The sequence below is a fragment of the uncultured Rothia sp. genome (assembly GCF_963555405.1).
Lineage (GTDB): Bacteria > Actinomycetota > Actinomycetes > Actinomycetales > Micrococcaceae > Rothia.
Map to the genome: position 1 here is coordinate 1 of NZ_CAUVVO010000009.1, position 57,671 is coordinate 57,671.

A 57,671-nucleotide genomic window follows, 5' to 3' on the forward strand; every position below is an offset into this window, starting at 1 on the left:
TAGCGCGCCGCCCTGTCACGGCGGAGGTCGCGGGTTCAAGTCCCGTCGGGGTCGCTCTGGCCGCGTAAGTTCAGATGATTGTTCATCCGAAGACGCGGTCATTGCGTATCTAAAAGTAAATACGCAAGGCTCTGTAGCTCAGTTGGTAGAGCGTACGACTGAAAATCGTAAGGTCACCGGATCGACGCCGGTCGGAGCCACGAAATCCGCCTCCAGGCTTCTACAGTGGGGCGGGTTTTGTTTTTAAAAAAACTTTGCGGTTGCAGATACTGCAAGCCCGTCGAAAAGGCGGTATCTTGGGAATAAAACCCCGAGATGCCGCCTTTTTGTATACAGATTGTATATAGAGGGACCTGTCCTATAGTCACTGCAGAAAGCACCACCGCACCCATGACCGCTCAAAATTCAGCCGCGCAAAATTCAACTCACCCGCACCAAGAGGACTCGCCTCAGATTCCCTGGGCAAAAAATCCTGCCACCGGCGGTGCTCAGGCAGCAAGCAACCCCGCAGGCGGAATCCGCTTCGAAAATATTACCAAGAGCTACCCGAGCCGAACCGGTGAACCCACCACGGTGCTGCAGAACCTGAACCTGCACATCCCCGCCGGGCAGATTACCGTGTTCGTCGGCCCCTCCGGCTGCGGTAAAACCACTAGTCTGCGCATGATTAACCGCATGGTGGAGCCCAATAGCGGCACCATCACCATTGACGGCGTAAATGTGTACGAGAAGAACCCTTACGAGCTACGCCGCGGCATCGGCTACGTGATGCAGCAGGGCGGGCTCATGCCGCACCGCACCGTCGCGCAGAATATTGCCACCGTGCCGCGCCTGCTCGGTGCCTCCCGCAAGGAGGCGCAGGCTCGCGCGCTCGAACTGCTTGAAGTGGTCGGCATGGATTCCTCCTACGCCAAGCGCTACCCCGCCCAGCTCTCGGGTGGCCAGGTGCAGCGCGTCGGTGTGGCGCGTGCTCTCGCCGCCGATGCACCCGTCCTGCTGATGGACGAGCCGTTCTCCGCTGTGGACCCGGTGGTGCGCACCGACTTGCAACGCGAGCTGTTGCGCCTGCAGGCTCGCCTCGCCAAGACGATTGTGTTCGTCACCCACGATATCGACGAGGCGCTCCTGCTGGGAGATCGCATTGCCGTCTTTGCGGAGGGTGGTCGCCTCGCCCAGTTCGGCACTCCCGAAGAGATTCTGTACAGCCCTGCTGATGATTTTGTGCGCTCCTTCGTGAGCCGCTCCGTTGCCGGTCTGCTGGATGAACAGACGGTGCGCCAGGCACGTGCGCGCCGACTTGCAGACTTCCGAGAAGCACAGGATAGCGCGGTAGAAGGTGAGAAAAGCGAATGAGCCTTCTAGAAAATACTGTGCTCGCGGCACCACCTCTCGCCGCGCAGCCCCTACTGGCATCACCCCTGGCGGCAATCGATATGCACTGGGAGTGGGTCGCCACCAACAGCCAGCGCATCCTCGAGCTGACCCTCAGCCACCTCTACCAGGGCGTCGTGCCCGTTGCGATCGGCACCATCGTCGCGCTGCCGGTTGCCTACTACGCGAGCCGCCGCCGCGACCGCGGTTCCGAACGCCGCCTCGGTGCGCGAACCCTCATGCACCTCTCCTCGCTGCTGTACACCATCCCCTCCATTGCGCTGTTCGTGCTGATGCCGCTCATCCTGGGAACCTCGATTATTTCCCCGCTGAACGTGCTTGTCGCCCTGAGTGTCTACTCCTTCTCTCTGATGGTGCGCTCCGGCGTGGATGCCTTCGACTCCGTACCCGATAGCGTGCACGAATCCGCCCGCGCCCTCGGATACACGCCCCGACAGGCATTGATGGAGCTCTACCTGCCCCTCGCGGCGCCCGTCATTATGGCGGGAATCCGCGTGGCAACCGTCGCCAACATTGCGATGGTGTCCGTGGGCGCCCTCATCGGTGTGCCCTCGCTCGGCACGCTCTTCACCGACGGCCTCGCGCGCAATATCCCTTCGGAGATTCTCGCTGGCGTGGTTCTCAGCCTGCTGCTGGCGCTGGTCCTCGACCTGCTCCTTATCCTTCTGACCAGGGTCTTTACCCCCTGGCAAGCAGGAACGCCCATCCGCCACCGAAGCCCCGAGAGGAGGGCATAAACCGTGAACGTCGTAGAACGAACCCTCGCCTACCTCATGGACAGCGCCAACTGGCAGGGAAGCACCGGAATCCTCGTGCGCCTGCTCGAACACGTGGGCGTTACCGCCCTCGCCACCGCCTGCGCAGCACTCATCGTTGTGCCCCTCGGTCTCTGGGCTGGGCACCACCGCCCGGGTTACGGCACCAATCGTCGCCGCAGCAACCTGCTCATGAGCACCGTTGCCGCCACCCGCGCGCTGCCCGCGCTCGGTCTGCTCACTATCCTCGCGCTCTGGTTGGGCGTCTCGACCCTGCCCTCCCTCATCGTGCTCATTATTATTGCGGCTGCGCCCCTGCTTGCCGGAGTACTTGAAGGACTCGCCGCCGTACCCGAAGACCTGGTGGATGCGGCCCGCGCCCAAGGACTGACCGAATGGCAGATTCTGACTCGGCTTGAAATCCCGCTCGCCGCCAACATGATGCTCGGCGGGCTCCGCTCCGCACTCGTGCAGGTTATCGCAACCGCGACCATCGTCGCCTACCTCAGCGGCGGAACCCTCGGCAGGTACCTCTTTGACGGGCTTGCCGTGCGTGACTACCCGCGCATGCTCGTCGCAACCCTGCTCGTAGCGCTTCTCGCCTTCGCCGTGGATGCGTTCATGGGTCTTGTGCAGCGCGCGCTCACCCCCGCAGGGCTCACCATCAACCGGAAGAAGGCATGAACCCGATGAATCAGGCACCTAAAACCTTCTCGTGTCATACTGTCTCGCGTCGCACTGTACTCACCGCCGCCGGAGCACTCGGCATGGCGGGTATCCTCAGCGCCTGCGGGCTCAGCGGCGACAAAGTCTTCAGTGGCGAACACGAAGGAATCATCGTCGGCTCAGCAGCCTTCGCCGAATCCCAGATCCTCGCCGAAATCTACGCCGGAGCCCTCGCCCGGGCGGGATTCAATGCCCGCACCCAGCTGAGCATCGGCGCCCGCGAGGCATACCTGGGGGCACTCGCCTCCGGCGCGGTGGACGTTATCCCGGACTACTCCGGCAACCTGCTGCTCTACCTGGACCCGAAGGCAACCGCCTCGACCGCCGAGCAGATTCTGCAGGCGCTACCCGCCGCCCTTGGCACCCTTAAGACGGGCGACTCCGGGGCAGAAATTCGTGCCCTGAACGCCTCCGAAGCGGAGGATAAGGACAGCCTCGTCGTGACCGAGAAGACCGCGCGCACCTACAACCTGCGCACCCTGGAGGATCTGGCCGCCCACTGTACCAACCTGAAACTCGGCGCGGCCCCCGAGTTTGCCGAGCGCGCCTACGGCATCCCCGGTCTGAAGGAGAAGTACGGATGTGTTCCCGCCGAGTTCGTGCCCCTATCGGACGGTGGCGGTGCGCTGACCGTCAAGGCCCTACTCGATGACACCGTGCAGGTGGTTGACCTCTACTCGACCACCCCCGCGATTGAGCAGAATAAGCTGGTGGTGCTGGAGGATCCAAAGAACATGATTCTGGCTCAGCAGGTGCTGCCAATCATCAATACGTCGCGAGTTCCTGACTCCGCGGCGGAGGTTCTGAACCGTGTCTCGGCGAAGCTGACTACTGCCGATCTGCGTACCCTGAACGACCGCGTTTCAGGTACTTCTAAGCAGGAGCCCGCGCAGGCTGCGGCTACCTGGTTGGACGAGCACGGCTTCTAATATCCCACTGTACATTCCGCTATAGGAATGGGTGTAAACAAAACCGACCTGGGAATATTCTAGAAATAGAATATTCCCAGGTCGGTTTATATCATCCCGCCCCACAGGCTAGGGGAGAGCCGCAGAACCGCTTTTAGCCCTCAATCAACAGAGCCAGAGCCTCGTAGGGGCGCAGGCTCAGCGTCACCGTCTCAGCCGAATCAGATACAGCGGAATCTGCCGCAGTGGAATCCACCATAGAATTCTTGTAATTACACACCAGCACGCGACCAGAACGAACAAACTCAGCCGGAACCTCAACCTCGGTCGGCTCACCGTAGAAGTTCGTCAGCACCAGCAGACGCTGCGCCGGGCGGAGGTTCTCAGCACCAGCCTCGGCAGGAAGCTCGCGCAGGTACGCGAATACGCGCTCATGATCCAGCGCGTAGGGGGCGTACGAGCCGTACGCAATCACCGGGTACTGCTTACGCAGGGCAATCAGGTTGCGGTAGTAGGGCAGGATTACGCCGTCACGCTCCTCATCCTCCACCGAAATGCCGGCGCCGGTCGCCGCATCGCGCACCGGGGCGGGAGCCAGCCACGGCGAGTCCGAACCGAAGCCGGCGGTTGCCGCATCCGCGGTCCACTGCATCGGCACACGCGAATTATCGCGAGCCTTCGACGCCACAATCTCCAGTGCCTGCCGTTCGCTCAGTCCGCGCTCACGCAGCATCGCGTAGGCGTTGTGCGCCTCCACATCCACGTACTGCTCAATCGAGGAGTAGACCGGGTCAATCATGCCGATTTCCTCGCCCTGGTACACGTACGGGGTGCCGCGCAGCAGGTGAATCACGGTCGCCAGCATGGTCGCCGACTCGGCGCGGTAGCGCTCAACGTCACCAAAACGGTTCAGGGCGCGCGGCTGATCGTGGTTATTCCAGAACAGTGCGTTCCAGCCGCCGCCAGCCTGCATACCCAGCGCCCAATCGTTCAGAATCTGCTTCAACTCGGCAAAACGGAACGGCACCTTCGACCACTTCTCGCCGTTCTCGTAGTCCACCTTCAGGTGGTGGAAGCTGAACACCATATCCAGCTCGCCGTTTGCCGGGTTGGAGTAGCCCACGCAGTTTTCGATGCTGGTCGAGGACATTTCGCCCACGGTCACGGTGTCGTCATGCTGGCCGAAGGAGGCACGGTTTAGCTGCTGAATACGGGTGTGCACAATCGGGGTGTCGGTGTATTGTGCCTTGTCTACCGTGCCTTCGGGGGCGTCGAGCAGCTCTTCTCCCTTGCCGATGACGTTAATGACGTCGAAACGGAAGCCGCGCACACCCTTGTCGTACCAGAAGTTCACGACCTTAAACAGCTCGTCACGCACAACCGGGTTGTACCAGTTCAGGTCCGCCTGGGTGCGGTCGTACAGGTGCATGTATAACAGGGGAGTGCCGTGCTCATCCGTGTACTCACCGAAGCGGGACCAGCAGGGGCCGCCGAACTTCGACTCCCAGTTGGTCGGTTCGCGCAGCTGACCGTCCTCGGTGTATTTGCCGGGGCGAATGTAGAAGTAGTCCCAGTACTCGCGTTCACCGGCGAGGGCGCGCTGGAACCACTCGTGCTCGGTCGAAATATGGTTGAGGACCATATCGAACATGACGCCCACACCGTGCTCGGCGAGGGCGGCGATCATCTCTTCGACATCCTCCATGGTGCCCAGGTCGGGGTTAATGGCGTAGTAGTCGGAGATGTCGTAGCCGTTGTCGTTCTGCGGGGAGGCGAAGAACGGGTTGAACCACACCATGTCCACGCCCAGGGAGGCAATGTAGGGCACCTTCTCGATGACGCCGCGCAGGTCGCCGTAGGCGCCACCGGCGGAGGAGTAGAAGGACTTGGGGTACACCTGGTAGATGACGGAGGACGCGAAGTCCTTGCCGCCTGCCGGGGCAGCTGCCGATGCGACTGCCGGGGTGAGCGATGCGGTGGGTGCCTGTGTCATGGAAACCTTCTGAAACGTGAACTGGGTTCAGTGCCTGTGAAAGCGTGTATAAATCAGTGCGTTAGAAACGAACCGCGCCGGTGCTACGTATGGTGCTACGTATGCGCAGCGAGGCCCGTACGCGGCAGACACAGACGCCTGCCGCTTCCCGGTGCGTTCGCCGCTTGAATATCGCCGCCCGCAGCCTGGGCTCATTCCAGATTAGGGGGCATAATGGGGTGATGTCCCCCATCTACCCCAAAGGGGGCAATTCTGCCGCAGATCCGGCACAACTCCGTGGCCTCAGCCCTCCCACCGATAGGCGGTTGCAGGCTCGTGCGCGTTTCGATGCATGAAACCAAAGTGACCCTGAGCTGAAGAGCGTTGGACGCCGCGCGTAAAATCAGTACTTGCATCACTACGGAAGGTAAAACAATGCCAGAACTGCGTTCACGTACTTCAACTCACGGCCGTAACATGGCTGGTGCCCGCGCCCTGTGGCGTGCCACCGGCATGGGCGATGACGATTTCGGCAAGCCCATTATTGCTATCGCGAACTCCTTCACCCAGTTCGTGCCCGGCCACGTGCACCTGAAGAACATGGGTGAACTGGTCGCCGGCGCTATCCGTGAGGCTGGCGGCGTCGCCAAGGAATTTAACACCATCGCTGTTGATGACGGTATCGCGATGGGTCACGACGGTATGCTCTACTCGCTGCCTTCCCGCGACCTGATTGCTGACTCGGTCGAGTACATGGTTAACGCGCACCGTGCCGACGCGCTGGTCTGCATCTCTAACTGTGACAAGATTACCCCCGGTATGCTTCTGGCGGCTATGCGCCTGAACATCCCCACTATCTTTGTGTCCGGCGGTCCGATGGAGTCCGGCGAGGGCATTGAGGGTGTTGTCGAGCACCGCCTCGACCTGATTGACGCCATGGTGATGGCTGTTAACGACAGCGTCAGCGATGAGGCGCTCGCTCAGGTTGAGAAGAACGCCTGCCCGACCTGTGGTTCGTGCGCGGGTATGTTCACCGCAAACTCCATGAACTGCCTGAATGAGGCGATTGGCCTGGCACTGCCGGGTAACGGCACCACCTTGGCTACTCAGGTGGCTCGTAAGGAGCTGTTCCTGGACGCTGGCCGCCGCATCGTTGAGCTGGCTAAGCGCTACTACGAACAGGATGACGAGTCGGTTCTGCCCCGCTCCATTGCGACCAAGGAGGCGTTCGAGAACGCTATGGCGCTGGATGTGGCGATGGGCGGTTCGACCAACACCGTGCTGCACACCCTGGCGATTGCTCATGAGGCGGGCGCTGACTTCACCCTGAAGGATATTGACCGCATTTCGCGTCAGGTTCCCTGCCTGGCGAAGGTCGCCCCGAACTCCACTAAGTACCACATTGAGCATGTGCACCGTGCCGGCGGTATTCCCGCCCTGCTGGGTGAGCTGCACCGTGCCGGCCTGCTACACAAGAACGTTCATTCTGTTCACGCTGACTCGCTGGACGAGTGGCTGGACGAGTGGGACATCCGCAGCGGCAAGGCGAGCGAGAAGGCGAAGGACCTGTTCCTCGCGGCTCCCGGTGGTGTGCGCACCACCCATGCGTTCTCTACCGCTAACAAGTACGAGTCCCACGAGACTGACTCCGAGAACGGTTGCATCCGCGCCGTGGAGCACGCGTACACCAAGGACGGCGGCCTGGCGGTCCTGTACGGCAACATCGCCCAGGATGGCGCAATCATCAAGTCCGCTGGTATTGATGAGGAGCTGTTCCACTTCAAGGGTCGCGCTTTCGTGGTCGAGTCGCAGGACGAGGCTGTGTACGAGATTCTGTCGAAGAACGTGAAGGAAGGCGACGTTGTCGTCATCCAGTACGAGGGTCCGAAGGGTGGCCCCGGCATGCAGGAGATGCTGTACCCGACCTCCTACCTGAAGGGTCTGGGCCTCGGTAAGAAGTGTGCACTGATTACTGACGGTCGTTTCTCCGGCGGTACTTCGGGTATTTCGATTGGTCACGTCTCCCCGGAGGCGGCTGCTGGCGGCGCGATCGGCCTGGTGCAGACCGGTGACGAGATTGAGATTGACGTGAACAACCGCATCCTGCGTGTGAACGTTTCGGATGAGGAGCTGGCTGCTCGCCGCGAGGCGAAGGGCGCTGCACCGTGGCGTCCGACCAAGCCGCGTGAACGTCAGGTGTCGAACGCCCTGAAGGTGTACGGCATGCTGGCTGCTTCGGCTGATAAGGGTGGCGTGCGCATCCTGCCCGAGGACGCATAAACCCCTCACGTATTTTCTGAGAATTTAATATTCTTGCCCTGTGGGCTGGCGCCCCGTTCCGCGGTTTTTCTGCGGGACGGGGCGCTGTTCTTTATCCGCGTCTTTGCCTGCGTCTCTGTCTACTGTCGTGGGATACCCGGTGCGGCGTATTGCCTTGTCAGTGGTGTTGCAGTAGGGTGTAAGGAGGTATTTAGGTACCCGATTCACCGACTCAGCACAACCACTCAAACACAACGCAATTCGCAACCCTCACGAGGACGCATTCATGGTTACCCTGCCCGCGCGCGCACAGCGTGCCTTTACTCGTCGTGCCCTGACGGCTCTTGCCTGCATCGGTGCACTCGCTTTGAGTTCTTGCTCTGCTCAGCCGCAGGCTGATGATTCTGAGACCGCCCCGATGAAGGTGGCGACTTCTTCTGCGGCTGTTGACGCGAAGACCCTGTTCCACGCGGCGGACGGCTCCTGGAAGCCGAATACTGTGCAGATTTCTGCCGGTCTGGATTCCCCGGCGACCTACGACTCGGTAGCAACCCCCACGAACGAGCCGAGCACCGACGCCGAATACGAGGCAGCTTACGCCACCGCGAGCGGTTCCGCGAACACTATCGATGCGGGTACCCGCTGCGGCTTGACCAGCCAGCTGGGTGGTTCCGCCGGTATTTACGTGTATGACGGTTCGGATTGCGCGAAGGCTCAGGAGGCGGTGCGCCTCTTCAACAGCCGCAAGAACCAGGATGGCGCGGCGAGCGTTGAGTGGTACCAGTGCGCTACGAAGGTGCAGGGCCGCGACTACATTACGGGTGCCTGCTTCACTCAGGGTGGTAGTGTTGAGAAGCCTCGCCTGGCGCTGATTCCGGCGCAGACCCGCATGCTCTCGGGTGTGCTGACCTTCGCTGAAGCGTACGGCGGCGGCACGTTCGGTCAGGGCGATTCGGCAAAGACCGTTGAGGCGTTGCGTTTCACCAGCCCGGACTCTAAGGTTGCGTGCTCGGTGACCCCGTCGGGTGTGGATTGTCAGGCGCTGGTGGGCGTGACCCTGGAGGGCTGGGATGCCGCCTCCGGTAAGGCGCAGCAGCGTGTGCACATGGCGCAGGGCCAGGCGCCCGAGGTGAGCCTGGTCGGTCAGACCGCCACCCCGGAGCCGGTGAATACTGAGGGCATTACTGCGCTGCCTGCCGGTCAGGTGGTGACCGCGTACGGTTACACCTGCAAGTCGGTGAATACCGGTAAGGTGCATTGCGTGAGTGCGACGAATGGCTTCACCCTTGACTCGGTGGAGGTTGGCGTAGAGCGCCGATAGACAGGGCGCGCCGCTAGTGGCAGCGCTCGCCTCCAAGGCTGATATACGAATATACGAAGGTGCCCGGCACCCCTCACTTAGGGGGTGCCGGGCACCTCGGTCTTTAACGTCGTTTAGCGGAAGTTGACGATGCGAACGTCCAGCTCGGAGGAGAGCAGCGGCTCCCATGCGGCGACAGCCTTCTGGAAGTGTTCGGTGCCCATGTGCTTTTCGAGCAGTTCCTGGGATTCCCAACGCTCGATGAATGCGAAGTCGGTGTCGGAGACGGCACCGAAGTCGTAGCTGACGTTGCCTTCGTCCTGGCGGCTTGCGGTCACGAGCGGTTCGATGGTCTTGAGGAATTCTTCGACGTGCTCGGGCTTGACGGATACTCCGGCGTAAACACCAATCATGGGGCTCTCCTTGTGGGGTGGTGCGGCGGTTGCCGCGTCGTATATGACTCTTTTACCGTACACCTTTCCCTGCGCCTCGGTGAGGTATGCGTGGGGGTTTCTCGCGCTGTGTTGTGCGCTGTGTTCTGTGCTGGGTTTTGTGTTATGCCGGCGTGTGAGAGGAGCTGCGGTTATTCCATTCGCTAACTGTAAAAAAGGTGTTTTATATTTGCGTGCCCCTTTCTTTTCGACCTATAAAAGAATGAGGACGATACACCGCATGAATGGAAGGAGAAGCGGTATGGCACACATGGGGGGTGACACTCATGGGATTTTCACCGGCGCATATCAAACGATGCACCCTGACTTGGGAGGCTCCCGACTATAGCGCCTCGTACCCTGCCGGGTACACGAATCAGGGCGTTGCTGTGATTGCGGTGGCTCAGGAGCATCGTACGGCGCAGGGTTTTTGCTATTCAGCCTTGTCGACGGTGGTTTTTATTTCTAAGCAGGACGGCACCCGCACGGTGGTGAATGAGGAGCTGATGCTTTTCACTCACGTTCATTCCCTCATGGAGTGCTGCGATGAGGTGCATCCGCGTCTGCTGGGCCGTGCCGTGCTTTCTGCGTGGGATGTGGTTCCTGAGCAGTACCGTCAGAACCTGGTCACGATTGCTGCTGACCGTAAGAATTTGAAGCATCTTTTCCGTGATTGCGACCAGTTGAAGGGGATTATGGAGTACCGCGCCTTTGAGAAGGTGCTGGACCCGTACGATAACCATTCTTTGGGTGAAGTGCATGTGAAGCTTGCTGGCACGCCCGCGTATGAGCGGATGCAGGCTGAGGTGTGCGCGGCACGTACCGCTGTGGATGAGATGGTGGAGGAGGCACTGACCCCTCGTCCGCTGGATCAGCTGCAGGACTATAGCGTTTTCACGGATTGTTCGTTCCGTTCGACTCACAATAAGAAGTATCAGCGTGGCGGCCGTATGGGTATCGCCGGCGTGAGTGAGGACGGCTTCTATTTTCATGCCCACTATGATGGCGTGAACATTATGACCGGTGAGCTGTCTGCAATGTTGGCGGCTTATACGGTGTTCCATAGCGGTTCGCGCCGCCTGATTATTCATACGGATTCTTTGGGTGCGTTGACGTTTGTGTTGCGTTTGGCGCATAGCCGTTGGGCTTTTGAAGCCTGGGTTTCTGAGGGCATTCAGGATGAGCGTGTTGTGGCTCAGATGCGTGCTTTGACGGAGGCTATCCGCGAGAAGCGTGTGCTGGTGAAGCATGTTCCGGGCCATACGGGCCACGGTTTGCAGGAGAGTAGCGACTCTGTGTCGAAGATGCATCGCCATTTTCCGGGGCAGATTGTGGATAAGCGTCACCAGAGCGAGTTTAATCAGCGTTGCGAGTCGATTATTACTGCTTTGTCGGGTTGTGCGAAGGCTGTTCGCCTGCTTGCGCCGGAGTGGTTGCAGATTAAACCTTCTTCAATCCACACGGGAAACCGTTTATGGCGCTAAACTAGTCCAGGGTAGAAATGAACGCGCGATACATTCGCTGCATACGAAGGTATGCGATGTCGGAGGTGTCGCGTGTTTCTTTTTGCCCTTTTGCCTTCTCCGCATGCGCTTTTACGAGGCTCACCTGTAGCGCTGCTCTAGCTTGTAGCCCCGCGCATCCTGCAATGGTGCGTGGGAAAAGAATGCGGGGGAAACGAAAGCTCCCCCTGAGCGTCGAATCAATCGAACTCAGGGGGGGGGGAGCTTTTAGGTTATTTACCAGCGTGGGTGAACATAATCTTCACAATCGCAAGAACAATAACGGCGAGGGTGAGCCACACGGCGCTTCGGACAGTACGCCAGCAGATTGGCTCGCCGCGGTAGCGAGCAATCGCGAAGTTGAGGGTAAAAATACGCCACACCACGGTCACAAGACAGAGAATAATAGTGCAGTCAAAAATGATGTCGTAGGTGCCGCCGGGCGGTAGGAATGTCGCCAGAATCAGGAGCGCCACGGGGTACACGGTCGTACCCAGAATAGGGCTCGCGTTGCCCAGCGCGTGCTTGACGAAATCTCGCGGCGGGGTGCCGCCGTGCAGCACCCGGTACTCCTGCATTTCTGAGATGACGTGGGCAATGTAGGTGGTCAGACCGGTACCCGTAATGTAGAGGATTGCGGTGCCGTCAAAGATCGCGTTCGCGTCGTGAATGCTCAGCAGAGCCGCCAGCACCAAGAAATTACCGTAGGTGTACGCAGAGATACGGTGAGCAACGTCGTGCGCATCGAGTTCAGCGAATTTACGGCGTGCTTTACGGAATAGAAGGGGCATTCGATAGTCCTTTGGCGGGTGCGGGGATGAAAACTCAGACCCCCGAGTGTGTGACAAATAGCTTAGAGGAGCGATGACCACAGTCGGCAGAGGTTCTCCACCATCTTGATGCGGCGCGGGCGCTCCGCCCACTGGGTGTACAGCAGCTCGGTGCAGACCTGCTCGTATTCGGCGCATACTTCATCCAGCATCGCGACCATGCCGCGGTCAATGACGAACGTTGACACTTCCATGTTCAGTGAGAAGGAACGCGGGTCCATATTGGACGAGCCAATGAACGTAATTTCGTCGTCGACCATCATGAACTTGGAGTGCAACACGGTCGGGCTGGGGTACTGCAGAATACGCACACCCGCCTGCAGCAGCTGCTCGTAGTAGGAACGCTGCGCCATGTTCGGCAGGAACTGGTCGCCCTTCTCGCACACAATCACGGTGGTTTCAATACCGGAGTAGGCGGCGTTCGTGAGTGCCTGCAGTAGGGTCTCTTCGGGCACGAAGTAGGGCGAGCAGATGGTAATACGCCGCTCGGCGTTGTAGATCAGGTAGTTAATGAGGCGCAGGTTGTTTTCGGTTTCAAAACCGGGGCCGGAGGGCACAACCTGGGCGCGCATCCCATCCTTGTAGTAGGGGATATTGGTGTTAATTTCTGCCAGGATCAGCTGGTTCGTTTCGGAGTACCAGTCGGAGACGAAAACGGCGTTGAGCTCTTCAACGATGGGGCCGGTGCAGGAGAAGGTCAGGTCCTTCCACTCCAAGCCCTTCTTAATGTTTTCGGGCATGTCGTAGGAGCGGTGAATAGCGTTCTGCGAACCGGAGAACGCGACGCGTCCGTCCACGACGAGGACCTTGCGGTGGTTACGCAGGTCGGGTCGCTGCCACTTGAGTTTCCACGGTTTGAGCGGCAGCATGAGGCGCCACTGCATACCCGAGTCGTTGAGCATTTTCACGAGTTTCTTATAGGACGGGTATTTGCGGGAGCCGATGTGGTCGAGGAGTACGCGCACCTGTACACCGCGTTCGTGGGCTGCGAAGAGGGCGTCCCAGAGGACTGCGCTCGCCTCGTCGTAGGCGGTGATGTAGAACTCGAAGTGCACGTATTTGGTGGCGCGGTCGACTTCTTCCGCCATGGCGACCATTGCCTCGTGGTTGTCGGTGTGGAGGGTGAATTGGTTGCCGCCGACCAGGGGGAGTGAGCCCAGGGTGTAGTTGAGCTGGCTGGCTGCCTTTGCGGGGTCGGAGAGGTCGTCGGTGCGGGTGAGGAAGGGCTTGTTCTCGCTGACTTCGCGGATCAAGTCGTTCATGGCGTGTTGGCGTGCGCGGCGGTAGGCGGGCAGGCGCGAGGAGCCGAAGACGAGGAATGCGATGAACCCTACGAAGGGGATGAAGAAGATGGCCATGAGCCAGCCCAGGGCAACCACGGGTTTGCGGTTGTAGGGGAGCCAACAGAGGGCTGCGAGTCGGATGAGGATATCGGCGATGCCGAGTGCGAGGCGTAGCCAGTCTGGCAGGAAATCGAGATAGGCGGGGGCAAACAAGTTCATCCCTCTATTATGCCGATGTTTTGTGTGGGGCTGGAGCTTAGCTGGCTATGCTGTGGGCCTTAACGCCAAAAATGCACTTGAGCATTGTGTGCAGTGATGAAATAATTGCAGTTATGCAGAAAAAGGAACAGAGCCTTCGCGAACGCCGCCGCGAACAAACCTGGACGGCAATCCACGAAGCAGCCCTCAAACGCGTCCGCGAACACGGGATGCGCGGAACCACCGTTGAAGAAATCGCCCAGGAGGCGGGCGTCTCCCCGCGTACCTTCTTCAACTACTTCCCCTCTAAAGAGGATGCCGTCCTGGGTCTGCGCGAACCGGTGGTCAGCGAGGAAATCCTCGAAACAGACCGTGCCCACGAGGATGACAACACGATCATTCGTGTAACCCACCTTCTCTGGGAGGTCATTTTCCAGAGCTTCCACTACGCCAAGGGCAAGGACCCTCGAGCTCCCTATCAGGAGTTCCCCGAGTCCGCGAAACGAATGAAGATGCACTACATGAAGTGCGAACAGGTGCTCACCGAGTACCTGAACACCATCGACTGGGTGGCTTTTGATGCTGCTGGTCGCCGCGGCCCCTTCCCGCGCCGAAACCCGGCTGACCCGCTGACCGATCACTTCCGCGAGCGATCGCGCGCAAAGGTCCAGCTTGCCTCCGCGGTGCTTCGTCAGCTGGAGTTTGCCCGCGACCTGGAAGACAAAGAGGATATCGCCCGCCATATCCGCCAGACGGTGAAGACCTTCCAGTTCCTGCTTTTTGAGCAGAACCGACCGGCAATCTAGCGGCGGTTCACTGCTACAAATGACAAAAGCCCGCCGGAAACCGAATCGGAGGCCCCGAATCGAGGTAACCGAATCCAGAGCCCGGCGGATACTCACAACAGACATATATAGAACGTAACTAAGGATTAAACGATGAGTACAGAGGAAAAGAATCTACCTCAGCCGCCAGCCGGTGAGGCTAAGCAGGAAAGTAAAAACCGCATCCGCGCCATGTTCCTGGGCCTGGTCATTGTGATGCTCATGTCCTCGCTGAACCAGACGATTCTGGCGCCGTCGCTGCCCACGATCGTTGGTGAGCTTCACGGCGTGGAGCACATGAGCTGGGTGATTACCATTTTCATCCTGCTTTCGACGATTACGATGCCGGTCTACGGCAAGCTTTCTGACCAGTTCGGACGCAAGCCCTTCCTGATTTTTGCGATTGTTGCTTTCATGGCGGGTTCGATTGTTGGTGCGCTCGCTCAGGACATGAACTGGCTGATTTTTGCTCGTGCCCTGCAGGGTCTGGGCGGTGGCGGTCTGATGATTCTTTCTCAGGCTGTGATTGCTGACGTGATCCCTCCCCGCGACCGCGGCCGCTACATGGGTATTATCGGTGGCGTTTTTGCTTTCTCGTCGGTGGCTGGTCCGCTGATTGGTGGCTGGATTACTGAGGGTCCGGGTTGGCGTTGGGCGTTCTGGCTTAATCTGCCGTTGGCTATTCTGTCGATTCTTGCGGTGATTTTCTTGCTACCGCACCGCCCGTTCCGTGACCGTGAGAAGCACAGTATCGACTACCTTGGTTCGCTGATTCTGATGGCGGGTACGAGTGCGCTGGTGCTTGCCACGATTTGGGGTGGCAACCAGTACGAGTGGACCTCGCCCGAGATTATTGGTCTGCTGGTCTTCTCTGTGGTTGCTGCGCTGGTGTTTATCCCGGTGGAGAACCGTGCGGCTGAGCCGGTCATGCCCATGTACCTGTTCAAGAATCGTAACTTCCTGCTGACTCTGGGCGCTTCGCTGGCGCTGGGCGTGGCAATGTTCGGTGCGGTGGAGTACATCCCGACTTATCTGCAGATGGCGCTGGGTGTGAGCGCTACGGTGGCCGGTCTGCTGATGATCCCGATGATGGGCGTCATGCTGGTGGTGTCCATTGTGACGGGCCGCGTGGTGTCGAAGAGCGGTCGCTACAAGCGTTACGTGACGAGCGGTACCGCGATTGTGGCGCTGGGCCTGTTCCTGCTGTCGACCGTGACTATTGAGACTCCGACCTGGCTGTTCTGTGTGTACCTTGCGGTGATGGGTGCCGGTCTGGGTATGTCCATGCAGTTCTTGACTCTGATTGTTCAGAACGCGTTCCCGGTGAGCGTGGTTGGTACCGCGACGGCGTCGAATAACTTCTTCCGTCAGGTGGGTGCTACTGTGGGTGCCTCGCTGGTGGGTGGTCTGTTTACCTCGCGTCTGACGTCGCTGATTTCTGAGCGTATGCCGCAGCAGGCGCTGCAGTCTTCGGGTAGCCATGCGTCTTCGTCTCTGACTCCTGAGTTGGTGGCGTCTTTGCCGGAGCCGGTGCACGGCATCATTGTGAATGCGTATAACGATGCGTTGATTCCGCTGTTCCTGTACCTGGTGCCGCTGGGTCTGGTGTCTACGCTGCTTCTGTTCTTCATTCGTGAGGATGCGCTGGCGACGACCCTGGAGACTGAGCCGGCTGTTGATATTGCTCGTGCGGCGACTGGCGCGATTCCGGTGATTACTCCGGAGATGGCTGCTAAGGACGCGCAGGCTTTGAAGAGCATGCACGGCTCTGCTCGTGCTCGTATTGATGAGTCGTTGAGCTCGGAGGCTTCGCCGGATTCGGAGCCTAACGCTAAGAGCTAGGGTCTTAGCACTAGATGCGGAGGCGTTGCCTTCCTATATAAGCGGCGCCCCGGTGCGAGTCGTGTGCTCGTGCCGGGGCGCCGTTTTTGGCTGAGTTGCCTTAAATAGCGCGCTTAAGAGGTGTGCCTTAGTGCTTGGTTTAGGGGTTGGAAGTGTTGGTTTAGTCCCTTAAATAGTGGGTTTACGTGGTGTTTTGCCCCATTAAAGCGCTTATCGAAAAGGTTATTACGTCCCTATGTCGAGAGAATTGTTTCCGATGTAAAATTTTCGTAAAAATTGTTAATCCGCCCCTTTTCCCCGGTATTCCGGGGCATTTTTTTACCCAGCTCCCTTTTAGCTTGCATACAGGCTGTTCTAAGGGGTGAAAGTGCCCAATGTGGGTTTGGTGGAAGTGTTACAGGCTATATAAGATAAAGTACATATGCTCCTAGTGACAGTCATCACGAAGCAGTGCGCTAGGACAGCATGACACACATGCCTTAACACCGACATCTACACAAGGAGGGGAACCGTCCCATGTTTAGGTACATCCTCCAGCGATCGCTGACGTACCTCGTCATGGTCTTTATTACGACCACGATGGGTTACTTTGCAGCGGTTACTGCCCTGAAGCCTGCCCTCTTGGAGCAGGAAAAGGTTCCGAAGCCTAGCCCCGAGCAGGTGAACCGTAACTTCGCATCCCTGGGTCTCGATCCCGAAATGAACCCCTGGGACCGCTACGTTCAGTGGCTGACCAATGTGGTCACCAAGTTCGATTGGGGCCGTAGCCCCAACGGCGCGTACATTAACCAGGAATTTGGCCAGCGCGTGTGGGTTTCTACCCGCCTGCTGCTGGTGGCTACCATTCTCTCGATTGTGATTGGTATTGCCCTGGGTGTGTACTCGGCAGCTCGCCAGTACAAGTTCTCTGACCGTGTTATCACCGGTTACTCCTACCTGGTCTACATCATCCCCGCTCCCGTTGCTTACTTCGTGGTGCAGCAGGGCGCGACCACTATCAACAACATCGCCGTTGCTAATGGTGGAGAGAAGATTTTCTATGTGACCGGTATTTCGACTCCGGGTCTGACCGGATTCTGGGAAATCACCATGGATATGGCGGCGCACTACGTCGTGCCGACCTTCTGTATGACCATCTTCGGTTGGGCTGGTTACCAGATTGCACAGCGTCAGTACCTGCTCGATAACGTGAACGCTGACTTCGTGCGTACCGCTCGTGCTAAGGGCTTGACCCGTAACCAGGCGATTACTCGCCACGCACTGCGCGTCTCCTTCATCCCCGTGGCACAGTCCATCGCGTACCAGATTCCGATGATTTTTGCGGGTGCATTCTTCGCCGAGACCGTCTTTGCATGGCCCGGTATCGGTAAGTGGTCGATTGACTCCATTTCCGCGCAGGACGTGAACGCTGCGACCGTGACCCTCGCGTACGGTTCTGCACTGTTCGCTGTCGGTGCGATCATCGCTGATATCGCTACCACCATCGTCGACCCCCGAGTGAGGATCTCATGAGTCAGGTAACTGCAACTTCCTCCGTACCGGTGGTACAGGAGAACGGTGACTTCAAGGTCATCAACAAGAGCGTTATTATTCTGCGCCGCTTCCTGCGTAACAAGGCTGCAGTCTTCGGTCTGTGCGTGTTCATCGGCATGGGTCTGTTCGGTCTGTTCGGTAAGTACCTGACCAAGTACAAGCCCAACGACATTGACTACATGGCGCTGGGTGAAGGCCCCTCGGCCGAGCACTGGTTCGGTACCACCATCGCGGGTAATGACGTGTTCGCCATGATGTCTGAGGCCGTCTGGACCTCTCTCCAGATTGGTGTGGTCGTCGGTTTGGCCACTGTGTTCATCTCCGCAGTTTACGGTTGTGTGATGGCGTACTTCGGTGGCTGGATTGACAAGATTATGCTGTTCATCCTCGAGACCCTGATCATGGTTCCCTCGCTGCTGATTCTGGCAATTCTGATTAACGGTCAGGTTGGTAAGCAGATTCAGAAGAGCGTCCCCACCTGGGTTCTGCTCTCCGCTGTGCTGATTGCCTTCGGCTGGATGGGTAGCGCCCGTGTTATTCGTGCAATGGCGCAGTCCCTCATCAACCGCGACTTCGTGAAGGCTGCACGCTACATGGGTGTGCACCCCTTCAAGATTGTGATGCGCCACCTGGTTCCGAACATTGGCTCCCTGCTGGTTCTGAACTTCACCAGCGGCATCATGGGCGCTGTGCTCTCTGAGGTCGCTTACTCCTTCATCGGCATCGGTATTAAGTACCCCAACTACTCGCTGGGCTCGCTGATTTCGGATGCTTCGCAGCAGATTAACACCCTGCCGCACATGTTCTGGTTCCCGGTTCTGTTCTTCTTCCTGCTGGTTGGTCCGCTGGCCCTCATGAACGACGGTCTGCGTGACGCATTCGACCCGACTTCGATGTCGGTCGGTAAGATCAAGAAGTCCAAGAAGAACGAGAAGGCAGAGGCACCCGCTGCCGCTGCAAAGGAGGCGAAGAACTAATGAGTACCTCTCCCGTTCTGAGCGTTAAGGACCTCAACGTCCGCTTCAACACTGAGAATGGCGTCGTGCACGCTGTTCGCGGTGTGAACTTTGACCTGTACCCCGGTAAGACCCTGGGTATTGTGGGTGAGTCCGGTTCCGGTAAGTCCGTTGCTTCCATGGCGATCATGGGCCTGCACCCGACCACCGCTGACATCACCGGTTCGGTTAAGTACAACGGCACCGAGCTGCTGGGTCTGAGCGATAAGGAAATGTGCGCATACCGCGGCAAGGAAATCTCTATGATTTTCCAGGATCCGCTGTCCTCGCTGACCCCCGTGTACACCATTGGTGACCAGATTGCTGAGGTGCTCAAGGTCCACAACAAGGGCATGAGCAAGCAGGCTATCAAGGACCGTTCCATCGAACTGATGCGTATGGTGGGTATTCCTTCGCCGGCTGACCGCCTGCGTTCCTTCCCGCACGAGTTCTCCGGTGGTATGCGTCAGCGCATCATGATCGCTATGGCGATTGCGAATGACCCCCGCGTGCTCATCGCCGATGAGCCCACCACCGCACTGGATGTGACCATTCAGGCGCAGGTGTTGGAGGTTATGCAGAAGGCTCAGGAAGAGACCGGCGCAGCGACCATCATGATTACCCACGACCTCGGTGTTGTGGCTGGTATGGCTGACGACATTCTGGTGATGTACGCCGGTAAGCCGGTGGAGATTGCTAAGGCAGAAGACCTGTACAAGCATCCCTCCCACCCGTACACCATCGGTCTGCTGGGGGCGGTCCCGCGTGTGGACCGTTCCGAGAAGGTCTCCCTGGTACCCATCGAGGGTACCCCTCCGAACCTGATTAACCCGGTGACCGCGTGCTCCTTCCGCCCGCGTTGCCCCATCGCTAAAAGCGGTGGCCAGTGCTGCCAGGACTCCAACGGCGAGCCCGATCTGCAGCTGCTGGAAGGCGTTGGCGAGGGCCACTACTCCTCCTGCACCATCTCTCAGGAGCTGGTCGGTAAGACCGCTGACGAGCTGTACCCGGTTCCGGAACCCCCGGTATCGAAGTACGACGGTATTCCGCGTGAGGAGCGTGCCCCCGTTCTGGAGGTCCGCAACGTCAAGAAGCACTTCCCGCTCATGAAGGGTGCGCTGATTAAGCGCCGCGTGGGCACTGTGAAGGCTGTGAACGGCCTGTCCTTCGACATTCGCGAAGGCGAGTGCTTCTCTATCGTGGGCGAGTCCGGTTGTGGTAAGACCACCACCCTGCTGGAAATCATGGAGTTCAACAAGAACACCGACGGTGAGATTCTGATCAACGGAACCTCCACCAAGGACGGCAAGTCCGCAGGTGAGATTCTTGAGCTACGTAAGAACCAGCAGATGGTGTTCCAGGACCCCACCGGTGCTCTGGATCCGCGCTTCACCGTTTACGAGGTGCTTGCTGAGCCCCTGGAAAACCAGGGCATGAACAAGGCAGACATCAAGAAGCGCGTCATCGAACTGATGCACATTGTGGGTCTGCAGCCTGACCACGTGAACCGCTTCCCGAACCAGTTCTCTGGCGGTCAGCGTCAGCGTATCGGTATTGCTCGTGCGCTGGCTGTGAACCCCAAGCTCGTGGTTCTGGATGAGCCGGTGTCCGCACTGGACGTGTCCGTGCAGGCTGGCGTGATCAACCTGCTGGAGGAGCTGCGTGCAAACCTGGGTCTGAGCTACCTGATGGTTGCTCACGACCTCGCGGTGATTCGCCACGCGTCCGACCGCGTTGCAGTGATGTACCTGGGTCGTATTGTTGAGATTGGTGACGTCGACCAGGTGTTCGACAACCCGATTCACCCGTACACCCGTGCACTGCTCTCGGCAATTCCGGTTCCGGATCCCGAGGTTGAGGCAAAGCGCCACCGCATTATGCTTGAGGGCGACCTGCCCACTCCGGTGAACGCGCCTAAGGGCTGTGGCTTCTCGAGCCGCTGCCCGGTCTTCAAGCTCCTGCCTGAGGACAAGAAGCGTCGTTGCCTGGAGGAGATGCCGGAACTGACCCACGTTGAGGGTGAGGATCACGGTTATGCTTGCTACTTCCCGGAGGCTGAGGCCGCTACGGTGTAGCTCTAGAGTCGGCTGAATAAGTCGCATGTGTGCCGAGGGGCGAATATTCGTTGAATATTCGCCCCTCGGGTTTTTTATGCCCGGTATCGGCGGGCTTGTACGTTGTTCGAGATTGTCACCTAGTGAGACGCTGGGAGCCGCAGAATGTGGCGCTAGGCACTGAAACGCCCCAGGAAACAGGCAAAACCGCCCTGACTAGGTATAACCTTTCTCACCATTCAAGATATGAATATTTATGGGCGGGCTTTCCTGCGGGCTGTAAGCCATAATTAAGCCATGGGCGCGCCGCTAGGGGCGTACCCGAAGGAACACATTCATAGACCGGCACTAATTCATCGCTCACCGCACCCTTTGGGCGGCGCATGAGCAGGGAATCCTTGACGCTTTCCTGCGGGATTATTGAGGGTCAAACGTATAAGAGGACACTCTCATGGAGAAGAATTTCATCCTGAACCGTCGTACCGTTCTCGGTGGCGCTGCAGCACTGGGTACCGTGGGCGTACTGGCTGCGTGCGGCTCGTCCAAGGACTCCAAGGCAACCACCCAGGGCGCAACCGTGGGCACCGATGCAAAGGAGCTTTACGACCTTGGTGAGGCTGCTGTTTCTGAGCTGAAGGATGGCGGCACTCTGCGCCTGGCTATTCCCGGTATTGGTCCGGACTTCAACCTTTTCAGCGCGGACGGCAACTCCCTGTACACCCAGACTGCTATGAGCCCCGTGGCTTACGCAGGCCTGTGGCAGGGTGACCCCATGGGTAAGCGCACTCTGGCTCCCGATTTTGCGAAGAGCTTCGATGTCGCCGAAGAAAACGGTCTGCCCGTTGTCTCCATTGAGCTGAACCCCCAGGCTAAGTTCAACGACGGTACCCCCATCGACTACAAGGCTCTGCAGGCTACCTGGGAGGTCCTCAAGAGCACCGATGGCGGCTACAAGATTGGTACCAGCGGCATCTACAGCAGCATTGCTTCCGTGGAGCGCGACGGTGATGACTTCAAGGTGAAGGTAACTTTCTCCGCACCTTACTACCCGCTGGAGACCCTCTTCGCTGGCATTATGCACCCGGCTCTGCTGGACAAGGAACTCTTCAACACTGGTTTCGTGGACAAGCCGCACCCCGAGTACTGGGTTGGTCCCTTCACCATTGCCGAGGGTGGCTGGAACTCTACCGAAAAGACCCTGACCCTGACCCGCAATGAGAAGTGGTGGGGTGAGAAGCCCGTTCTGGAGCGTATCGTCTTCCGTCAGATGGATTCCGCTGCTGAGCGCGCAGCATTCAAGAACGATGAGCTTGATGCGATTGGTGCTACTACTGTTTCTGCATACAATGAGCTCAAGGAAGTTGCTAACACCGAGATTCGCCGAGGCGCTCGCCTGTTCTCCGGTGGCGTGACCATGAACCCCGCCCGCATGCAGGATGTTGCTCTGCGTCGTGCTGTGGTTGCTGGTCTGAACCGTGAGGCTCTCGCCAAGATTCGTTTCCAGGGCCTGGATTACAAAGAGAAGCTTCCCGGCTCGATGATTCACATGCCCTTCAACGAGTACTACCAGGACGTTTACCCGACTCCGAACAACGATGCTGCTGCAGCTGCCAAGATTCTGGAAGAGGCAGGTTACACCAAGAACGGCGAGTTCTACGAGAAGGACGGCAAGCAGGCTGCCTTCAAGTTCTCCATCTTCGGTGAGGACCCCACCTCCAAGGCTGTCGGTCAGACCCTGGTTCAGCAGCTGAAGTCTGCAGGCATTAATGCTGAGCTTGACTCCCGTGCTGTTAGCGAGTTTAACAAGACCATGGCCTCCAAGGATTACGACGCAACCTCTTCCGGTTTCGCTCCGAGCTCCCCGGATGCTACCGAGGCTACCGAGCAGTTCTACATGCGCCGTAAGCCCGAGGAAGCCGGTTCCGATGAGATCAATGAGATGATTGCAAAGATGAAGCTCATTGCTGACAACAAGGAACGCAACCTGGCTTGCAACGAGATTGAGAAGAAGCACCTGGCTGAGTTCGCAGTGCTGATTCCGCTCATCAACGGCCCCGAGTACAAGTTCGTGAAGAAGGGTCTGCACAACTACGGTGTGTCCCTCTTCCAGGGCACCGGCATTCACTGGGAGAAGGTTGGTTGGGCTAAGTAAGTCCTCTTCCCTTCACCTACTAGGTGATTAGCCTAGAGCTATTGAAAGTGTCCACCCGGATGATCCGGGTGGACACTTTTTGCATTTCTGGAGGGGGTGCTTTGGGTGCTTTTATGTACCGATGCGGGGGAGCGGAAGTATAGCTATCCGATAAAATCCGAAAAATTCGCACAAAAACAGCGTATGCATAGTATGAATATTCAAAAAGCACGATAAATATTAAGAAATATTGTGAAAATGCTTGGTTTTTGTCTCGGGTAGGCGTTACAGTGGAGTTATACAAAGTTATGCAGTGTCATGCATAAATAATCATCACTTCGGGAATACGGGGAATACCCGCCCGCTCACAACAGAAGGAAACAACTCCCATGACCGCCAACACCGCATACGCCGCGAGTAGCTACGAAGCGACCAAGAACAGCTTCAGCCGCCGCGCCCTTATTGGCGGCACCGCGGCTCTGGGAGCTGTCGGTCTGCTTAGCGCCTGCGGCAGCGGCAGCGCAAGCTCCGAAAAGACCAAGGGTGCAGGCGCCGGTGCCAACATTGAAGACCTGTACAACATCAACGCTCAGGACGTAAGCAGCCTCAAGAAGGGCGGCACCCTGCGCCTGCCCGCCGGTGCCATCGGCCCGAACTTCAACTTCCACACCCAGAGCGGTAACACCACCGATAACGTCAACGTTATGAGCACCATTAGCCAGGCGGGCCTGTGGAACCTCGACTTTGACGGTACCTATAAGCTGAACACCGACTTCGCTGTCTCCTTCGAGCACAGCAAGAAGGATGATAAGATTCAGGTTGCGATTAAGCTCAATCCCAAGGCTGTCTTCACTGATGGAACTCCCATCACCTACAAGGCGCTCCAGTCCACCTGGAACGTCTTCAAGAGCCTGGATAACGGTTACAACATCGTTGCTCCCGGTATCTACGAATTCGTTGAATCCGTCGAAAAGGGTGAAGATGACTACAGCGCAACCGTCACCTTCTCCAAGCCCTACTACCCGCTGCAGAGTCTCTTCTCCGTGATTCTGCACCCCGCTCTGGAAGACGTCGAGCTCTTCAATAACGGCTTTGTGGATGCGCCCCACCCCGAGTACTGGGCGGGCCCCTTCACTCTGGCTAACAAGGGTTGGGACTCCACCGCGAAGACCTTCAGCGTGGTACCCAACGAGAAGTGGTGGGGCACCAAGCCTCTGCTGGACAAGATTGTCTTTACTCAGATGGAGTCCAGCGCTTCGCGTGCAGCCTTCAAGAATGACGAGATTGACGCTATTGGTGCGAACACCTCCTCTATTTACGCCGAGGTGAAGAATGTGGCAGGTACCGAACTGCGTAAGGGTACCCGCCTCTATGCCGGTGGTCTGGATATTAACCCCCGCCGCGTGAAGGATGCCGCCCTGCGTAAGGCAATCTTTGCCGGCACCAACCGTGAATCGCTTGCGAAGATTCAGTTCCAGGGCCTGCCCTACGAGGAAACCATCCCCGGTTCGATGATTCACATGCCCTTCTCGCCCTACTACCAGGACTCCTACCCGACCCCGAATAATAGTGTTTCGGAGGCTCAGAAGATCCTGGAAGCTGCCGGCTACACCAAGAACGGCGACTACTACGAGAAGGACGGCGCGAAGGCTGGCTGTGCAGTGGTGGTCTTCGGTGATGACCCGACCACCAAGGGTAAGGCTCAGACCTTCACTCAGCAGATGAAGGATGTCGGCATCGAAATCCGGATTGACCAGCACGCTGATAGCGAGTTCGCTACCGTTCTGGGTAACTGGGACTACGATATTTCCTTCAGTGGCTACTCGGTCTCTAGCCCGGATGCCACCGAGGGTACCAAGCAGTTCTACTACTCCGAGAACAGCGAGGGTATCGGTAGCAAGAAAATTGACGACCTGATCGACGCCATGACTCTCATGGAAGACGATAAGGAACGTAACCTCGCCTGCAACGAGATTGAGAAGAAGCACATGGCCGAGTTTGCTTTCCTGGGTACCATTACGAACGGTCCTGACTTCGTGATGGTCAAGAAGACTCTGGCTAACTATGGTCCGAGCCTCTACAAGACTACGGACTGGACCGCCGTGGGTTGGATGAACTCCTAATCGGTTCTGCCCTATGAGCGGGTCGAATGCGTATGCGCGCATTCGGCCCGCTTTGTTGTGCCCGCTGGCTATTTTGGGAGGCGGGGGAGGGGCGGGTGTGCAGAGATGTAGGAGGCTCTGGCAGCGTGCTCTGGCGGTGTGGATATATGCTCGGGCGTAATAATTTAGAAATATTTATCGTGTTGCGCACCTGCGGTGAGATATGTGGTGTACACTACTAAAAATATTAAATGTGGCTTAGGACATAGCTTTAAGTCACATTATTTTGCATGGCTTCACCTGCCCGCCCATCACCGCAGATAGCAGGCGCTCCTGCAGACGGACACCCCGCCTCCCGAGCATGCGGAGCCACCCACACTGCCAACACTGCATCAACGCAGTCCACACCCACAAGGAGCCCGTCATGAGCCCCCAGTCCCTCCCCTCCCTCTCCGGATTCAACCCCATCATGAGCCGCCGCGTACTGTTCGGCGGCGCAACCGCCGTCGCTGCTGCCGGCGTACTGAGCGCTTGTGGATCCTCATCCTCCAAGACCGAGCACAAGGCAAGCGAAACCCCGTTCTATGAAATCAACGAGCAGGACCCCTCGAAGCTCAAGCAGGGCGGTACCCTAAACCTGAGCACCTACTCCCTCGGCCCGGACTTCAACCGTTTCTCCCAGAACGGCTCCAGCACCTCCGTCTCCGAAACTATGGGCATTATCGCCGGTGCCGGCATCTGGCGCAGCACCTTCAAGGGTGAAGATGAGCTCGACCCCAACTACTGCCTCGGCTTTGAAGCGAAGGAAGTAGACGGTAAGATCACCGCCGAGGTTCGCCTGAACCCCAAGGCAGTCTTCAATGACGGCACCCCCATCGACATCGACGCTCTCAAGGCAACCTGGCAGATTCAGCGTGACCCCGAGGGGGCGTACAAGATTGGCGCTGCAGGTATCTACGAGTTTATCGAAAGCGTTGAAGCTATCGACGGCGACCGCTACCACGCACGCGTTGTCTTCAAGACCGCACACAACCCCGTCAAGGGTCTGCTCTTCGGCGGAATCCTGCACCCGGCAATGCTTGACATAAACCTCTTCAATGAAGGTTTCGTGGACAACCCCCACCCCGAGCTCGGTTGCGGCCCCTTCACCCTGGCACCCAACGGCTGGAACTCCTCCGAGAAGACCTTCACCGCTGTGCCCAACGACAAGTGGTGGGGTGACAAGCCCAAGCTGGACCGCATCGTCGTGCGTGAAATGGCAGACGCTGCAGCTCGCGCCGCCTATAAGAACGGCGAACTGGACGTCGTGGAAGCACGTACCCTCAGCGCCTACAACGAGATGAAGGACGTTGCGAACTCTGAGATTCGCCGCGGTCGCCGCCTCTTCGCCGGCGGTATGAACCTGAACGCACAGCACATCACCGATGTTGCTGTCCGTAAGGCAATCTTCCTGGGTATCGACCGTGGTGCTCTGGCAAAGATTCGCTTCCAGGGTCTGCCCTACGAAGAAGAAGTTCCCGGCTCGATGCTTCTGCTGAGTTCCTCCCAGTACTACCGTGACAACTACCCGGCACGTAGCCCGGAGGAAGCACGCAAGGTCCTGGAGAACGCAGGCTACACCAAGTCTGGCGACTTCTACGCGAAGGATGGCAAGACCATCACCCTGAAGCTGACTACCTTCGGTGATGACGCCACCACCAAGGGTCAGGCACAGACCTTCATTCAGAGCATGAAGGAAATCGGCATTAACTTCGAGCTCGATTCGCGTGCGCAGTCTGAATTCTCGAAGGTTGTCGGTAACCGCGAGTACGACGTGAGCATCTCGGGCTTCGGTGTGACCTCCGATCCGACCAGCGCTGCCGAGTACTTCTACTCCTCGAAGAACTGGAACGGCGTCGGAACCCCCGAAATTGACGCTATGGTCGACGAGATGGTTACCATCCTCGATGACGCTAAGCGCGCCGAGAAGTGCAACGAAATTGAGAAGAAGCACATGAGCGAGGTTTGCCTCTTCATCCCCTTCCTCAATGGCCCGGACTTCAAGGCATGCCGCCCGAAGCTCGCTAACTACGGTGCGTTCCTCTTCAAGACCACCGACTGGTCTACGGTTGGCTGGATGGCATAAGCCGCAGTTTTAAGCTCCCCGCCCCTATACGTTTTCGCAGTGTCGTATAGGGGTGGGGAGCTTTTTCTTGTGGAGGGTTCAGCGCGCTTTAGCTGCCCCGACGCTGTGCTTGTAACTTGTAACGACTCTCAAAGCACCGGGTGTGACGCGCTCGCGCGCTAATGCGACATAATATTTCATTTTTTAGTTTTCGCACGCGGCTTCCGCGTGATAATGCGGGTTTAGGCGCTGAACCCGTGATTTTTAGACGGTGTATAGTTCTTCCACGGATTGGACTGTGGTCTGCGTCGCTTCTTTTGGGGGTATACTGTGTTTCAACCACAAACAATGTGGGGGCTCTCACAAAGGTGATGGGCGGGAGCTTCGGCGCTCCCGAAAAATCGGCGCACAACACGGTGCGCTTATCGAATAGCACCTGAGCCCTCCGGCACGAGGAGAACACATGACTCATCTACGTATTAACCGCCGTACCCTCCTGACCGGCACCGTTGCCCTGGGTACCGTCGGCCTGCTCGCTGCATGCGGTGGCGGCTCTGACAAGAAGATCAGCGGTAAGGCTGCATCAAGCACCGAGGAAATCGTCAAGAATATCGAAATCAACAAGCAGGACCGCTCCTCCCTCAAGCAGGGTGGCGAGTTCCGCGGTAGCGTCTCTGCAGTCGGTCCGAACTTCAACATTCTGACCCAGAGCGGCTACACCACCGAGAACCTCACCGCGTTCGGTGGCGCCTGCAACATCCCCTCCGCCATCGGCTTTACCTCCCTGAGCCCCGCTGGCGAATACAGCCTCAATGACGACTACGTCTCCGACTACAAGGCTGAAACTGTTGATGGCGTGCAGACCATTACCTTCAAGCTCAACTCTAAGGCTGTCTTCAATGACGGCACCCCCGTTGACGTTGAGGCAATCCGCGCCGCGTGGACCGTCTACCGCAACCCCGATGACGGCTACAACGTTATCGCCGCTCCCTTCTGGCAGCAGGTGGCGTCCATCGACCCCGTGGATGGCGACAAGACCCGCGTCAAGATTGTTATGTCCAAGCCCCTGTACCCTGCCGAAACCCTCGGCCTGCTCGGTCTGCACCCCGCACTGACCGACAAGGAGCTCTTCAACAACGGCTTCGTGAACAAGCCCATGGATCAGTACTGGTCCGGCCCCTTCAAGATTGGCGAGTGGAACTCTTCGGCTAAGACCCTCACCCTCGTGCCCAATGACAAGTGGTGGGGTGAGAAGCCGCTGCTGGACCGCATTATCTGGCGTGAAATGGGCGACGAAGCAGAGCGCGCAGCGTTCAAGAATGGCGAGCTGGACAGCATCGGCTTTGCTGGCCTGGCAACCTACAATGCTGTCAAGGGTCAGCCCGGTGTCCAGATTCGCTCAGGCCAGAGCGTCGGCGTGATCAACCTGCAGTTTAACCCGACCCGCGTGACCGACACCGCCCTGCGCCGTGCAGTCTTCGCCGCGGTTGACCGCTCCCAGCTGGCTAAGGTCAAGTTCGGCCAGATCAACTGGGATGAGCCGCTGACTGGCTCCATGATTGCTATGCCCTTCCAGAAGGGCTACCAGAACAACATGCCGTCCAATCCCGGCGCCGAGGCTGCGGCAAAGATCCTGGAAGCAGCAGGCTACTCCAAGTCCGGCGACTACTACGCCAAGGACGGCAAGACTGCAGGCTTCTCCATCACCTACTTCGGTTCGGATGCAACCTCTCTGGCTCAGTTCCAGAACCTCGAGCAGCAGCTCAAGGCGGCAGGTATTAAGCTCGAGCAGGACAACCAGCCGCAGTCCCAGTTCAACTCCGTGATGGGCGCTAAGCAGTACGACTGCGCCTTCTCCGGTTGGGGCATTGGTGCTGACCCCGCCGACAGCGTTCAGTACTTCTACACCAGCGAAATTAACGAGGGTGTGGGCGATCCTGAGCTGGATAAGTTCATCGCGTCCATTTACGAGAAGGAATCCCACGAGGAGCAGTTGAAGATGGCTGCTGAGGCTGAGAAGCAGCACATGGAGAAGGTCGCTATTTACTTCCCCTACGCTAACGGCCCCAGCTACGTAGCTGTGAAGGAGAAGCTGGCTAACTACGGTCCTTCCCTCTTCGCAACCAGCTACACCGACCCCAAGCGCTGGGTCAATGTGGGTTGGCAGAACTAAAGCCACATGTTAATTTTCTGGATTCCTATTCGGTAGTTGCTGAATTTTCGGAGGCGCCGGTATAAGGCTCTGGAGGGTAAAGTCCCGCGGTATTCCGCCTCAGCGGCGGGGTACTGCGGGGCTTTTCTGTGTTTTTGATGGGGGGTTTGTGGTGGGGTGGTTTCGGGGATTGGCTGAAATATTTTCCCTAAAACGGTGAACTAGGTCATAGTGCGTGGGAAATGTGTGTATACTAATCTCAATGCAAAATGTGCGTGCTGTCACAAAGATGTGCGGGTTGTGTTCCCCCGCGTACAAAAATTCAGCATCTCACCTAACCGAGGAAAACTAATGACCACTTTCACTCTCAACCGTCGTACCCTGCTCACCGGCACCGTTGCCCTGGGTACCGTCGGCCTGCTCGCAGCCTGCGGCGGCAACTCCTCCAAGAACGAAACCAGCGCTCTCTCTGCCGGTGACGACCTGTCCAAGGCAGTCTCCTACAACGAGAAGGATCGCTCCGCCCTCAAGGACGGCGGCGAGCTGCGACTGAGCGCTGATGGCATCGGCCCGAACTTCAACATCCTCAACACCAACGGCTACACCGCCGGTAACCTGAATATTCAGGCGGCTATCAACTCTGCCTTCACCGGCGGCTTCTACGCTGACTTCCGCGGCGAGTCGCACATGAACAAGGACTACGTCACCGAATACAAGGCGCAAACCGTTGACGGCGTGCAGACCGTGACCTTCAAGATCAACCCCAAGGCAGCCTTCAACGACGGTACCCCCATCGACGTGAACGCCGTCAAGAGCTACCAGACCATCTACACCGCCGCGGCATCCGGTTCGGACTACCAGATCACCCCCTCGCCCATCTGGGAACAGGTCGCAAGCGTCGAGGCTGTGGACGGCGATACCCGCCACGTGAAGGTCACCATGTCCAAGCCCTGGTACCCCATCGAAGGCAGCTTCACCTCGTTCCTGCACCCGGCATTCGCCGACCCCAAGTTCTTCAACGACGGCCTGAACGACAAGCCCCTCGACCAGTACTGGGCAGGTCCCTTCAAGGTCGGCGAGTGGAACTCCTCCTCCAAGGTGCTCACCGTCGTCCGCAACGAGAAGTGGTGGGGCACCAAGCCCGCTCTTGAGCGCATCACCTGGCGTGAAATGAGCTCCCAGGCAGAGCAGGCAGCTTACAAGAACGGCGAAATCGACTACGTGGATGCCAGCACCCTCAGCTCCTACAACGAGCTCTCCGGCGTGGCAAACACCGACATTCGCAAGGGTAGCGCTCTCAGCGTGGGCAACTACGAAATCAACCCCGAAAAGGTGCCCCTGCCCGTCCGCCGCGCATTCGTTGCAGCCCTCAACCGTGAGCAGCTGCAGAAGCTGCGCTACGAGAAGCTCGGCTGGAAGGAAACCCTGCCCGGCTCCATGTGCATGCTGCCCATGCAGGAAGGCTACCAGGACAACTACCCGACCAAGCTCGGCAAGGACGTCGCTACCAAGATCCTTGAGGACGCAGGCTACACCAAGTCCGGTGACTACTACACCAAGGACGGCGCTAAGGTCTCCTACCCGGTCATCACCTTCGGTAGCGACCCGGTTGTCAGCTCCACCGCGCAGTTCCTCGTCCAGCAGATGAAGGAAATCGGCGTTGAACTGACCATCGAGAACCACGGTGCCTCTGAAATGTCGAGCATCATCTCCTCGAAGAACTTCGCGATTAAGACCGGTGGCTACGGCATCACCACCTCCCCGGTGGATGCGGCGAACTACTTCTACATCTCCGAGACCAACAACGGTCACGGTAAGGATCTGGACTCGCTGGCAGCAACCATGATGTCCACCGAGGACCCGAAGGAACAGCTCAAGATCATGAACGAGCTGGAGAAGCGCCACCTGGACGAGGTCGCCATCTACGTGCCCACCCACAACGGCCCGAACTTCAAGGCGTGCCGTAAGGGCCTGGCGAACTACGGCCCCATGCTCTTCGGCCTGCCCTACTACAACCCGAACGTATGGATCAACGTCGGTTGGGAGAAGCAAAACTAAGCGTTGAGCACCGCTCACACACTCCATAAGGGGTAAAAGCGCTACAGCGGCGTGTTACAAAAGGATTAAAACCTTCTGTAGCACGCCGCTTTCCCGTTCCTAAGAGAGTCGCACGGATATACTTAAAACAAATGTGGGCATTCTGCCCGCAACCCCGGCAGAGACTGTCCTCCCGCCGGGTTGGAGTGTGGGTTACGCACCGTTCGCGTACCGCCTCCACAACACTGCGAATACTCTAGGAGAAATTCCATGAAGAGCATGTCTGTCTCTCGCCGTACCCTCCTGACCGGCACCGTTGCCCTCGGCACCGTTGGTCTACTGGCTGCCTGCGGCAGCTCGAAGGAAAAGGTTGGCGGTAGCGCCGCTAACAACGCTGAAGATATTCTGAAGAACCTTCAGGTCAACAAGCAGGACCGTTCCTCCCTCAAGCAGGGTGGCACCCTGACCCTCGCGGCTACCGCCCTGGGCCCCAACTTCAACCTGCAGACCCAGAGCGGCTACACCTCCAGCAACCTGGACGCTCTGGCACCCTGCAACATTCCCGCCGTGATGGGCTTCTACACCATGAGCCCCGAAGGCGAAGGTACCCTCAACCCCGAGTTCTGCACCGAGCACAAGACCGAGACCGTCGATGGCGTGCAGACCGCGACCTTCAAGATCAACCCCAAGGCTGCCTTCAACGACGGCACCCCCATGGACGTGAACGCTGTTCGCGCCGTGTGGAAGGTCTACCGCGCAACCACCGACAACCCCTACCACATCACCGACAACACCATGTGGCAGCAGGTTGAGAGCATCGAGGCTGTGGACGGCGACAACTTCCACGTCAAGGTCACCATGAAGGCTCCGTACTACCCCTCCGAGGGTCTGTGCGCCTTCGCAATCCACCCCGCCCTGGAAGACGTCAACCTCTTCAACGAAGGCTTCGTTGACAAGCCCCTCGACCAGTACTGGGCAGGTCCCTTCAAGGTTGGCGAGTGGAACTCCTCCCAGAAGGTGCTCACCCTGGTCAAGAACGACAAGTGGTGGGGCGAGAAGCCGGTGCTGGACCGCATCATCTGGCGTCAGATGGACTCCGAAGCAATCCGTGCAAGCTTCAAGAACGGCGAACTGGACGCCTTCACCTTCGTTGGCGCAACCAGCTACAACGCTGTGAAGGGCCAGGCAGGCACCGAGATTCGCCAGAGCCAGAACACCAACGTCAACATCATTCAGCTGAACCCCAAGCGCATCGAGGACCTGGCACTGCGCCGCGCAATCCTCGCTTCTGTGGACCGCGAGCAGATTGCTAAGGCATACTTCTCGCAGCTCGGCTGGACCGAGCCGCTGCCCGGCTCCATCATCGCAATGCCGTTCCAGAAGGGCTACCAGAACAACTACGCTGGTGACACCGGTGCACAGGCAGCTGGCAAGATTCTGGAGGCAGCAGGCTACTCCAAGTCCGGCGACTACTACGCTAAGGACGGCAAGGTTGCTGGCTTCGCCCTGACCTCCTTCGGTTCCGAGGCTGTCTACCAGGCGGTCTACCAGATTCTGGAGCAGCAGCTGAAGTCCGCAGGTATCCGCCTGAGCGCTGACAACCAGCCGCAGTCGAACTCCAACTCCGTGCTCGGCCAGAAGAGCTACGAAGCAATCTTCACCGGTTGGGGCGTTCTGCCCGACCTGGCTTCCTCGGCACCCTACTTCTTCACCACCGAGGTGTTCGGAGTCGGTGACCCCGAAGTTGATAAGCTCATCGAGAAGCTGCAGAACACCGAGAAGGAAGACGAGCGCATCAAGATCGCTAACGAGGCGGAGAAGCTCTACTACGAGAAGGTCGCAGTGTACCTGCCCTACGCAAACGGCCCGATGTACGCCGCTGTCAAGGCTAAGGTTGCGAACTACGGTCCGTCCCTGTTCAAGCAGAGCTACACCAGCGCTGACTACTGGGTCAACGTTGGCTGGCAGGAGTAGTACCGCTTACGGTAACGCTCTAGCCGTCCTGTAGGACAACAGAATCCCGGGTACTCTCACGAGAGAGTGCCCGGGATTTTTCTGTCCCGCTTGTTCTGCGTCCTTTAGCTGGATACATTAGCGGGATATGTAATTACAAAAACTAGGGGAGCGCCACTCTAACTGGCTGCTACCACTCGCCCAGGTACAGGGCACGCTCCTGCAGGTACCTCAGCATCTTCGGGTTCTGCCGCAGATAGAAGATGCGGTAAATGCCGCCTCCAGCAACGATAAACGCCAGCGGGAAACCCAAAATCACGAGCACACGGCTCATATTGGCGGACAGGTCAAAAGGATCACCGCTGGTTGCCACCAGCACAATCCAGAGAGAATAGCCCACGCAGGCGAGCAGAGTGCCCCACATGCCGCGCACAAGCCAACTCACCAGCGTCACCGCAATGACCCACGCCAGCGCCAACGTGAACTGGTGCCGCTCCGCCTGAGCCCAAGGAAGCGCCCCCACGTAAATAATTGCGGGGATGCCCAGGTACCCGGGGATATTCAGCGAGGCAAGAATGTTCACGCAGAAATAGCCCAAGAAAATAGCGCTCAACGACGAGGACAGGAACAGGTGCAGGGGAATCATGCCGTCGCCGCTATAGGCTGCGGTGGGGCCCGCGTACACGGTTTCAAACATGAGGGTCAGCGGAGTCATCATGTACTCAATCCAGACGACCAGCGCAAAGGCACCGAAAATGCCCAGAGCCTGCATCAGCGCAATCAACCGTGAACGCGCATCGTGAGGAATGGTGAAGCTCTGGCCCTTCGCCTTGACGCCACAGAGATGAACGACAGCCACCATTGCCGCGATGCACAGCACCCAGCGCACGAGGACTCCCGGTAGCTCAGGAAGACCTCCATAAGCCCCCGTAGCGGGGTCACCCCAGGCTCCGGGGAGCAGTGTAATAGCGTGAGTACCCTCGGGGAGGCTGGTGGAGGAAGCAAGCCGGTGCGGCTCGTAGATAACCCACCACAGAAGGCACGCGGGAACCAGCGCGGAGAGCTTACGCAACAGAACCGGGAACGGCGCGGACTCATAGACGAGCGCCTCAAGATTGAGCCGGCGCATCAGCCGCCGAACAGGAGAAAGAGCGCGTAGCTCTTTTTGCTGCTCTTCCCACACTCCGGTATCCCACGTCCTAGTATCAGAAGACATCATCGTACTCCATATCACCTGAGAACTTCCTTGTTGAGCGTATTCTTACATTAGCAGAAATACCCCCCCGGCTAGTGCCTAAACCCCAGCAAACCCTGCCCAAAGAATCAGCACATCAGGAAACAGCACATCAGGAAGCAGGGTATAAAGGAAAGGGGCCCCACCACAATGGTGGGGCCCCTTAGAGCCTAGAAAGCGAACTACTTAGTGGTCACCTTCAGGACAGTGCTCAGGTTCTGGTGAGCAACGCCCGGCAGACCCTTAACCTCAGCGAACTTGCGGGTGTTGGTCACGATAACCGGGGTAATCAGCGGGTAACCCGCCTCCTTGATAACCTCAGGATCGAACTCAATCAGAGCGTCGCCAGCAGCAACAACATCGCCCTTAGCAACCTTCACGCTGAAGCCCTTACCGTCCAGGTTCACGGTATCCAGACCAACGTGAATCAGCAGCTCAATGCCGTTCTCCAGCTTCAGACCCACAGCGTGGCCCGAGGGGTAGGTTGCAGCAACCTTACCGGCTGCGGGAGCAACAACAGTGGTACCGGTCGGCTCAATCGCCACACCCTCGCCCAGCTTGCCAGCAGCGAAAATCGGGTCCGGAACATCAGACAGAGCAACAGCAGTACCCTCAATCGGAGCGTGCAGCTCAATGACCTCACCAGCGGAAGCAGCGGGTGCAGCAGCGGCGGTCGCAGTAGCGGCAGCAGCCGGAGCAGCCTTAGCGGCAACAGCCTCAGCCTTAGGAGCGGCCTCAGCATCCTCAGCCTTACGCTCCGCAGCGTGCCTTACAGCGTCAGCCTTCGACTCGTAACCGAACAGCAGAACACCGGTCATAGCGCCGAAGAACGCAATAGCCAGACCAATCACGTACAGGTACGAGGGCTGCATAGCCGGAATCGACAGCAGCGAAGTGAACGCGAACGCGTAGGACTTAACGCCCAGGAAGGAAATGGTAGCGCCACCAATAACAGCGGGAACCAGAATAATCGGAATCACGCGCTTGTAACGGAGCACAACACCGTACAGGGACGGCTCAGAAATACCACCGAGCAGACCGGACATCGACGCACCAACAGCGGTCTGGCGCAGCTCGCGGTCGTGCTTAGCCTTAATAGCCACACCGGTCACAACACCGAACACAGCGAAGTTGTAAGCACCCATCGGGGACTGAATGAAGTCAGTACCCATGGTCTGCAGGTTGTTAATCATGACAGCGTTCAGCGGCCAGTGCAGACCCAGCGGAACCATGAACAGGTACAGACCAGCAATCAGAGCACCAACCAGAGCCGGAGCCTGGTCGTTAACCATCTTCAGGAAGTCAGAGATGCCCATAGCAACACCGATACCGATGGGGCCAACCAGGAACGCGGTCACCGGAACCAGAACGATGACCGAAATCATCGGCACGAACACCATCTGCAGCATCGAAGGAATAACCTTCTTCAGGAAGCGCTCAAACGGAGCCAGCAGAGCAACAGCCAGCAGCGGGGGGAAGACCTGACCGGTGTAGCTGAATGCGTACAGCGGCAAATCCATACCGAAGAACGGAACGTTCAGAATCTTAGTGGCGGGGTCAGCAAGAGCAGTCAGATCGGTGAAGGTACCGGTCATCAGCGCAGCGGGGATAGCCGCACCAACCCACATGTTCGCGCCCAGACGCTTAGCAGCGGTAGCGCCCAGCATGATGGGCATGAAGTTCAGAACCGACAGCGAAGCAGCCTTCAGGATGTACCAGAAAGCGAACTGCTGCATCCACTGGGTGTTCAGAGCCTTAGCAGCCTCCGGGTCAGCCACACGAGCACCGTTAATGATGTCGATGTTCACGCTCTGACCGGTCAAGTCAGTGTACTGACCGAAGAAGCCCAGCTGCTGCAGGAACACAATCAGGGTCAGAATCATCGAGGTACCCAGAAGCGCCCACAGCAGAGGACGGAAGGAGTCAGACAGAACGTCGAAGACGTTGGTAAGCCAGCCAGACTTCTTGCCCTCAGCCTCAACCTTGGTGTCACCCTCAGCGTGGCCGGACATAGAAGGCAGAGCGTTGATCTCGTTGTACACAGCCTCAACGCGCTCGCCCAGAACAACCTGAGTCTGGCCGGACTGCTCAATCACAGAGAGAACGCCGGGCAGGCTCTCAATCTTCTTGTTCTGCACTGCATCGTTAGACACAGGAGTGACACGAAGGCGGGTTGCACAGTGAGTAATGTGCGCGATGTTCTCGGGGCCACCCAGGCCGTCAAGAATCTTCTCGCCAAGTTCGCGGTTATTCACGATACTTCCTTAGATATGCGGTCAATGTCTATACGGTTGTTGCCGGAGGCTGTGCCTACCTGACGTTGCGGTAGCCGAAAAAGCCCCGGAAAACACGTCCAGAAAACACAAAAGACCCGAGTCTCTCGACCACCGGAAGCACTACACTCGTGCCCACTATGGAGCTTCGGTACAGCAAATAGAGGGGATTATCGGCAGATACAAACTGCCGTCCCATACGGTGTTGAGTAACTCAGGTCTTGCCTGCCAAACCAGTAACAACCCTGAAGAAGGTTTCCCTTCTCAAATAGTTCCCTGTAACTCTAAGGGTTTTCCCAGGTTAAGAGCAAGGTGAGAGAGAAAAGCTATCAGAACCTGTTAAATGTTTCACTCAAGTGATAGCTGGGACACACCACCGGTAGTGCTAGTAGGGGTGCCCCAGCTGGCTCCGGAACGCTCTGGCACGCGCCCGACCGCGTGCCCCTAAAGACGCGAAAGGGCCCCGCATCCACAGGATACGGGGCCCACACGCTACCGAAGCAGCTACCTTACGACTAACTACTTAGCCGGGAAGAAATTCAGCGGAGCAACCTCCAGCTCAGGGTAATGACGCTTCTGCCAACGGCGGTTACGATGCGCATTCACCTCAATCAGAGCCGCACCCAGGGCGCCAGCACCAATCGCAGTCCACAGCAGATGCGGAAGCACCGTAACGAACTGGTGGTACTCCACCAGAACCGGCACGAACAGCGCCGCGAAGAACACCGCCAGCAACGCACCAAACAGCAGAATACGAGCACGGTTGAACGGGCGAGCCACCGCAGCCAAGTTCCACAGACCCATCATCACCAGAGTGATGAACGAAGCCGTCTGAATCTGGCGGATATCCTCAACGCCCATGCCACGAGCCGTGAACGTCACCGCCAACAGCATCGCAACCACAATAATCGAGTTCGGGACCGTGTAATTCAGCACGCGGCGCAAGAAGCCCGGCACGTAACGGCGCGAATTCGGCAGCAGAGTCAACGCGAAGGACGACGCACCCACAATCAAGAAGTCAGCGGTCGAGTACTGACGCGGCAAGAACGGGAAGGTCAAACCGAAGAGGCTGAACAGAACACCCAGCAGAATCGCGAAACCGGTCTTCGTCAAGAACAGGTTCGCCACCATCTCAATGTTCGTAATGACCTGACGGCCCTGCTCCAGAGCAGCCGGCAGCGACGAGAACTTACCATCCAGCAGAACCAGACGAGAAACAGCCTTCGTCGCAGGAGCCGCGTTACCCATCGCAATACCCAAGCTTGCATGCTTGAGCGCCAGAGCGTCGTTAATGCCGTCACCGGTCATCGCCACCACATGGCCGCGTTCCTTCAGCGCAATCACCATGTTCTTCTTCTGCTCGGGCGACACACGACCGAAAATATTGTGGGTAGCCGCAGCCTCAGCAAGCTCCGGGCCGTCCTCAGGCAGAGTCGACGCATCAACCGCACCAGCGGAAGTATCCATGCCCGCAGTCTTCGCAGCCGCAGCCACAGTGAACGGGTTATCACCCGAGAAGACCTTCAGGGTCACGCCCTGACGGTGGAAATACTCCACAATCTCAGGCGCATCCGCACGCACATTCTCACGGAAAATCACGAACAGAACCGGGGCAGCATCCGACGGGATCTTCTGGATCGGCTCATCCTTCTCATTGCGAACCACCGCAGAAGCATGCGCCAAAACCATCGTGCGCAGACCCAACGCCGCCAACTCGGCGGCACGCTCACGCTCAGCGCTACCCTTGGCGAGAAGCGCCTCCGGAGCACCCAGAAGCCACGCACCCGAATCCTTAAACTCAATTGCGCTAAAACGCAGAGCCGAAGAGAACGGCACAATACCGCTCACCGACGCCGAGGAAGCATCCGGGAAACCGCCGGTCAGAGCCGCAGCGGTCGGGTTTGCGTTCTCATCGTGACCGAACCATGCCAGCGCCTCATTCCAACCGGCAGGCAGAGAAGCACGCCAGGAAGTGTGCTCAGCCGAGTCAGCGTCGGGGCCCTCAGCCTCAGCAACGGTGTCCAGCGGGCGCACCGAATCAAAAATCACGCCGCCCTCAGTCAAGGTGCCGGTCTTATCGAAGCAGACCACGTCCACACGAGCCAGCACCTCAACCGCAGGCTGCTCCTGCACCAGGATGTTGTGCTTACGACCCAGCGCCACAGCCGCCGCCGCAAACGCCAGAGTAGTCATCAGTGCCAGGCCCTGCGGAATCATCGAAGCAACCGAGGACACCACAGCAATAGAAACCTGCTCCCACAGGTGGTTCTGCTGCACGGTCTCCAGGCCGCCAGCGGCCTGAATCTGACCCCACGACACCACAGGAATAATGACCGCAAGACCCACCGTAATCCAGCGGACCACACGGTTCAGCGCATCACGCAGCTCAGACTGAATACGCGAGAACTGGCGCGCCTCGTCAGAAATCTTGCTTGCACGAGAATTCGCACCCACATGCGACAGCAGGACGCGGCCGGTACCACCCAGCACGCTCGACGCCGACAGCACCATATCGCCGGGGCGCTTAGCAATCGGGTCGTTCTCACCGGTCAGCAGGGACTCATCCAGCTCCAAAGAATCGGAGGTGAGCACAATAGCGTCCGCGGGAACCTGATCGCCGCGCTTAAGGATGACAACGTCACCCTCAACCAGCTGCTCCATCGGAACCTCAACGCTCTTACCGTCACGCACAGCGGTCGCGGGGGAGCGGTCCAGCAGAGAGATGCGGTCCAGCTCAAGCTTCGCCTTGTACTCCTGCACAAAACCAATCACCACGTTAGCAATCACAGCCGCCAGGAAGAGCAAATCAGCCCAACGCTGGTACATGATTACCACAGCGCCACAGGCACCCAACACAAAGTTGAAGACCGTGAACAGGTGCGCACGCATAATGCTCCACAGCGTGCGGGAAGACTTATTGTTCTGGGTGTTGACCTTACCCTCAGCAGTCAGGCGAGCAACATCATCGCTACTCAAACCGTGCTGGGCAATATCGAAAGATCCGCTATGCGGTGTTTCAGAATATTCGGGAATGTAGCCGGCAACGGCAGCCGTTGCCGTTTTCTGCTGAGGATCCATGCAGGGGTCTCTTTCTCGAATGGGTGGAATGCAGAACTGAATATAGTTCAGCATTGCGGACACTACCTTTCAGTGTATCCGTGCAAGCGGGGATAAAGATAATCTCCGCCCTGTAATGAGCTGATAGTTACAGCCAATCCAGAACGGAGATTTAATATATGCGAATACTGGCATATTTTGAGGTAGAAAGTGTTTGCGGAGCGGTTCGCTAACGCTTCTGTAGAATCAGCACGCAATCAGGATTAACGCTCCGGCAGGTCAGCGCTTTGGCAGAATCAACAAACGATTCGTCACCGGATGCCTCAACACCTCAATCGGATGCTGATACACCTCAGACAACAACTCCGCCGAACACACCTGCTCAGGGGTGCCCGAAGCCACCACCTCGCCACCACGCAACAACACCATACGGTCAGAATACGCAGCCGCCACATCCAGGTCATGAAGCACCGTCAACACCGCGGCACCCTCAGCAGCCAACTCACGGCTCACCCGCAACGTCTGCTCCTGATGCGTAATGTCCAAGGCCGCAGTCGGCTCATCCAAAAGAATCAGCGGAGTCTGCTGAGCAAACACACGCGCCAAATGCGCGCGGCCACTCTCACCACCGGACAGAGTCGTAATATCGCGATCCGACAAATGAGTCACCGACGTACGCTCCATCATCGAAGCGACCACGGCATCATCCTCTTCAGCGCGCTCCGTACCCTTCCACGGGGTGCGGCCCATCTGAACCACCTCGTGCACCGTGTACGAAAACGCCACATTCAACTTCTGCAGCAGCATCGCACGCTGACGAGCCATCTGACGGGCAGGAATCGAACCCAGAGGGGCGCCATCCAGCAGAATCTCACCGCTACTCGGGGCAATATCGCCAGCAATCACACCCAACAGAGTGGACTTACCGGCACCATTGGGGCCAATCAGTGACACAACCTCGCCCGCAGAAACCGACAGAGACACATCATTCAGAATCTGGCGCCCACCAGCGTTAAAAGACACGCCAGAAAGGCTCAACAACTCACTCACGAAGCACCTCCGCCCTGGCCCAGGGAACGACGCAACAGCACAAAGAACGTCGGGCCGCCCACCAGAGCCGTAAAAATACCAATCGGCAAATCAGCAAAAGGCACCAGCGTACGCGCACCCAAATCAGACAGCGCAATCAACAGTGCGCCACCCAACGCCGATGCCGGCAACAGCACGCGATTCGACGGACCCAAAATCATGCGCAACAGGTGAGGAATAATCAGGCCAATAAACGCAATAATGCCCGCATACGCCACCGCAGCACCGGTCAACAAAGCCGTAGCCGCAATAGACACCGCACGTAGGCGCTCCACGTTCACACCCGAATGCTGCGCCGCGCGCTCACCCAACGCTAGAACATCCAGCGAAGAAGCCATCACGAAACACGCCACCAAGCCGATGAGAATAACCGGCCACACGCTCGCAACAGCTTTCCACGTGGCGCCGTTCAGCGAACCCATCTGCCAGAACACAATCTGATCACGGCTCGTCGTATCAGCAATGAACATGAGGAACGCAATAATCGCATTCGCCACCGCGGTCACCGCAATACCCGTCAAAATCATTGACAGGACCTTCGCACGGCCCGAAGAACGCGATAGGAAATACACCAGCGCAGTAGCCGCCAGCGCACCCACAAACGCGAACGCAGGGGTCGTGAAAATACCGAAGAACTGCAGGTTCAAAACAATCGACAAACACGCGCCAACCGCCGCACCCGAGGAAACACCAATCACGCCCGGCTCAGCCAGCGGGTTACCAAACACCGACTGCATGACCGCACCGGAAGTACCCAAAGCGGCACCCACCAGCACGCCCAACAGTACACGCGGGAAGCGGATATTCCACAGGGTGCTATCGGCAAGCTGCATCGCCGGGTTCTCCGGCACAAAACCCAGACGGCGGCCCACAGAAGAAACCACCTGATCAATCGGGATATTGTACTGACCCAAGCCTGCCGACAACACCATCACAGCGCACAGCGCCACCGCCAAAAACGTAAACGTCAGACCGGCACGACGCCGACGCGAAGCACGATAATCCCGCGCACCCGCCGCACCCTTCACGGCAGCCACTACTGGCCCCCCGCAGGAGTCGAGTACGCAGCCTTAGCCAGCGACAGCAACACAGCCGGAGTATTCGGGCCGTAGGACAGAATCTGGCCGTCACCCATATCAATAATGCGCTTATTCTTGCCAGCAGTCGTCTCACCCACACCCGGGCGAGCCAAGAAACCATCCAAACCACCGGTGGACTTAATGCCGCCGCTCATAGTCAGAATGACGTCCGGGTTCAGCTTCACCAGCGCCTCACTGGTCGCCGGAATAATGTTCGTCGCGTTCTGCTCAGACGCCACGTCCTTGCCGCCAATAGCCTGAATCAAATCATCAGCGCCCGAGCCCTTACCGAGCACAAAGAACACGCCAGCGGTACCGCGCACGTACAGGAACGCAAACGACACCTGCTGATCGCCCTTCGGAGCAACATCCTTAAGCACTTGCAGAGCGTAATCCAGGTCCTTCTGCACGCGGGCTGCAACCTGCTCGCCCGCCTCCGGAACGCCCAGCGCCTGCGCCACAGCCTTAAGCTGCGGAATGATCTTATCCATACGGCGCTCATGGTCGAAGACCACCACGGTCACACCCGCAGCGCGCAGCTGGTCCACAATCTCAATCGGGCCGTTGCTCTTATCCCACAGCACCAGGTCCGGGGAGGTTGCCAGAATCGCCTCAGCGTTCAGATCGTGACCGTTCTGAGTCACCAGCGGAAGATGAGCCAGCGACTGCTCCGTCGAGGAGGTGACGCGACCCACCAGGCGGCCGCCCAAGCCCAACGCAATCATCTGCTGAGCCAGAGTGCCGTACAGGTCCAGAGCCAGCACACGGTCAGCGGACTTAACGGTCACCTCGGTGCCGTTGAAATCCTTGAAGGTCACCGGGAAAGCGGGAGTGGGGGTATCGACCATCGGCTGAATTTCGGGGGTATCCGCCGCGCTATTGGGGCCGCGCAGAGCCTTCTGATCAGGGGCAATGGAAGAACGCAGCTGATCCGCCAGGTTCTCCAAAACAGTGCGGGTGCTCTGCTCATCCACCACAGCCTGCGAAGTGCTTGAAGAAGCGGCCGGGTTCTGAGTACCCACACCGCAAGAGCTCAGCAGGAACGCGGAGGTGATGGAGAACGCTGCATACTTCATTGCATCGCGGCGGTTCAGGGCAGAAGAAGAAAGGGAAGAAAACATCGTCGTCTCGCAGAGAAAAAGGGAGCTAGAAAAACTGGGGTAGGCGCCGGGGCAAAACCTGGCACCCGAAGCGGGGGTGCAGTGAAAGTCTGCACCCCCGCACGGACCGTGTCAGCTCACTGGTGAACCTCATGGTTGAGCCTCACAGGCGAGCCGACAGTGTGGGCATCCTCGTGAGGTGCCTTTATGCCTTCTTGCGGCGGCGAGTGTACACGACGGTACCCGCACCGGCTGCAACAGCGATGAAGCCAGCAACCAGGGTGCCCTCAACACCGGACGCACCGGTGGAAGCCAGGGGCTTGCCGGTGACCGGGTCGCAACCCTCACCCTCGTAGACGGTCTCGGTCACGGTCTTGGTGGTGGTCTTAGCGCCGTTAATCGCAGCGGAGAAGCTCAGCGGAGCCATGTCCTTACCGGCCTCGTAGAAGCCAGCGAATGCCTTCGCACCCTCAGCGGTCAGGGTGGTTGCCGCACCGTTGACGCTCACAGCGTCAGCGGAGCTCTGCAGACCGGACAGATCCACCTTCAGCAGTGCCACCTCACCGTAGTTAGTTGCCTTGCCGGAGGGGTCATTGCTGGTCATGGTCGCGTAGAGAGTACCGGTATTGCCGTTAATCTCAAGGCGCGGGTTCGCAATGGTGGTGTCCAGAATGCCGTGGTGGCCGGTGAAACGAACCGAACCGCTGAAGGAGATGGAACCCTTACCGCCCTTGAAGGTGCCGGTGCCGTTAGACCAGTTGAACGCATCCGAAGAGTAGGAGGTGCCGTTCAGCTCCCAGCTGCCGTTCGCGATGCCGCCGCGCACGTAGTTGCGGAAGGAATCACGCACGCCCCAGCCGAGGTTAGCGCTCTTAATGGTGCCATCGGATGCGCCCTGCTCCTGCACCTCGCGGGTGCGGGTGACGGGTACGCAGACCGGCTGTGCCGGGTTGTTGCTGACAGAAGCATTCGAGGAGGAACCGCCGTTAGAAACGCTGCCGGAGGCGCCAGCCGAACCGTTAGAACCGGAGTTGCCGGTGGAGCTCGAGGAGTCGTTATCGGACGAGCCGTTCTCAGAACCCTTGTTCTCGGAGACGCGCGGAACCTCAACGGTGTTCTCTGCGGTCTGTTCGCTGAGCTTCACGGAGAAGCTCAGCGGTGCCATGGCGTTGTCGGAGCCGCGGTACTGGCCCGCGAAGAGAACCTCGGAGCCTTCATCGGTGAGTGCGACTGCCGCGTTCTGTGCGGAGAAGACGCCGTCCTTCACGCTCGCGCCGGAGAGGTCCACCTCGGCGATAGCCAAGCCGGTCTTGGAGACGGACTTACCGTCGCGGGTCAGTGCGTCAACGTCAGCGACCAGGGTGCCCTTGCCGTTGACGATGACCAGGCGCATGTTCTTGATGGTGCTCTTGAGCTGACCGTTGTGGCCGGTGAACTCTGCGGTGCCCGCAAAGTTGATCTGACCGGTCTTGGTTTCGGGGTTGTACACGCCGGATGCCTGAGTGTACTTCAGGCCGCCTGCCGCGGTCTTCTCCAGACCGTCAACGTTCACGGAGCCGTGCGCGAAGCTGGTCAGGTACTTCAGGAAGGACTCGCGGATATCCCAGCTGAGGGTGCCGGACTCGACGACGTTGCCGGTGACCTTCTCTTCACGCTTGGGTTCGGTGGTTGCGGAGGGGGAGGAGGGTGCCGCGGAGGTGGGTGCCGCGCTCGGTGCTGCAGAAGTGGGCTCGGCGGGCTTGGGTGCCTCGCTGGTCGGTGCGGAGGAGGGCTCGCTACTGGGCTCTGCGGTCGGCGCAGCACTCGGCTCGGCGCTGGGTTCAGTGCTGGGCTCAGGGCTCGGCGCGGGTGCTTCCTTGGTCACGATGGTTGCGGAGAAGCCGAGCGCATCCAGCTCCTGACCTGCCTTGTAGAAGCCCGCGAAGGCGCCGGTTGCCTCTTCGGAAAGCTTGACGCGGGTGCCGTTTTCCTCGTCAACGCTGGGCAGGGTGATGGTGTTACCCTCAACCTTCAGACCGGAGGCATTGAAAGTGCCGAGGGTCATGTTCTTGGTTTCGACCAGGTCGTTCGGGGTGGTGTTGCCGTTGTAGGGGCGCGACTGAACGTTGGCGCGCACGGTGCCCACGCCGTCCTTAATGGTGACGGAGAGGTCGGAGATGATGACTTCCAGCAGACCGTGGTGAGCGGTGTAGTGAATCGAGGAGCCGGTGAAGGTGACCGAGTATTCGCCGTTGGCTACGGTGCCTTTGGCGGAGGTGAAGTGGTAGGAGCCGTCTTCGTTGGTGGTGACGCCGGTCAGTTCCTGGGAGCCCTGGGAGAAGGGACCGTTGATGTAGGAACGGAAGGACTTCTTCAGGCCCCAGTTGACGGTGACGTCCTGCAGGCTCTGCTCTGAGGCTGCGGCTACCTCACCGGCGCTGACGTGGGAGTTGGTTTCAGTTGCGAAGGCTGCGGGTACGCCGGCGACGCCGCTGAGGCCGATGGTTGCCGAAGCCAAGAACGCCCAAGTGCGCTTGGTGAGAGAGGGGGTAGACATTCGGTGTCTCCTTGGATTTTGTGATTGTGGTGTTCGTATCAAGTCTAGCCCTATTAGCCTATGTTTGTGTAACTTAATGCCTAGGGTGACTTGTTCATAAGGTTTACCTTAGCAAATTTTTTATGAGAACTATTGCCAAAACCGGTTTTTGGTGACAATATGTCATTAACAGTTTGGTGACACGGTGTCATCAAAACCTTTATTGTCCACCCACAAGCCACTTTAGGAACTCACCATGACTATTACCGCCCCCGAAACCACTCAGGAACGCTTCTCCGCACGTCTGAAGGAAAGCACCAAGCACGTCCACGACAACGCCGAACACTCCACCTTCATGGAAGACCTCATGGGCGGCTCCCTCAACACCGAGGCATACCTGCGCCTCATCAACCAGTACGTGCACATCTACGAAGCACTCGAGGCAGTCTCCGAACACTACCGCGCAGAACCCAGCCTCATCACCGAACCCTTCACCCACCCCGGCCTCGACCGTGCAGAATACATCCGCGCAGACATCCGCGCACTCGGCCAGGACGGCGACATCGACGCGCCCCTGCCCGCAACCGCAGAATACGTAGAGCGTATCCGCGCCACCATCAACTCCCCCGAACGCTACCTCGCACACCACTACCTGCGCTACCTCGGCGACCTCTCCGGCGGCCAGGCAGTCGCAGCGCTGGTCACCCGCCACTACGGCATCCCCGCAGAAGCGCTGAGCATGTACCGCTTCACCGAACTGCCCAAGCCCAAGGTCTTCAAGGACGGCTACCGCGAACTGCTCGACAACGCACCCCTGACCGACGAACAGCGCGAAGCCCTCATTGAAGAGTGCATCGAAGGCTTCCGCATCAACGCCTCCCTGTTCGCGCAGCTGGGCCGCAAGGTCGCCGAGGCATAAACACCGAACACCTCAACGCACAAGCCTGCGGGCATAACAAAAGGGGCGGATGCTTTCACAAGCATCCGCCCCTTTCGGCGTTAGTCTCAAACTAGTCGAAGACTAGCCCTTCGCAACCTCACCGAAGTAAGAAGCGAGAGTACCCTCGTGAGCTGCACGCAGCTCATCCAGGTCAATGGAAACCTCATCCTGGAAGTCCAGAGCGTTCGACGCAGCATCCACCACACCAATACGTGCGAAGGGGAACTGGCGAGCGGTGCACATATCCTTGAAGCGCACCTCCTCAGAACGCGGAACCGAAACCACAACGCGGCCCAGGGACTCCGAGAACAGCAGGGTGAACAGGTCCAGACCGTCACGCTCAGCAACCTCACCCAGACCAATGCGGGCACCGGTGTTGAAACGCAGGCAAGCCTCCGACAGAGCAGCAGCCAGACCACCAGCAGACACGTCGTGCGCGGCATCAATCATGCCGTCACGAGACATGTTCACCAGCATGTCACCCAGCTGACGCTCCAGAGCCAAATCAACCTTCGGCGGCTGACCGCCCAGGTGACCCTTGAAACGAGCCCACTCGGAGCCATCCAGCTCATCGCGGGTGGTACCCAGCAGGTAGATCGCCTGGCCGTCATGCTCAGGAGCCCAACCCGAAGGGGTGCGGCGGGTGACGTCATCCATCACGCCCATCATCGCTACCACGGGGGTCGGGTTAATGGCCTTGCCACCGGTCTGGTTGTACAGGGACACGTTACCGCCGGTCACCGGAACACCCAGCTCCATGCAGCCATCAGCCAGGCCGCGAACAGCCTCAGCGAACTGCCACATGACGTCCGGATCCTCGGGAGAACCGAAGTTCAGGCAGTCAGACACAGCCACGGGGCGTGCACCAACGGTCGCAACGTTACGGTACGCCTCAGCCAAGGACGCGCGAGCACCCTCGTACGGATCCAGGTAGGTGAAACGCGGGGAGGCGTCGGTCGCCAGAGCAACACCGAGGTTGGTGTTCTCGTCCACGCGCACCACGCCGCCGTCGTCCGGCATGGACAGGGCGGTGTTGCCCTGAACGTAGCGGTCGTACTGGTTGGTAATCCAGGACTTGGAGCACATGTTCGGGGACGCCATGAACGCCTTGATTGCCTCGCCCAGCTCCTTACCGCGCGGGCGGGAATCGTCGGCAGCCGAACCGGTGAAGTGGTTAGCCTGGACGTCATCCTGCCACTCGGGGCGTGCGTAAGGACGCTCGTAGGTCGGGCCGTCGTGCGCGACGGTGCGGGGGTCAACATCCACGATGACCTCGCCGTCCCACTCGATGACCAGGCGGCCAGAGTTGGTGACCTCACCGAGGAAGGAGTACTCCACGCCCCACTTGTTCATGATCGCTTCGAAGCGCTCCACGTTCTCGGGGGAGACAACAGCCATCATGCGTTCCTGAGACTCAGACATCAGAATCTCGCCCGGGGTCAGGGTGGGGTCACGCAGCAGAACCTTGGTCAGGTCGACGTGCATGCCGCCCTCACCGTTAGAAGCCAGCTCGCTGGTTGCGCAGGAAATACCCGCAGCGCCCAGGTCCTGAATACCCTCAACCACGGAGCCCTTGAACAGCTCCAGGCAGCACTCAATCAGAACCTTCTCAGCGAAGGGGTCGCCCACCTGAACGGCAGGACGCTTCGAGGGCTTGGTGTCGTCGAAGGACTCCGACGCCAGCACCGACGCACCGCCGATGCCGTCGCCACCGGTGCGCGCACCGAACAGGACAACCTTGTTGCCCACACCCGATGCGTTCGCCAGGCGGATGTCCTCGTGGCGCATAATGCCCACAGCCAGTGCGTTGACCAGCGGGTTTGCCTGGTAGCAGGAATCGAACTCAACCTCGCCGCCGATGTTCGGCAGGCCCAGGGAGTTACCGTAACCACCAATACCGGCAACCACGCCGCCAATAACGCGGGCGGTGTCCGGGTGATCAATCGCGCCGAAACGCAGCGGATCCATCACAGCAATCGGGCGTGCACCCATGGAAATAATGTCACGCACAATACCGCCCACACCGGTCGCAGCACCCTGGTAGGGTTCCACGTACGAGGGGTGGTTGTGGGACTCAATCTTGAAGGTAACAGCCCAGCCGTCACCAATATCGGTCACACCGGCGTTCTCACCGATACCGACCATCAGGTCCTTCTTCATCTCATCGGTGACCTTCGCACCGAACTGCTTCAGATGAACCTTAGAAGACTTGTAGGAGCAGTGCTCGGACCACATGACCGAGTACATTGCCAGCTCAGCCGCGGTAGGACGGCGACCAAGAATCTCCTTAATGTCCTCGAACTCGTTCTCCTTCAGACCCAGTTCAGCCCAGGGGAGTTCGGTGTCCGGGGTTGCCGCCGCGTGCTCGACGGTGTCGAGGTTAAACTGCTTTTCGCTCATAACTTCTTAGAATCCTTGTCGTGCGTTAGCGGGCGTTAATCAGGTTGGCAAGAACCGAGGTGAACACGCCGAGACCATCGGCGCCACCGCGCAGAGAAACCTCACCAAAACCAGAAGAGGAAGGACCGAAGCCCGGCTCCACAGCGTGCTCCGGGTGCGGCATCAGGCCGACCACGTTACCGCGCTCATTGCTGATACCGGCAATGTCGTTACGGGAACCGTTCGGGTTGAAACCAATGTAGCGGAACACCACGCGGCCCTCAGCCTCCAGCGCCTCCAGGGTCTTCGGATCAGCAACGTACTGACCGTCCTGGTTCTTCAGAGGAACAACAATCTCCTGGCCTGCAGCGTAGTCGCTCGTCCAGGAGGTGGAGTTATTCTCAATGCGCAGAGTCTGGTCACGGCAAATGAACTTGCGGTGATCGTTCTTAATCATCGAACCGGGCAGCAGGTGAGACTCAGTCAGAATCTGGAAACCATTGCAAATACCCAGAACAGGCAGGGGCGAAGAACCGGAGGTACCAGCAGCGTTAGCGGCATCAATCACCGAACGCATCACGGGAGCCTTCGCAGCAATAGCGCCGGCACGCAGGTAGTCACCGTAGGAGAAACCGCCGGGAATGATGACGGCATCAACGTTCTTCAGGTCAGCGTCGTCGTGCCACAGCTCAACGACGGTACCGCCAGCCAGACGGACAGCACGTGCAGCGTCACGGTCATCCAGGGTGCCGGGGAAAGTCACCACGCCAACGCGTGCATCAGCGAAGGCGGGATTCGGGGAGTAAGTAGAAAAGTCGCCAACCAGGGGGACTTCAGTAGGTGCGAGGGACTCTGCCATAGGTCTTAGTCCTCCAGAACCGAAACGTTCACAACGTCTTCGATGACGGGGTTCGACAGCAGCTCTTCAGCAGCCTTACGGGCAGCTGCGAGGTGCTCCTCAGTAGCCTCACCCTCGACGGTCAGCTCGAAGCGCTTACCCTGGCGAACATCCACGAAGGAATCAACGCCGATACGGGGCAGCTCGTGAGAAATAGCCTTACCCTGCGGGTCAAGAATTTCGGGCTTGAGCATAACATCAACAACAATACGGGCCATGTGTGGGCACTCCTTGGGTGCGTGGGTTCTGTATGAGCCGTATCTCATCTTACCGTACTAACGACCGTAACGGGGGTATGCGTTCGGTTGGTGGATACCCTAAGAGGCTCGAATCACGTCTTTTACGCCTCGAGGGGCGGAAGATAGCGCTCGCACACCTGCAGCAGGCGCTCACGCAACTCAATGGAACGCTCCGACAGTTCACGCTGAATACGCACGTACTCTGCCTTACCCTCGGCAGTCTCCACCGGAATCGGCTCGTACCCCCAGTCACGAATATCGTAGGGGGCCGCGCGCATATCCAGCTCGCGCGCATCCCACGCCAGGTCAAAACAATCCATGACCAGGGTCGAATCAACCAGCGGCAGCAGCTTGTACGCCCACTTGTACACGTCCATGTTCGCGTGCAGACACGCCGGCTGCTCCAGTACGCGCTGCGTCTCACGGGTCGGCTGCAGCTCGTTCATCGGTGCCGCCTGCGGCATGAAGAAACGGAACGCATCAAAGTGCGAGCAGCGGATGCGGTGCTCCTCCACCACGCGGTCCGTACCGTCTGCGCCCAGGCGCAGTTGTAGGTAGTCGTGGCGGATATTGTTCTCCACCGACTTGTACGCCATCGCCCACTCGTGCATGCCGAAGCAACCGAACTGGCCCTTCTTCGCCGCCGTGTTACGCAGAATCTCGTGGGTGAAGGCGAGGGCAGTGGCACGGCGCTCCACAAAATCGGTGACGTCCACAGTGACGGCGGATGCGGCATCCACCTGGGCGCGCGCCACCTCGGGGGTGCAACCCGCCTCGAGGAGCTCCTGCTCGGTGGCGGGTCGGTAGAAACGCCAGGAGGCGCGCTCGGGAGCGTCCAGCAGAATGATGCCGGCGCCGGGGTGCCAGCGCTTGAACTGGCCGGGCTTGAGCGTGTAGTAGGTGAAGAGGAAATCCTCCACGGGGTGCACCTCGTGGCGGGCGCGACGCTGCGCAAACGGGTCGGCGTAGCGGCCGGCACGCGCCTCATGCGCTGCCTCTGCGGCGCGCCACTCGGAGCCATCCATCACCTGGGAAAACACAACACTACTCATGCTTCTAGAGTAGAGCACCCGCACGCCCACACATACACAGAAAAAGGGGAGGGGCGGTACTGGAATAAACCAGCACTGCCCCTCCCGAAGCGTGCAGCTCACAAACGAGCTAAACCCTAGCGGCCAGTACCACCGTAAACAGTAGCCTCACCCTCGGCATCCAGACCGAACGCAGTGTGCACCGCGCGAACAGCCTCATCCAGCTTGCTCAGCTCAGTAATCACCGAAATACGAATCTCAGAGGTCGAAATCATGTCAATGTTCACGCCAGCAGCAGACAGCGCCTCGAAGAAAGTGAACGAAACACCCGGGTTGGTCTTCATACCCGCGCCAACCAGCGACAGCTTACCAACAGACTCGTTGTAAATAACCTCCTGGAAGCCCAGCTCAGCCTTAGCATCCTCCAGCGCCTTCAGCGCGGTCGGGCCCTGTGCCTGATCCAGAGTGAAGGAAATATCGGTCACGCCCGGGCGGTCAGTGGGAACGTTCTGAACAATCATGTCCAGGTTCACCTTCGCCTCGTTCAGCAGGCCGAACACCTTCGCTGCCGAACCGGGAACATCCGGAACACCAACAACGGTAATCTTTGCGCGGGTGCGATCGTGCGCAACACCAGAAATCAGGGGCTGTTCCAAGGGAATCTCCTTCAGATGGGTGGGGGTCAGTTCCGCGGACTCCTCCGGGATCACAATGGTGCCTTCAAGGTTCGAGAACGAAGAACGCACGTGAAGCTTCAAATTAAAACGACGAGCATACTCGACACTGCGCAGGTGCAGAATCTTCGCACCATTCGCCGCCATCTCCAGCATCTCCTCGCTAGTGACGGTATCCAGCTTATGCGCGGTCGGCACGATGCGCGGGTCGGCGGTGAACACGCCGTCCACGTCCGAGTAAATCTCGCACACATCAGCCTTCAGAGCAGCCGCCAACGCAACAGCGGTCGTATCGGAACCGCCACGGCCCAGAGTGGTAATGTCGCCGCTCTGACGGTTCATGCCCTGGAAACCAGCCACAATCGCAATGTTGCCAGCCTCAATCGACTCACGGATACGGTCCGGGTTGACCTCCACCAGACGTGCAGAACCGTGTACGCCGTCGGTAATCATGCCAGCCTGAGAACCAGTGAAAGACTGAGCCTTAGCACCCAGGTCGTTAATAGCCATCGACAGAATGGCAGTCGAAATGCGTTCACCGGCAGTCAGCAGCATGTCCAGCTCACGGGAAGGAGTGACATTGCTGGTGACTTCTGCGGCAAGGTCGAGCAGCTCATCGGTGGTGTCACCCATAGCGGACACCACGACGACCACATCGTTACCTGCCTTCTGAGTGTCCACGACGCGGCGGGCAACGCGCTTGACGCCCTCCGCATCCGCTACGGAGGAACCGCCGAACTTTTGGACGATCAGGCTCATAGATATCTCCAGGTCAGTTACTTTGTGTGCTACCGGCAGACGCCGGCTCCTCATTTATAGTAGACGGCGTTCAGTGCAAGCGGCGAACTGCGCCCCCGTATGTATTGCCCCGTGAAATATTACGTAGTATTACGCGGTAGCGATGCGGGGTGCGGAGGCGGGTATGGCTCGCACGCGGGAGCAGGTACCAAGAGCCTGCGGAGGCAGATTTTTAGGTCCACGGGTTCACGTAGGTGACACCCGGCAGCGGCGGAACATCCGGCTTCGGGGTGCGCAACGGGGCGTTCTGAATCGAGCGGATCTTCTCCTCGTAATCGGGGGTACGGAACACCTCCGGAGCATCCTCCGACTGCTCGGACGCGGGCGCCTCAGCGGGGTCGGAGATGGGTTCGGGGGCGGCGCTCGCCGGAGCCTCCTCGGCGGAGTCTTCGCCCAGGTCAGGGGTGGATTCTGCGGTGGGCTCAGGATCGGCAGGGGAGCCCTCGTCGTGGGATTCCTCAGCTCCCTGCAGAACCTGCTCAATCAGCTGCTCATCCACCGTACCCTGCACGCCCTCAGCCGCCTGCGGGGTGGAAACGACAGAATCCTCAGAATCCAGGTCGTCGAACATGCTCGAATTCCAGCGGCGGCGGGTCTGCTTCGCCTCCTGAGCCTGAACCTGAGCCGCCTGCTCACGCTCCTGCTCCTCCTCGCGGTTCACGCGCTCAAAATCCTCGGCGGCAGTATGCGCCACCGCAGTGCCCTCGCTAATGACGCGGCGACCCTCCAACGCGCGGCCCAGGGTAATCTCATCCGCGTACTCCAGATCGCCACCGACCGGCAGACCAGACGCCAGGCGCGAGAGGCGCACACCCAACGGCACGAGCATGCGCGAGAGGTAGGTGGCGGTCGCCTCACCCTCAAGGTTCGGGTCCATCGCCAGAATAATCTCCTGGATACGCTCATCCGCCAGGCGGGACACCAGCTCACGAATACGCAGCTGCTCCGGGCCCACACCAGCCAGCGGGTTAATAGCGCCGCCGAGCACATGGTAGCGGCCGGTGAAGGAACGGGTGCGCTCAATCGCGACCACGTCCTTGGACTCCTCAACCACGCACAGCACGGACGGGTCACGGCGCTCATCACGGCAGATGGAGCACAGTTCCGTCTCGGAGACGTTACCGCACTCCTCACAGAAGCTCACGCTGGTCTTCACCGTGGAAATCGCGTTGGCTAGGCGCGCCATATCTGCCGCATCCGCATTCAGAATATGGAAGGCGATGCGCTGAGCCGACTTGGGGCCCACACCCGGCAGGCGGCCGAGCTCGTCAATGAGGTTTTGAACTGCTCCCTCGTACATGGCTTCTCCTTCTGATGCGGTGTGATGTGCTGGTGCGTTGCTTTTGGGCGACGTTATGAGTATGCACCCAACCCCTGACAGTTTAGGGGCGTTTCGCGTAGCGAGTATGCGGCGGGAATGAGTGCGCCCGCCATCGGTGCGATGGCGGGCGCGGCGGCTGCCGGGTGTTAGAACCCCGGATTAGGGCTGGTGCAGGGGGCGTTCGTCAATGACGGTGCCACCAATAACTTTTTCGATAGCGCGCAGGCCGATGAAGGTGCTGTTTTCGACCTTCTCGTCATCCTCAGAGACGTAGTCCTCATCGGATGCGGCGCGTGCCGCCGGCTTTGCTTGCTGCGCCGGTGCTACAGGTTCCGGCGCAGTCGGCGCAGCGGGCTGCTCGGGCTTTTCATCGCGTGCCGGCGCGTTATCGACCGGCGCGTTATCAGCCTGAGCCGCCTGCGGGGGAGTAGCCAGCGGACCCGCCGGAGCGATCGGTGCTGCGGGTGCAAGCGGGCCTGCAGGCTCAATCGGAGACGCGAGCGGACCAGCCGGCGCTACAGGTTCAACGTAGGGAGGCTCATCCTCAAAAGGGGGCTCCTCCTCATAGGGAGGTTCCTCCACATGAGGGGGTTCCTGCGAGAACGGGGGCTCCTGAGCATACTGGGAATCTGGGGCATGCTGGGGTTCCTGTGCACGCTGGGGCGCCGGGGCGCTTTCCTGCTGCGGAACCCCACTACCGGAAGCAGCAAAGGAATCACGCTCACCAAAACCACCCACCGGAGCCGTCGGAGTCTGCTGAGCTGCCGGAGCGACCGGAGGTTCAGGCGCAAGCGGGCCAGCCGGGACTTCCTGAACCGGTGCTTCCTGAATCGGCGCCTGCGGTGCAGCCGAGACAGCCGGGGCAGCCTGCTGAGGTGCCTCCTCGGGGGTGCTCTGCGGAATCGGGGCGACCTCCCACGCGCCCAGGGGCGCATCCACGCTCGTGGACTCGGGGCTGTTTGCGCCGGTCAGCGGCTGACCGTGGCGACGCCAGGCATCCTCACCGCCGCGCGGACCATCAGCCAGCGGTGCCGGCTGAGCGGGCTGCTGATGTGCCTGCGGTGCAGGAGCCGCCGGAGCTGCGGGCTGTACGGGGGTAGGCTGCGCTACAGGCGCCGCCTCCGGGGCGGGCGTGACCTGCTCACCGGGCTTTGCCACCTGAGCGTGAATGGTCACCTGACGGCGCAGGAACTCGCTCACGCGGGCGGTCAGCTCGGGTACAAAGCCCTTGACCGCGCGCAGAGTCGCAATGTCGGCGCTCACGTACAGGGTCGCGCCGTCCATGCGGGCGGGGCGAACCTTCATCAGCTGCTCCGCCGCACTGGGAACGCTCATTCGGTTTAGAATGGCGCGCCAATTACCCTGAACCGCCGACAGTGGATCATTCGGATTAAGCTTCAAAGGCGCGGAGGGGGTAGCCGCCGGAGCGGCATCAGCTGCAGGAGCGGCCGGGGTAGTCGGTGCCACCGGAGCGTTACCCGCCAGGGGAGCGCCAGCCGGAGCATTAGTAGCCTGGGATGCGGGAGCCTGAGTTGAAGGTGCCAGAGGCGCGGCGCTAAGCGGGGCGCCAGAAGACTGCGGGGCAGCCGCGGCGAGAGGCGCACCAGCCAGCGGGGGAGCACCCGCACTAGTCTGCAGAGAACCAGCCTGCTGGGCGGGCTGAGCCGCCTCCTGAACAGGTGCGCTAGGAGCCTGGGCATTAGGCGCCTGAGCTTCAGCAACCGGGCTCTTAGGCGCCTGAGTCTTAGGGGTCAGACCGGCCGCCGCCATACCCGCCGCGCGAGCCGCAGACATGCCGCCCTGCGCCGGAACGGAACCAGCAGAACCCGCGGAACCAGAAGCCACGCGGCGCTCCAAAACCTGCAGGCGCGAAGCCAACGCTGCAACCTCCGCGCCACCGGCAGAACCCTCCACCGCAGGCAGAAGCAGACGAGCACACAGCAACTCCAGCTGAAGCTGCGGATTCGCCGCACCCGTCATGCCATTCAGAGTCTCATTGACCGTGCCCGCGGCAACCGTCAGCTCACGCTCACCCAGAGCCTGCGCCTGCTGACCCAGACGCTCCAACTGATCCTGCGGAACACCCTGCAAAATCTGACCGGCAGCCTGCGGAACAGCCTTCACCACAATCAAATCACGCAGACGCTCCAGCAGATCCTCCACAAAACGGCGAGGATCCTGACCGGTCGCCACCACACGCGACACCGCGCCAAAGAGAGTCGGCGCATCCTTCGCGCCCAACGCCTCAATGACCTCATCCAGAAGCTGCGCGTGGGTATAACCCAGCAGCGCCACCGCACGGTCATACTCAATACCGTTCTGCGACGATGCACCAGCCATCAACTGGTCAAGAATCGACAGCGAATCACGCACCGAACCGCCGCCAGCACGAATCACCAGCTGCAGCACACCCGGCTCAACCGGCACCTGCTCCTGATCGCACAGACCCTGCAGGAACGGCAGAAGCACCTCCGGCGGGACCAAACGGAACGGGTAATGGTGAGTACGCGAACGAATCGTACCCAGCACCTTATTCGGCTCAGTCGTCGCGAAGATAAACTTCACGTGCTCCGGCGGCTCCTCCACAATCTTCAGCAGCGCATTGAAACCCTCACGGGTCACCATATGCGCCTCATCAATAATGAAGATCTTGTAACGGTCACGCACCGGCGCCAGGGTCGCACGCTCACGCAAGTCACGGGCATGGTCCACGCCGCCGTGGCTCGCCGCGTCCATCTCAATCACGTCAAGGGAACCGCCGCCATCACGCGAGAGCTCACGGCACGAATCGCACACACCGCACGGAGTCGGAGTCGGACCCTGCGCACAGTTCAAGCAGCGCGCCAAAATACGCGCCGACGTGGTCTTACCGCAACCACGCGGACCCGAGAACAGGTACGCGTGATTCACACGGTTCTTCTCCAGAGCGACCATAAGAGGTTCGGTCACGTGCTCCTGCCCGATAACCTCAGCAAAGGTCTCGGGGCGATAACGACGATAAAGGGCAGTGCTCACAGCAACCTCTTCAACTCGGGGTGCGGATAGGACAATCCCTACCATTTTAGACGCTCCACCCCCGGCACGAGTGGTCACCAGTCACCGGCGAACACGCCACCACAATAGGCACTACCCCGAGTGCTCACTCGGGTAGCATGTACTCTCACAGAAATACCGCGGACGCACCGAATTCCCAAGAACCCAAAAATCCGGTACACTGGTTCTTGCCTCTTACGTGGCGTTATCTTGGAAAACTCCCCCAGGACCGGAAGGTAGCAAGGGTATTCGAGCTATGACGGGTGCGTAGGAGGTCTTTTTTGTCCAAAAACAGGAGTACAAGCGCCCGCAAATGTGCTTTCTGTTACTTTTACCGCCTAGGGCTTGCGCGCCAAGCAAAAGCGTAGTAAAGTTTTATTCGTTGCCTACACAATGTGCAGGAAACATAGCTGGAGGATTCGCCTAGCGGCCTATGGCGCACGCCTGGAACGCGTGTTGGGTTAACAGCCCTCGGGGGTTCAAATCCCCCATCCTCCGCCACCGATCCCCGGTCTTAGATTCTAAGACCGGGGATTTTTTATACCCCTTGGTACTATTTCTTCAGAACCCCCACGGGTCCACGCGCCACCGAGGCGCCCCGCACCTGCAGAAAGCACCACCATGATCTTCAAAAAAGTAGGCGACAGCCGCCCCTACCCCCAGCACGGCATGACCCACGCCGACTGGGGAGGAATCCCGCCGCAGCAGGTACGCCTCGACACCCTCAT

Annotated in this window: 38 protein-coding genes, 2 tRNA genes and 1 other RNA gene (1 of these 41 running past the window's edge); 23 read left to right on the plus strand and 18 right to left on the minus strand. The window is 59.1% G+C overall.

All coding sequences use genetic code 11. The annotated features are described in order from the left end of the window. Nucleotides 1-127: 127 nt before the first annotated feature. The 5 genes from RWL87_RS06680 to RWL87_RS06700 all read left to right on the plus strand — a co-directional run bounded on the left by RWL87_RS06680 (nucleotide 128) and on the right by RWL87_RS06700 (nucleotide 3,802). Nucleotides 128-200 (plus strand) — tRNA-Phe (locus tag RWL87_RS06680). Nucleotides 201-390: 190 nt separating this feature from the next. After that, entirely contained in the window at nucleotides 391-1,353 is a 963-nt protein-coding gene (locus RWL87_RS06685; RefSeq protein WP_313969335.1) for an ATP-binding cassette domain-containing protein, read from the plus strand. Further along, nucleotides 1,350-2,129 (plus strand): ABC transporter permease, encoded by a 780-nt coding sequence (locus tag RWL87_RS06690; RefSeq protein ID WP_313969336.1) that lies wholly within the window; start codon nucleotides 1,350-1,352, stop codon nucleotides 2,127-2,129. Before RWL87_RS06685 ends, RWL87_RS06690 begins: the two co-directional genes overlap by 4 nt. 3 nt (nucleotides 2,130-2,132) lie before the next feature. Continuing rightward, complete coding sequence (locus RWL87_RS06695) at nucleotides 2,133-2,831, plus strand: ABC transporter permease subunit (protein WP_313969337.1); 699 nt, start codon at nucleotides 2,133-2,135, stop codon at nucleotides 2,829-2,831. A gap of 5 nt (nucleotides 2,832-2,836) precedes the next feature. After that, a complete protein-coding gene (locus tag RWL87_RS06700) occupies nucleotides 2,837-3,802 on the plus strand; it encodes an ABC transporter substrate-binding protein (protein WP_313969378.1) in 966 nt (321 codons plus the stop codon). A 133-nt stretch (nucleotides 3,803-3,935) separates the two neighbouring features. Here the strand turns inward: RWL87_RS06700 and RWL87_RS06705 are convergent, their stop codons facing one another. Continuing rightward, a complete protein-coding gene (locus tag RWL87_RS06705) occupies nucleotides 3,936-5,774 on the minus strand; it encodes an alpha,alpha-phosphotrehalase (RefSeq protein WP_313969338.1) in 1,839 nt (612 codons plus the stop codon). A gap of 414 nt (nucleotides 5,775-6,188) precedes the next feature. Between RWL87_RS06705 and ilvD the strand changes: the two genes are divergently transcribed. Continuing rightward, nucleotides 6,189-8,033, plus strand: a complete 1,845-nt coding sequence (gene ilvD, locus RWL87_RS06710) for a dihydroxy-acid dehydratase (protein WP_313969339.1) — start codon at nucleotides 6,189-6,191, stop codon at nucleotides 8,031-8,033. A gap of 265 nt (nucleotides 8,034-8,298) precedes the next feature. After that, entirely contained in the window at nucleotides 8,299-9,333 is a 1,035-nt protein-coding gene (locus tag RWL87_RS06715; protein ID WP_313969340.1) for a 2-oxoglutarate dehydrogenase, read from the plus strand. Between the two features lie 113 nt (nucleotides 9,334-9,446). Here the strand turns inward: RWL87_RS06715 and RWL87_RS06720 are convergent, their stop codons facing one another. Further along, the gene (locus RWL87_RS06720) at nucleotides 9,447-9,725 is read right to left on the minus strand and encodes a putative quinol monooxygenase (RefSeq protein ID WP_044150828.1); all 279 of its coding nucleotides are present in this window, start codon (nucleotides 9,723-9,725) and stop codon (nucleotides 9,447-9,449) included. 305 nt (nucleotides 9,726-10,030) lie between these two features. Between RWL87_RS06720 and RWL87_RS06725 the strand changes: the two genes are divergently transcribed. Further along, nucleotides 10,031-11,227 (plus strand): RNase H family protein, encoded by a 1,197-nt coding sequence (locus tag RWL87_RS06725; protein ID WP_005507228.1) that lies wholly within the window; start codon nucleotides 10,031-10,033, stop codon nucleotides 11,225-11,227. Nucleotides 11,228-11,478: 251 nt separating this feature from the next. Here RWL87_RS06725 and RWL87_RS06730 read toward each other — a convergent pair whose 3' ends face one another. Then, nucleotides 11,479-12,036 carry a hypothetical protein gene (locus tag RWL87_RS06730; RefSeq protein WP_005507226.1) on the minus strand — a complete coding sequence of 186 codons (558 nt, stop codon included), beginning with the start codon at nucleotides 12,034-12,036 and terminating at the stop codon, nucleotides 11,479-11,481. A gap of 62 nt (nucleotides 12,037-12,098) precedes the next feature. Beyond that, nucleotides 12,099-13,577 (minus strand): cardiolipin synthase, encoded by a 1,479-nt coding sequence (cls, locus tag RWL87_RS06735; RefSeq protein WP_049340251.1) that lies wholly within the window; start codon nucleotides 13,575-13,577, stop codon nucleotides 12,099-12,101. A gap of 113 nt (nucleotides 13,578-13,690) precedes the next feature. Here cls and RWL87_RS06740 point away from each other — a divergent pair, with 113 nt between their 5' ends. The 11 genes from RWL87_RS06740 to RWL87_RS06790 all read left to right on the plus strand — a co-directional run bounded on the left by RWL87_RS06740 (nucleotide 13,691) and on the right by RWL87_RS06790 (nucleotide 33,304). Beyond that, nucleotides 13,691-14,362 carry a TetR/AcrR family transcriptional regulator gene (locus RWL87_RS06740; protein WP_230457276.1) on the plus strand — a complete coding sequence of 224 codons (672 nt, stop codon included), beginning with the start codon at nucleotides 13,691-13,693 and terminating at the stop codon, nucleotides 14,360-14,362. A gap of 132 nt (nucleotides 14,363-14,494) precedes the next feature. Continuing rightward, nucleotides 14,495-16,222, plus strand: coding sequence for an MDR family MFS transporter (locus RWL87_RS06745; RefSeq protein WP_070541820.1), 1,728 nt, complete (start codon nucleotides 14,495-14,497; stop codon nucleotides 16,220-16,222). Nucleotides 16,223-16,738: 516 nt separating this feature from the next. Then, nucleotides 16,739-17,734: an ABC transporter permease gene (locus tag RWL87_RS06750; RefSeq protein WP_005507218.1), complete on the plus strand. Its 996-nt coding sequence runs from the start codon at nucleotides 16,739-16,741 to the stop codon at nucleotides 17,732-17,734. Next, nucleotides 17,731-18,732 (plus strand): ABC transporter permease, encoded by a 1,002-nt coding sequence (locus RWL87_RS06755; protein ID WP_005507216.1) that lies wholly within the window; start codon nucleotides 17,731-17,733, stop codon nucleotides 18,730-18,732. Before RWL87_RS06750 ends, RWL87_RS06755 begins: the two co-directional genes overlap by 4 nt. Further along, on the plus strand, nucleotides 18,732-20,825 hold the full coding sequence (locus RWL87_RS06760; protein ID WP_049361847.1) for an ABC transporter ATP-binding protein: 2,094 nt from the start codon (nucleotides 18,732-18,734) through the stop codon (nucleotides 20,823-20,825). Before RWL87_RS06755 ends, RWL87_RS06760 begins: the two co-directional genes overlap by 1 nt. A gap of 430 nt (nucleotides 20,826-21,255) precedes the next feature. Then, complete coding sequence (locus RWL87_RS06765) at nucleotides 21,256-22,956, plus strand: ABC transporter family substrate-binding protein (RefSeq protein ID WP_070833343.1); 1,701 nt, start codon at nucleotides 21,256-21,258, stop codon at nucleotides 22,954-22,956. A gap of 368 nt (nucleotides 22,957-23,324) precedes the next feature. Then, complete coding sequence (locus RWL87_RS06770; RefSeq protein WP_313969341.1) at nucleotides 23,325-25,058, plus strand: ABC transporter family substrate-binding protein; 1,734 nt, start codon at nucleotides 23,325-23,327, stop codon at nucleotides 25,056-25,058. Between the two features lie 403 nt (nucleotides 25,059-25,461). Continuing rightward, on the plus strand, nucleotides 25,462-27,162 hold the full coding sequence (locus tag RWL87_RS06775; protein ID WP_313969342.1) for an ABC transporter family substrate-binding protein: 1,701 nt from the start codon (nucleotides 25,462-25,464) through the stop codon (nucleotides 27,160-27,162). 442 nt (nucleotides 27,163-27,604) lie between these two features. Continuing rightward, complete coding sequence (locus RWL87_RS06780) at nucleotides 27,605-29,314, plus strand: ABC transporter family substrate-binding protein (protein WP_313969343.1); 1,710 nt, start codon at nucleotides 27,605-27,607, stop codon at nucleotides 29,312-29,314. A gap of 330 nt (nucleotides 29,315-29,644) precedes the next feature. Next, on the plus strand, nucleotides 29,645-31,351 hold the full coding sequence (locus tag RWL87_RS06785) for an ABC transporter family substrate-binding protein (protein ID WP_049361841.1): 1,707 nt from the start codon (nucleotides 29,645-29,647) through the stop codon (nucleotides 31,349-31,351). Nucleotides 31,352-31,600: 249 nt separating this feature from the next. Next, a complete protein-coding gene (locus RWL87_RS06790; protein ID WP_060823969.1) occupies nucleotides 31,601-33,304 on the plus strand; it encodes an ABC transporter family substrate-binding protein in 1,704 nt (567 codons plus the stop codon). A gap of 169 nt (nucleotides 33,305-33,473) precedes the next feature. On the opposite strand, the gene RWL87_RS06795 is transcribed toward RWL87_RS06790, so the two are convergent. The 7 genes from RWL87_RS06795 to RWL87_RS06825 form a co-directional block, all read right to left on the minus strand. Continuing rightward, entirely contained in the window at nucleotides 33,474-34,502 is a 1,029-nt protein-coding gene (locus RWL87_RS06795) for a dihydrodipicolinate synthase (RefSeq protein ID WP_313969344.1), read from the minus strand. A gap of 197 nt (nucleotides 34,503-34,699) precedes the next feature. Then, nucleotides 34,700-36,772 carry a glucose PTS transporter subunit IIA gene (locus RWL87_RS06800; RefSeq protein ID WP_049340269.1) on the minus strand — a complete coding sequence of 691 codons (2,073 nt, stop codon included), beginning with the start codon at nucleotides 36,770-36,772 and terminating at the stop codon, nucleotides 34,700-34,702. 537 nt (nucleotides 36,773-37,309) lie between these two features. Next, nucleotides 37,310-39,868, minus strand: coding sequence for an HAD-IC family P-type ATPase (locus RWL87_RS06805; protein WP_313969345.1), 2,559 nt, complete (start codon nucleotides 39,866-39,868; stop codon nucleotides 37,310-37,312). 258 nt (nucleotides 39,869-40,126) lie between these two features. Then, nucleotides 40,127-40,897, minus strand: a complete 771-nt coding sequence (locus RWL87_RS06810; protein WP_313969346.1) for a heme ABC transporter ATP-binding protein — start codon at nucleotides 40,895-40,897, stop codon at nucleotides 40,127-40,129. Further along, complete coding sequence (locus RWL87_RS06815; RefSeq protein WP_313969347.1) at nucleotides 40,894-41,973, minus strand: iron ABC transporter permease; 1,080 nt, start codon at nucleotides 41,971-41,973, stop codon at nucleotides 40,894-40,896. The genes RWL87_RS06810 and RWL87_RS06815 overlap by 4 nt, the downstream gene beginning before the upstream one ends. Next, nucleotides 41,973-43,136, minus strand: coding sequence for an ABC transporter substrate-binding protein (locus RWL87_RS06820; RefSeq protein ID WP_313969348.1), 1,164 nt, complete (start codon nucleotides 43,134-43,136; stop codon nucleotides 41,973-41,975). Before RWL87_RS06820 ends, RWL87_RS06815 begins: the two co-directional genes overlap by 1 nt. A gap of 184 nt (nucleotides 43,137-43,320) precedes the next feature. Then, nucleotides 43,321-45,651 carry an HtaA domain-containing protein gene (locus RWL87_RS06825; protein WP_313969349.1) on the minus strand — a complete coding sequence of 777 codons (2,331 nt, stop codon included), beginning with the start codon at nucleotides 45,649-45,651 and terminating at the stop codon, nucleotides 43,321-43,323. Nucleotides 45,652-45,886: 235 nt separating this feature from the next. On the opposite strand from RWL87_RS06825, the gene RWL87_RS06830 reads away from it, so the two are divergent. Then, nucleotides 45,887-46,549 (plus strand): biliverdin-producing heme oxygenase, encoded by a 663-nt coding sequence (locus tag RWL87_RS06830; RefSeq protein WP_313969350.1) that lies wholly within the window; start codon nucleotides 45,887-45,889, stop codon nucleotides 46,547-46,549. A 102-nt stretch (nucleotides 46,550-46,651) separates the two neighbouring features. Here RWL87_RS06830 and purL read toward each other — a convergent pair whose 3' ends face one another. The 7 genes from purL to RWL87_RS06865 all read right to left on the minus strand — a co-directional run bounded on the left by purL (nucleotide 46,652) and on the right by RWL87_RS06865 (nucleotide 56,925). Next, a complete protein-coding gene (purL, locus tag RWL87_RS06835) occupies nucleotides 46,652-48,970 on the minus strand; it encodes a phosphoribosylformylglycinamidine synthase subunit PurL (protein WP_070593556.1) in 2,319 nt (772 codons plus the stop codon). A 25-nt stretch (nucleotides 48,971-48,995) separates the two neighbouring features. Further along, nucleotides 48,996-49,808 (minus strand): phosphoribosylformylglycinamidine synthase subunit PurQ, encoded by an 813-nt coding sequence (purQ, locus tag RWL87_RS06840; protein ID WP_296548286.1) that lies wholly within the window; start codon nucleotides 49,806-49,808, stop codon nucleotides 48,996-48,998. A 5-nt stretch (nucleotides 49,809-49,813) separates the two neighbouring features. After that, nucleotides 49,814-50,065: a phosphoribosylformylglycinamidine synthase subunit PurS gene (gene purS / locus RWL87_RS06845; RefSeq protein ID WP_005507194.1), complete on the minus strand. Its 252-nt coding sequence runs from the start codon at nucleotides 50,063-50,065 to the stop codon at nucleotides 49,814-49,816. Between the two features lie 122 nt (nucleotides 50,066-50,187). Next, on the minus strand, nucleotides 50,188-51,138 hold the full coding sequence (locus RWL87_RS06850) for a 3-methyladenine DNA glycosylase (protein ID WP_313969351.1): 951 nt from the start codon (nucleotides 51,136-51,138) through the stop codon (nucleotides 50,188-50,190). Between the two features lie 116 nt (nucleotides 51,139-51,254). Beyond that, nucleotides 51,255-52,550, minus strand: coding sequence for an aspartate kinase (locus RWL87_RS06855; protein WP_070833300.1), 1,296 nt, complete (start codon nucleotides 52,548-52,550; stop codon nucleotides 51,255-51,257). Nucleotides 52,551-52,761: 211 nt separating this feature from the next. Beyond that, nucleotides 52,762-53,889, minus strand: a complete 1,128-nt coding sequence (gene recR / locus RWL87_RS06860) for a recombination mediator RecR (RefSeq protein ID WP_313969352.1) — start codon at nucleotides 53,887-53,889, stop codon at nucleotides 52,762-52,764. 180 nt (nucleotides 53,890-54,069) lie between these two features. Next, entirely contained in the window at nucleotides 54,070-56,925 is a 2,856-nt protein-coding gene (locus RWL87_RS06865; RefSeq protein ID WP_313969353.1) for a DNA polymerase III subunit gamma and tau, read from the minus strand. A 204-nt stretch (nucleotides 56,926-57,129) separates the two neighbouring features. Here RWL87_RS06865 and ffs point away from each other — a divergent pair. The 3 genes from ffs to RWL87_RS06880 form a co-directional block, all read left to right on the plus strand. Next, nucleotides 57,130-57,226, plus strand: an RNA gene (gene ffs / locus RWL87_RS06870) — signal recognition particle sRNA small type. Between the two features lie 129 nt (nucleotides 57,227-57,355). Beyond that, nucleotides 57,356-57,444, plus strand: a tRNA-Ser gene (locus tag RWL87_RS06875). 120 nt (nucleotides 57,445-57,564) lie between these two features. Continuing rightward, a protein-coding gene (locus tag RWL87_RS06880) for a type II toxin-antitoxin system VapB family antitoxin (RefSeq protein WP_005507186.1) crosses the window boundary here: on the plus strand, nucleotides 57,565-57,671 show its start. It continues 217 nt past the right edge of the window; only the first 107 of its 324 coding nucleotides appear in the window; its start codon is at nucleotides 57,565-57,567; the stop codon falls past the right edge of the window.

Bases quoted from the DNA above. Each gene is read 5' to 3' on its own strand.
- RWL87_RS06685 (WP_313969335.1), top strand. From the start codon at position 391: ATGACCGCTCAAAATTCAGCCGCGCAAAATTCAACTCACCCGCACCAA.
- RWL87_RS06690 (WP_313969336.1), top strand. From the start codon at position 1,350: ATGAGCCTTCTAGAAAATACTGTGCTCGCGGCACCACCTCTCGCCGCG.
- RWL87_RS06700 (WP_313969378.1), top strand. From the start codon at position 2,837: ATGAATCAGGCACCTAAAACCTTCTCGTGTCATACTGTCTCGCGTCGC.
- RWL87_RS06705 (WP_313969338.1), bottom strand. From the start codon at position 5,774: ATGACACAGGCACCCACCGCATCGCTCACCCCGGCAGTCGCATCGGCA.
- ilvD (WP_313969339.1), top strand. From the start codon at position 6,189: ATGCCAGAACTGCGTTCACGTACTTCAACTCACGGCCGTAACATGGCT.
- RWL87_RS06715 (WP_313969340.1), top strand. From the start codon at position 8,299: ATGGTTACCCTGCCCGCGCGCGCACAGCGTGCCTTTACTCGTCGTGCC.
- RWL87_RS06720 (WP_044150828.1), bottom strand. From the start codon at position 9,725: ATGATTGGTGTTTACGCCGGAGTATCCGTCAAGCCCGAGCACGTCGAA.
- RWL87_RS06725 (WP_005507228.1), top strand. From the start codon at position 10,031: ATGGGATTTTCACCGGCGCATATCAAACGATGCACCCTGACTTGGGAG.
- RWL87_RS06730 (WP_005507226.1), bottom strand. From the start codon at position 12,036: ATGCCCCTTCTATTCCGTAAAGCACGCCGTAAATTCGCTGAACTCGAT.
- cls (WP_049340251.1), bottom strand. From the start codon at position 13,577: ATGAACTTGTTTGCCCCCGCCTATCTCGATTTCCTGCCAGACTGGCTA.
- RWL87_RS06740 (WP_230457276.1), top strand. From the start codon at position 13,691: ATGCAGAAAAAGGAACAGAGCCTTCGCGAACGCCGCCGCGAACAAACC.
- RWL87_RS06745 (WP_070541820.1), top strand. From the start codon at position 14,495: ATGAGTACAGAGGAAAAGAATCTACCTCAGCCGCCAGCCGGTGAGGCT.
- RWL87_RS06750 (WP_005507218.1), top strand. From the start codon at position 16,739: ATGTTTAGGTACATCCTCCAGCGATCGCTGACGTACCTCGTCATGGTC.
- RWL87_RS06755 (WP_005507216.1), top strand. From the start codon at position 17,731: ATGAGTCAGGTAACTGCAACTTCCTCCGTACCGGTGGTACAGGAGAAC.
- RWL87_RS06760 (WP_049361847.1), top strand. From the start codon at position 18,732: ATGAGTACCTCTCCCGTTCTGAGCGTTAAGGACCTCAACGTCCGCTTC.
- RWL87_RS06765 (WP_070833343.1), top strand. From the start codon at position 21,256: ATGGAGAAGAATTTCATCCTGAACCGTCGTACCGTTCTCGGTGGCGCT.
- RWL87_RS06770 (WP_313969341.1), top strand. From the start codon at position 23,325: ATGACCGCCAACACCGCATACGCCGCGAGTAGCTACGAAGCGACCAAG.
- RWL87_RS06775 (WP_313969342.1), top strand. From the start codon at position 25,462: ATGAGCCCCCAGTCCCTCCCCTCCCTCTCCGGATTCAACCCCATCATG.
- RWL87_RS06780 (WP_313969343.1), top strand. From the start codon at position 27,605: ATGACTCATCTACGTATTAACCGCCGTACCCTCCTGACCGGCACCGTT.
- RWL87_RS06785 (WP_049361841.1), top strand. From the start codon at position 29,645: ATGACCACTTTCACTCTCAACCGTCGTACCCTGCTCACCGGCACCGTT.
- RWL87_RS06790 (WP_060823969.1), top strand. From the start codon at position 31,601: ATGAAGAGCATGTCTGTCTCTCGCCGTACCCTCCTGACCGGCACCGTT.
- RWL87_RS06795 (WP_313969344.1), bottom strand. From the start codon at position 34,502: ATGATGTCTTCTGATACTAGGACGTGGGATACCGGAGTGTGGGAAGAG.
- RWL87_RS06805 (WP_313969345.1), bottom strand. From the start codon at position 39,868: ATGGATCCTCAGCAGAAAACGGCAACGGCTGCCGTTGCCGGCTACATT.
- RWL87_RS06820 (WP_313969348.1), bottom strand. From the start codon at position 43,136: ATGTTTTCTTCCCTTTCTTCTTCTGCCCTGAACCGCCGCGATGCAATG.
- RWL87_RS06825 (WP_313969349.1), bottom strand. From the start codon at position 45,651: ATGTCTACCCCCTCTCTCACCAAGCGCACTTGGGCGTTCTTGGCTTCG.
- RWL87_RS06830 (WP_313969350.1), top strand. From the start codon at position 45,887: ATGACTATTACCGCCCCCGAAACCACTCAGGAACGCTTCTCCGCACGT.
- purL (WP_070593556.1), bottom strand. From the start codon at position 48,970: ATGAGCGAAAAGCAGTTTAACCTCGACACCGTCGAGCACGCGGCGGCA.
- purQ (WP_296548286.1), bottom strand. From the start codon at position 49,808: ATGGCAGAGTCCCTCGCACCTACTGAAGTCCCCCTGGTTGGCGACTTT.
- purS (WP_005507194.1), bottom strand. From the start codon at position 50,065: ATGGCCCGTATTGTTGTTGATGTTATGCTCAAGCCCGAAATTCTTGAC.
- RWL87_RS06850 (WP_313969351.1), bottom strand. From the start codon at position 51,138: ATGAGTAGTGTTGTGTTTTCCCAGGTGATGGATGGCTCCGAGTGGCGC.
- RWL87_RS06855 (WP_070833300.1), bottom strand. From the start codon at position 52,550: ATGAGCCTGATCGTCCAAAAGTTCGGCGGTTCCTCCGTAGCGGATGCG.
- recR (WP_313969352.1), bottom strand. From the start codon at position 53,889: ATGTACGAGGGAGCAGTTCAAAACCTCATTGACGAGCTCGGCCGCCTG.